Here is a 57671-nt window from a genome sequence, read left to right on the forward strand (position 1 = left end):
ACAACAGGTTGATATTCCTGTACCACCTCTTTATCGTTTGAGCAATGGAGGGACGCAGTAAGATAGAGTAAGCGCACTGTTGGATATGTGCGTCTAAGCAGTTAGGCTGGCAATGAGGCAAATCCCATTGCCGTGAAGGCGGAGCTGTGATAGCGAGGGAAATTTAGTACCGAAGTTCTTGATTCTACACTGCCAAGAAAAGCTTCTAGCGAGATAAAAGGTGCCCGTACCGCAAACCGACACAGGTAGGCGAGGAGAGAATCCTAAGGTGTGCGAGAGAACTCTCGTTAAGGAACTCGGCAAAATGACCCCGTAACTTCGGGAGAAGGGGTGCTCTGGTAGGGTGCAAGCCCGAGAGAGCCGCAGTGAATAGGCCCAGGCGACTGTTTAGCAAAAACACAGGTCTCTGCGAAGCCGCAAGGCGAAGTATAGGGGCTGACGCCTGCCCGGTGCTGGAAGGTTAAGAGGAGAGGTTAGCGCAAGCGAAGCTTTGAATCGAAGCCCCAGTAAACGGCGGCCGTAACTATAACGGTCCTAAGGTAGCGAAATTCCTTGTCGGGTAAGTTCCGACCCGCACGAAAGGCGTAACGATCTGGGCACTGTCTCAACGAGAGACTCGGTGAAATTATAGTACCTGTGAAGATGCAGGTTACCCGCGACAGGACGGAAAGACCCCGTGGAGCTTTACTGCAGCCTGATATTGAATTTTGGTACAGCTTGTACAGGATAGGTAGGAGCCTTTGAAGCCGGAGCGCTAGCTTCGGTGGAGGCGTCGGTGGGATACTACCCTGGTTGTATTGAAATTCTAACCCGCACCCCTTATCGGGGTGGGAGACAGTGTCAGGCGGGCAGTTTGACTGGGGCGGTCGCCTCCTAAAATGTAACGGAGGCGCCCAAAGGTTCCCTCAGAATGGTTGGAAATCATTCGTAGAGTGCAAAGGCATAAGGGAGCTTGACTGCGAGACCTACAAGTCGAGCAGGGACGAAAGTCGGGCTTAGTGATCCGGTGGTTCCGCATGGAAGGGCCATCGCTCAACGGATAAAAGCTACCCCGGGGATAACAGGCTTATCTCCCCCAAGAGTCCACATCGACGGGGAGGTTTGGCACCTCGATGTCGGCTCATCGCATCCTGGGGCTGTAGTCGGTCCCAAGGGTTGGGCTGTTCGCCCATTAAAGCGGTACGCGAGCTGGGTTCAGAACGTCGTGAGACAGTTCGGTCCCTATCCGTCGCGGGCGCAGGAAATTTGAGAGGAGCTGTCCTTAGTACGAGAGGACCGGGATGGACGCACCTCTGGTGTACCAGTTGTCTTGCCAAAGGCATCGCTGGGTAGCTATGTGCGGACGGGATAAGTGCTGAAAGCATCTAAGCATGAAGCCCCCCTCAAGATGAGATTTCCCATAGCGTCAAGCTAGTAAGACCCCTGAGAGATGATCAGGTTGATAGGTTCGAGATGGAAGTGTGGCGACACATGGAGTTGACGGATACTAATCGGTCGAGGACTTAACCAAATTGTTGTTTGATTTACTTTTGACTCTGTTATCTAGTTTTGAAGGAATAACATTCCTTTATATGTCTGGTAATGATGGCGAAGAGGCCACACCCGTTCCCATTCCGAACACGGAAGTTAAGCTCTTCAGCGCCGATGGTAGTTGGGGGTTTCCCCCTGTGAGAGTAGGACGTTGCCAGGCAACACAAAGATCAGCGATCGCGCTGGTCTTTTTTTATCTTTTATTTATTTTAGAATAACAATTTGTTATTACTATAAAAATAAAAATAAAAAAAATATAAGTAAACACTTGAAAAAAATATAAAAAGTATTATAATCATTATTATATTAATAATATGTCTGGTAATGATGGCGAAGAGGTCACACCCGTTTCCATTCCGAACACGGAAGTTAAGCTCTTCAGCGCCGATGGTAGTTGGGGGTTTCCCCCTGTGAGAGTAGGACATTGCCAGGCACGGAAGAGATCAGTGTAAATGAGCACTGGTCTTTTTTGTATTCATTTTTAATTGTGAATTTAATATGGTATATAATGCTGACAATGATTATAGATATTGTTGGAATTTTCTGGAATGATCAGGATAGATGAGAAGCCTATCTTAAGAGCCTGTGAGTAAATAAATAAGTAAACGCAAAAAAGGTGGATGGCCAAATAGTTTATGTAGGTAAAGAAAAGGGTTTCCTTATTAATTTAGGACATCCTTTTCTTTGCCTTTTGGGCTTTTACTGTGAATCTGGGCCAACAAGCCTTCAACACAGCACAATCATTTTAGGCAACACTAACAGAGCCCGGGGCAATAGAGTGTACGTTAAACATTCCTTTTTTAAATTTTGAGGGCAATAAATAAAACAATTGGGTGTAGAGAATAATAAATAGTAGCCGCGTTGAAATAGAATGAATGAATTTGAATGTTTTTGATACAAATATGATATTTAATGATTGTTTTTGAATGAAAGTGATTGATTTTGGCTGTTTTATATCCTATACTATGTGTAGCGAATGAGGATAAAGGAGTGAGTGTATGTTAACGGCTGAACGTCATCACATAATTCTTGAGCAATTGAGTGAGCATGGAGTGGTTGAACTGCAATGTTTAGTCCAGACAACTGATTCATCAGAATCAACTATCCGTAGAGATTTGGCTTTACTCGAGGAAAAAGGGTTGCTGAAGCGAATACATGGAGGCGCTACACTTCCTTATTCTAAAATTGATGAACCGGACATGCAGGATAAATCAACCAAAAACCTTCAGGATAAGAAACTGATTGCTGAATATGCGGTTGGCTTAATCCGGGATGGCGATTGCATTTATCTGGACGCCGGAAGCACCTTATCGGAAATGCTGCCTTATCTGAAAGAAAAAAAGGTGGTCGTTGTTACCAATGGATTGATGCATATCGATTCGTTGATTGCTTCCAAAATAACTTCTTATCTATTAGGCGGCCGTATTAAAGGAAATACAAAAGCCATAGTAGGATCGGTTGCGCAGGAAAATCTGAAGCAATACCGATTTGATAAATGTTTCTTGGGTATGAACGGAATTGATCCCCAATTAGGATTCACGACACCGGATCCGGAAGAAGGAGCCCTTAAACGAATAGCGATGGACTTAGCAGAAGAAGCGTTTGTCCTGGCAGATAAAACAAAATTTAATGATACGTTTTTCTCGAAGGTAGGAGAAGTGGCGGAAGCTACAATCATTACAGCAAATATTGATCATAAGCTTCAGAAGGCTTATCAAGAGAAAACCAAAATAAAGGTTGTGACAACATGATATACACAGTAACGCTTAACCCTTCAATCGATTTTATCGTTGAAGTAGATGATTTTAAATTGGACCATTTAAACCGAATGGACCGTGAAAGCAAATTTGCAGGCGGTAAAGGAATTAATGTATCGCGTGTATTGGCGCATATCGGGATACAATCAAAAGCGCTTGGATTTCTTGGCGGTTTTACCGGCGGCTTCATCCAAGATACTTTGGAAGAGGAAGGTATACAGGCAGACTTTGTAAAGGTATCAGAAGATACGCGTATTAACATAAAGCTTAAAACAGGCAAGGAAACGGAGATCAACGGCCAGGGACCGAATTTGTCTGCTGAAAATATGGATGAGCTTATGAAAAAGCTGGATGTGCTGAAGGACGGCGACATTCTTGTCTTGGCGGGGAGCATACCTCCTTCATTGCCAAAAACACTGTATTCGGAGTTAACGGCTGCATTCAGTAAGCGTGGAGTAAAAGTGGTGGTCGATGCAGGCGGTTCCGTCTTGGCAGAAGTATTGAAAGATCATCCTTTCTTGGTGAAACCGAATCACCACGAGTTAAGTGAGTTATTTGGGACAGAAATCACCACTGTAGAAGATGTCATCCCTTTTGGCCGCAAAGTGGTCGAAATGGGTGCCCAAAATGTTATTGTGTCAATGGCAGGTGACGGAGCGTTGCTTTTCACAGGCGGAGAGGTGTATACAGCCACAATTCCAAAAGGGAAGGTCCGCAACTCCGTTGGGGCAGGTGACTCGCTTGTTGCTGGATTCATCGGTACGTATTCACAAGAACATGATTTCGTAAAGGCTTTCCAGGTAGCAGTCGCTACAGGGAGTGCTACAGCATTCAGTGATGATTTGGCATCGAAAGAAAAAATCGATTCTTTATTGAATCAAGTAAAAATCGAAAAAATACAAGGTTAAGGTGGTATTGAACATCATGAGGATAACAGATTTATTGAAAAAAGATACCGTCATCATTAATCTTTCCGCTAACACGAAAGCAGAAGCGATTGATGAAATGGCGACGAAATTATATGAAGCAGGTCGTTTGAACAGCCTAGAAGGATACAAGGAAGCGATTCTGGCTCGCGAAGCGCAAAGTACGACTGGAATCGGAGAAGGGATTGCCATCCCGCATGCAAAGACGGATGCAGTAAAAACGCCGGCTATTTTGTTCGCTAAATCATCTGAAGGCGTTGATTATGAATCATTAGATGGCCAGCCAGCTCACTTGCTGTTTATGATTGCAGCAAGCGCAGGCGCAAACAATGAACATTTGGAGACTCTATCACGTTTGTCTTCATTATTGATGGATACAGCATTTCGCCAAGAATTGCTTAATGCCAAGACGCCTGATGAAGTCATTGCTATTATCGATAAAAAAGAAACAGAAGAAGATGGGGAAGAAGAAGCAGTTGCCGAAACTTCTGCAAATGAAACTCTTGTACTAGCGGTTACAGCTTGCCCGACAGGAATTGCGCATACGTATATGGCAGCAGATGCGCTAAAAGCAAAAGCCAAGGAGAGAGGCATTGCATTCAAAGTTGAAACAAATGGATCTACTGGGGTAAAAGGCAAGTTAACGCCTGAAGATATTGAAAAGGCAACTGCCATTATTGTTGCAGCTGATAAGAAGGTCGAGATGGACCGTTTTGCAGGAAAGCATGTTATTGAGGTGCCTGTTGCAGCAGGTATCCGCAAGACAGATGAATTGCTGGATAAAGCGGTTCAGCAAGATGCTCCAGTTTACCAAGCGAGCGGAGACAGCAAGGCCTCTGGGGATGAAGATAAAGGAAATAAGTCTTACTTCTATAAACCAATCATGAATGGCGTTTCCAATATGCTTCCGTTTGTTGTGGGCGGCGGTTTGCTTATCGCCCTTTCATTCCTTTTCGGTGGAATCCATGCAGAAGGTGTTTTTGCTGAAGCGCTTAATACAATCGGCGCAACTAATGCATTCAGCTTATTAGTGCCTGTTCTTGCCGGATTTATAGCTATGGCGATCGGTGACAGACCAGCATTCGCTCCAGGTATGGTCGGCGGTTTATTGGCTGCTACTGGCGGCGCCGGATTCCTTGGCGGTTTAATTGCCGGATTCCTTGCAGGTTATGTTGTTATTGGCCTGAAGAAATTATTTGCAGGCCTTCCACAAGCTTTTGAAGGCATTAAGCCAGTCTTGTTATATCCATTCTTCGGAATGCTGGTTGTCGGCTTAATTATGATTTTTGTTGTCAATACACCTGTTAAATTCGTGATGGATGCTCTAACTGGATGGTTAGGCGGCATGACCGGGACAAATGCTGTCTTACTTGGTATTATTCTTGGCGGTATGATGGCGGTCGATATGGGTGGTCCGATCAATAAGGCTGCATTTACGTTCGGTATCGCTATGATTGATGCAGGCAACTTTGCTCCACAAGCGGCTGTTATGATCGGCGGTATGGTTCCGCCGCTAGGATTAGCTATTGCAACTACTTTCTTCCGCAATAAATTTACGCAAGCGGAAAAGGATGCTGGAAAAACAAACTATGTTATGGGTCTTTCGTTCATTACAGAAGGCGCTATCCCATTTGCGGCTGCGGACCCAATCCGTGTCATTGTCAGCTCTGTAGTTGGTGCAGCGGTAGCTGGCGGTTTGGCTCTATTCTTTGGATGTACATTGCAAGCGCCGCATGGCGGAATTTTCGTCATTTGGGCGGTTAAGAATCCTGTCATGTATTTTGTATCATTAGTCATCGGTTCCATAATCACTGCCTTAATGGTCGGATTTTGGAAGAAACCAGTGGACCAAAAATAAGAATTCAATCCCTTCAATGAAATGCATTGAGGGGATTTTTTTATGGGTTAATAATGTTAATATTCAGTTATTGTTAGAAATTCTTTTTCAAAAAATGAATAAATCGTGAAGAATTTAAAACGGCACGCTTACAATGCACCATTATGCCAAAACATAAATTGACTCTAAAACTTTATTTTGATAAGTTGGTAGTATCTTAATAGAATGTAACCCTTTAACGAAGTTGAAGGGGATTTTTTTCATGTATTTTACTATATATAGTTTAATCTGTATATTTTTTATCAATATATTGTGTTGGGAGTTGGGAGTGCATGATTACAGAAGTTAGCAAGAGGGATGGCAGAATCATCTCGTTTGACCCTGAAAAAATAACAAGAGCGATCTATAAAGCGGCCCAGCAAGTGGCTGAAAAAGAAGGGAAAGAAGCAGATTACCATCTATCAGAGGAACTGATGGGTTATGTGGTTACACTGCTGAATGAGACATATAAAGAGCATGTTCCGACGGTGGAGGAAATCCAGGACGTAGTAATCAAAGTTCTGGTTGAACACGGCCATGCCAAAACAAGTGAGCAATATATCCTCTACCGGGCCGAGCGAAGCAGAATAAGGGATTCAAAAAGCAGATTGATGAATGCGATTAAGGAGATTACATTCTTAGATGCAGATGATGCCGATATTAAGAGAGAAAATGCTAATATAGATGGAAACACAGCGATGGGAACGATGCTGCAATACGGAAGTACGGTATCTAAAGAATTTTGTAAAAGCAATGTCTTAAAACCGTCGCATTCAAGTGCACATGACGAGGGCGATATTCATATCCATGATATGGATTTCTTGAATATGGGTACATTAACATGCTGCCAAATTGATTTAATCCAATTGTTTGATGGCGGTTTTTCTACAGGCCACGGTTTTCTGAGGGAGCCGAACGATATTAGCTCCTATGCTGCTTTGGCTGCGATTGCGATCCAAAGCAACCAGAATGACCAGCACGGCGGCCAAAGCGTTCCATACTTTGATTATGGACTGGCTGAAGGTGTAAAGAAAACATTCAAGAAAGTGTATACGAGCCATTTGAAAAAAGCCATTAAGCTGTATAAGGATTTGGAGGAAGACCAAGCTGAATTTGTGAAAGAAGCGATGCTGATCGCAGAAAATGATACGCGCTGCCGTCTGCAAATGACGTTGGACGATCGCTATAAACAAGCAGAAAAAGAATTGATCATGAAAATATTCCAGATTGATGATGAGCTTGCTGAAAAAATTCAGGCCTTTGCTTATAAGGAAGCCTATCAAGAAACGAATAAACGGACGTACCAAGCGATGGAGGCGTTCATCCATAATTTGAATACCATGCATTCCCGCGCTGGAGCACAAGTGCCATTCAGCTCAGTCAATTTCGGGACAGATATAACGCCGGAAGGCAGAATGGTCTCAGAGAATTTACTTCTTGCCTTGGAGGCAGGGTTAGGAAATGGAGAGACTCCTATCTTTCCTATTTTAATCTTTAAGGTGAAAGAAGGAATCAATTTAAACGCTGGGGATCCCAACTATGATTTATTCAAGCTTGCGTGCCGTGTATCCGCCAAACGGCTATTTCCAAACTTTAGCTTCCTGGATGCTCCTTTCAATGCCCAATATTATGTGGAGGGAAGACCGGAAACGGAGGCTACTTATATGGGATGCCGAACCAGAGTGCTTGGCAATGTGTGCGGCGACGATATCGTCAGCGGCCGCGGCAATATTTCTTTCACTACGATCAATTTGCCCCGCCTTGGCATTAAGCACGGCTTGGTATACGCTGATAAAGCTGACCTTAAGGGCTTCTTCACAGAATTGGATGAGAAAATCGACCTGATTATCGACCAATTGCTGGAGCGGATGGCCGTACAGGGAAGCAAGCGTGTGAAGAACTTCCCGTTCTTGATGGGACAGCATATTTGGCATGGATCGGAAGAGCTAGGATGGGAGGATACATTGGAAGAGGTCATCAAACAAGGGACCCTTACGCTCGGATTTATCGGGCTGGCCGAGTGTCTGGTCGCCCTTACCGGCAAGCATCATGGTGAGAGCGATGAATCCCAGAAGCTCGGGCTTTCCATTATAGGCCATATGCGGCAACGGATGGACGAAGCAGCTGAAACGTACGGTTTGAATTTTTCTTTGATTGCGACACCTGCGGAAGGGCTGGCAGGCCGCTTTACTAGTATGGACCGCAACAAATTTGGTGAAATAAAAGGCGTTACCGATAAGGAATATTATACAAATTCCTTCCATGTGCCAGTTTATTATAAGATTAATGCTTTTCAAAAAATCGAGAAAGAAGCTCCGTATCACGAGCTGACGAATGCCGGCCATATTACGTATATTGAACTTGACGGCGATCCAACGAATAACCTGGAAGCTTTTGAACAAATTATTCATGCCATGAAAGATGTGGGAATCGGTTATGGCAGTATTAACCATCCAGTCGATAGAGATCCTGTGTGCGGCTATACAGGGGTAATTGAAGGGGATGTTTGCCCTTCATGCGGCAGAAAAGAAGATGACGAAAATGTAAAATTTGACCGGATTCGCCGTATTACAGGCTATTTAGTCGGTACGGTCGACCGATTTAATAATGCCAAGAAAGCGGAAGAGCGCGATCGCGTTAAACATATGTAAAAGAGGAGTGAAAAGGGATGGCTGCGAAACTGAGATTGGCTGCCCCGTTGCAATTTGACAGCATTGTCGATGGTCCAGGGCTGCGCATGGTTCTTTGGACGCAAGGCTGCACGCATGCTTGCGAAGGCTGCCACAATCCCCAGACTCACGCTCTGGACGGGGGAGGACTATATGATAGTGCAGAAATCATTAAAGCTATGGAACAGTCCAAGCTTCAGAGGGGCATCACCTTTTCTGGGGGAGATCCTTTGCTGCAGCCGGAAGGGTTATTGCCGATAGCGCAAGCAGCCCATCGTATGGGATTTGATGTATGGGCGTATACAGGCTTCCTCTGGAACGAATTAATGGATAAGAAGCATCCTAAATATAAAGAGATTCAAGTTTTACTGCCTTATATAGATGTACTGGTCGACGGTCGCTATGTCGAACGAAAGAAACATATTGACCTGTTATTCAGGGGTTCTTCCAATCAGTGCATTATCGATGTGAGGAAATCGCTGGAGGCCGGCCGTAAAATTGTACTGGACCATTATATGGAACGATGAAATTACTAATAGTGGACAGGAACGCCCTTGAAGAGAGTGGACATCTTCAGGGGCGTTTTGCTTTATATTCACTTTTCTGCCTTGTCTATTAAGCGGAATTTCGTTACACTTACTGCAATATACTAAGAAGGAAGTCCGCTTCGGGCAAAGACAGAGATGGAGGGCAGCAGCTACATGACTGCAAAAAAGAAATTTGAAGTAGAAGATAACGAAACAATCGATATGTGCTTAGACCGGATCAACCAAGAAGGCTATATGCCGGTCCGTCGAATCGAAAAGCCGGTTTTTAAAGAAATGAAAAAAGATGGGAAAGTCATTTACGAGCCGGTTGCTCAAAAAATTGTTTTTGATACAATTAAAAAACCTTAAAAACGAACAATTGATTATGATGAAGTTTTAATGTTCGATTTTAGGTTGACAATAAATTAATTAACTTGTTAATATGTAACTATATTACATGTGTCTCTCATATAATCTTGGGGATATGGCCCATAAGTTTCTACCCGATTGCCGTAAATGATCGGACTATGAGAGGAAGTACATACTATATGGGTGAATTATCTTGTCTTCCTCAGGAAGATAATGGATTTTTTAACTTCCCGGATAGTTTACTTTCTCTTGCAGAAGTAGACTATCCGTTTTTTGTTGTTTTTGGTTTTATGGCGAATTCAGATGGGAGATGAGTGGATGAAGCCGGTAGTTGGCGTCATAATGGGAAGCATTTCAGATTGGGAAACAATGAAACATGTATGCGAGGTGCTGGATAAGCTGGAAATTCCATATGAAAAGAAAGTGGTTTCTGCACATAGGACACCAGATCTTATGATGGAATATGGAGAAACGGCAAGAGAAACAGGCTTAAAAGTGATCATTGCAGGGGCGGGCGGTGCTGCGCATCTGCCTGGTATGGTAGCGGCTAAGACAACGTTGCCGGTCATCGGTGTGCCTGTCCAGACAAAAGCGTTGAATGGAATGGATTCACTGCTGTCAATCGTCCAGATGCCAGGCGGCGTGCCAGTCGCAACTGTTGCCATCGGGCGTGCAGGCGCAACAAACGCAGGCTTGCTGGCTGCACAAATTCTTTCAACTGCTGATTCTTCATTGGCGGAACGGCTTGATGAAATGAGAAATGAAACGGAAAAGAAGGTGCTTGAGAGCAGTGGACAACTTTTGTAACGCCATTTTACCAGGACAGACAATTGGGATTATCGGAGGCGGCCAGCTAGGGAGAATGATGGCCCTTGCAGCGAGGAATGCCGGATTTAACATTGCGGTTCTTGATCCAACCCCGCAATGCCCATGCGGCCAGGTTGCCGATTATGAAATTACAGCTAACTATAACGATATAGAGGCCATCAAGAAATTGGCTGAAATCAGTGACGTCATCACATTTGAATTTGAAAATATAAGCGGAGAGGCTCTTGAATGGCTGACCGAGCATGCATATGTTCCACAAGGGTCGAGCCTGTTAAAGATCAGCCAGAACCGAATAATAGAGAAGAGAGCCATTCAGAATGCCGGTGTCCAAGTAGCCCCATACGAGGTTGTGCAGCAAGCGGAAGATTTAGAAGATGCGGTCAGGGAAATCGGTTTCCCATGCGTCCTGAAGACAGCTACAGGCGGTTACGATGGGAAAGGCCAGTATGTACTGAAAAGTGAAAAGGATTGTTCGGAAGCTCAGAGTTTGCTCCAGCATGGAGAGTGTGTGCTTGAAGCCTGGGTCCCTTTTGAAAAAGAAATATCGGTGATTGTGTCGCGGAATGTAAATGGTGAGACAGCTGTCTTTCCGGTAGCGGAGAATATCCACCTTGAAAATATATTGCATCAAAGCATTGTCCCTGCCCGAATCAGCAAGGATACTGAACATGAGGCCCTGCAAAAAGCGTTACGTATTGCAGACCATACAGAAATGGTCGGGTTGTTGGCCGTTGAAATGTTTGTGACGAAAGAAGGGCATATTTATATTAATGAATTGGCTCCACGTCCGCATAATTCCGGCCATTATACGATGGAGGCTTGTGAAACATCGCAATTTGAGCAGCATATCCGTGCGATTTGCAATTGGAAGCTTGGAAACACGGCTCTTCTGAAACCGGTAGTAATGGTGAATATATTGGGAGAGCATGTTGAACCATTGCTGAAAAATATTCCAGACTTAGAAGATTGGAAGATCCATCTGTACGGAAAGGCTGAAGCGAAGCGGAAGCGGAAAATGGGACATGTGAATGTATTAAGGGAAACGATAGAGGAAGCGTTGGCAGAAGCGGAAGCCAGCGGCATTTGGACAGAGCGCCAAGCATAATAATCGGAGGTATTACAAATGATTGAACGTTATACAAGACCTGAAATGGGCGCAATTTGGACAGAAGAAAACCGTTTTAAAGCATGGCTGGAGGTAGAAATCCTGGCTTGTGAAGCTTGGGCTGAGCTTGGGGAAATCCCTAAAGAAGATGTGAAGCTTATCCGCGAAAATGCATCTTTTGATGTAGACCGGATCAAGGAAATCGAAGAAGAAACACGCCATGACGTAGTTGCATTTACGCGAGCTGTCTCAGAAACATTAGGAGAGGAGCGGAAATGGGTGCATTATGGGCTTACGTCAACAGACGTTGTTGATACTGCTCTTTCCTATCTGATTAAACAAGCAAATGAAATTCTCCAGGCCGACCTAGAACGATTCATCGGTATTCTTAAAGAGAAGGCCCAGGAACATAAATATACGGTTATGATGGGGCGTACACACGGTGTCCATGCAGAACCGACAACTTTTGGACTGAAGATGGCACTTTGGTATGAAGAGATGAAGCGCAACCTGGAACGCTTCAAAGCAGCGAGAGAAACGATTGAATATGGAAAGATGTCAGGGGCTGTCGGCACATACGCGAATATCGATCCATTCGTTGAGAAATATGTTTGTGAAAAACTGGGGACTAAGCCGTCGTTGATTTCCACACAAACCTTGCAGCGTGACCGCCATGCACAATATATGAGCACGTTGGCTTTGATTGCCACAAGTATCGAAAAATTTGCCACTGAAGTGCGTGGATTGCAGAAGAGCGAAACACGGGAAGTAGAAGAGTTTTTCGCGAAAGGGCAAAAGGGATCTTCCGCCATGCCTCATAAGCGCAACCCGATCGGTTCCGAAAATATGACTGGGTTGGCACGTGTTATTCGCGGGTATATGTTGACTTCTTATGAAAATGTCTCGTTATGGCATGAACGCGATATCTCTCATTCTTCCGCTGAGCGCATTATCTTGCCGGATGCAACAATTGCCCTTAACTATATGTTAAATAGATTTGGCAATATTGTTAAGAATCTTACGGTGTTCCCGGATAATATGAAACGCAATATGGACCGGACACTTGGATTGATTTACTCTCAAAGAGTATTGCTGGCATTAATCGATAAAGGGCTTGTTCGCGAGGAAGCGTATGATACAGTCCAGCCGAAAGCCATGCAGTCATGGGAGGAGCAAGTTCCATTCCGTACACTGATTGAAGGGGATGAAAAAATTACGAGCCATCTGTCCCCTGAGGAAATTGCAGATTGCTTCGACTATCAATATCATTTGAAAAATGTTGACTTTATTTTTGAACGCTTAGGTTTATAATAGGTACCCCCCCTCTGCCGGAGGGAAATGCTGCGGTATTGTTCTTTACGGCGCACAATCCTAAGGTGGCTCTGTGTGCCTTATGGAAGAGGATAAAGCTGACAATTAAAAACATCTGTGGAGTATAAAGGTCTTCCGGATGTTTTTTTAACACTATATTTTGCCAATATTCCAAAAACGGAGGCATACACATGGAAAAGCGAGCATTGCTATATCAAGGGAAAGCAAAACGGGTTTACGCAACAGAACAAGAAGGGGTTGTTTGGCTGGAATATACAGACCAAGCAACTGCATTCAACGGCGAGAAGAAAGAACAGATTGCCGGAAAGGGCGTTCTGAATAACGAGATTACAAGTTTGCTATTTTCAATGCTTAAAGAAGAAGGGATTGAATCCCACTTTATAGAGCGAATTTCAGACCGCGAACATTTGGCTAAAAAAGTGGATATCGTACCTTTGGAGGTCGTTGTCCGCAATATAGCTGCCGGAAGTCTTTCGAAAAGGATCGGCCTTGAAGAGGGCGTTGTTCTGAAGCATCCGATCATGGAATTTTATTATAAAAACGATGATCTTGGAGATCCGCTTTTGAATGATTCGCATATTGAGCTTTTGGGTCTGGCGACTGGACAGGAGCTGAAGCGAATAAGCGATCAGGCTTTGAAAATTAATGAAGTGCTTACCCGTTACTTCGACGGGCGGTCCATCCGTTTGATCGATTTCAAATTGGAGTTTGGCAAGCTGCCGGATGGAGAAATCATCCTGGCAGATGAAATTTCGCCGGATACGTGCCGCCTTTGGGACAAAGAAACCGATGAGAAGCTTGATAAGGATGTGTTCCGCAGAAATCTTGGGAACATTACAGATGCATATGAACAGATATTAACCCGACTTGGAGGAACGAAAACATGTACAAAGTAAAAGTGTATGTAACATTGCGTGAGAGTGTATTGGATCCACAGGGAGCTGCCGTGAAGCATTCATTGAACAGCCTTTCATATGCAGAGGTAGAAGACGTCCGCATCGGAAAATATATGGAATTATCCATTGGCAAGACTGACCGCGATATCCATGATGTGGTGAAGGAAGTGTGTGAAAAGCTGTTGGTGAACACAGTGATTGAAGACTACCGATATGATATCGAGGAGGTTGTCGCCCAGTGAAATTCGCAGTGATTATGTTCCCAGGTTCCAATTGTGATGTTGACATGTTCCACGCAATCAAGGATGAGCTGGGAGAAGAGGTTGAGTATGTTTGGCATACAGAAGGCGACCTAACCGATTTTGACGGCATTCTTCTTCCGGGGGGATTCTCCTATGGAGACTACTTGCGTTCTGGAGCGATCGCCCGGTTTTCAAATGTGATGGAGCAGGTAGTGAAAGCTGCTGAAGCCGGCAAGCCGGTGCTTGGCGTCTGCAATGGGTTCCAAATCCTTCTGGAGGCGGGGTTATTGCCTGGGGCCATGAGACGCAATGAGAGCCTGCATTTTATCTGCCGGAATGTACAGCTCAAGGTGGAGAACAATGAAACAATGTTTACCAATATGTACAATCAGGGGGAGATCATCACGATCCCTATCGCCCATGGCGAAGGAAATTATTATTGTGATGAGCTTACTTTACAAAAACTGAAAGAAAACAAACAAATTGTCTTTACATATGAAGGGAATAATCCGAATGGCAGCCTTGGGAGCATTGCTGGCATTACAAATGAAACAGGGAATGTACTTGGAATGATGCCGCATCCTGAACGTGCTGTCGATTCATTATTGGGCAGTGCAGACGGGCTTAATCTTTTTAAATCTATCGTCAAACAATGGAGGGAATCATATGTCGTTACTGCTTGAGCCAAGTCCGGAGAGTATTTTAACGGAACAAATATATGCAGAAATGGGATTGTCTGCTGAAGAATTCGACATGGTGAAGAACATTCTTGGGCGTTTGCCGAATTATACAGAGTTAGGCTTATTTTCAGTCATGTGGTCAGAGCACTGTTCTTATAAAAATTCCAAGCCTGTATTGAAAAAATTCCCTGTCACCGGTGAAAAAGTGCTGCAAGGTCCCGGAGAAGGAGCTGGTATCGTTGATATCGGCGATGGGCAGGCAGTCGTGTTTAAAATTGAATCGCATAACCACCCGTCAGCCATTGAACCGTACCAAGGAGCTGCAACAGGAGTGGGCGGCATTATCCGTGATGTTTTTTCAATGGGAGCCCGTCCGATTGCCATGCTGAATTCATTGCGCTTCGGAGAATTGGATGATGCACGCGTTAAATATCTATTCAAGGAAATCGTAGCAGGAATAGCCGGTTACGGGAATTGCATCGGCATTCCGACGGTAGGAGGAGAAATCCAATTTGATGATTGCTATGATGGAAATCCATTAGTCAATGCTATGTGCGTAGGATTGATCGACCATAAAGATATCAAGAAGGGCCAGGCGCACGGCGTCGGCAATACAGTCATGTATGTAGGTGCAAAAACAGGGCGCGATGGCATCCATGGAGCCACATTTGCTTCCGAGGAATTGACTGAAACATCCGGCGATAACCGTCCCGCTGTCCAGGTCGGCGATCCTTTTATGGAAAAACTGCTGTTGGAGGCTTGCCTTGAACTGATCCACTGTGATGCACTTGTGGGGATTCAGGATATGGGAGCTGCCGGTCTTACTAGTTCCTCTGCAGAAATGGCCAGCAAAGCCGGGTCTGGGATTGAAATGAATCTGGATTTGGTGCCTCAGCGTGAAACAGGTATGACAGCATATGAAATGATGTTATCCGAATCACAAGAGCGGATGCTGATTGTAGTGACGAAAGGCCGCGAGCAGGAAATTGTCGATCTATTTTCGAAGTATGATCTTGAAGCTGTGGCAATCGGCCATGTAACGGATGATAAACAATTGCGCTTGCTCCACAACGGGAAAGTGGTGGCCGATGTGCCGGTTGATGCATTAGCTGAGGATGCTCCTGTATATCATAAACCATCCTCAGAGCCTGATTACTATGCTAAGTTCAAAGATATGGATTTAGACACGCCTACCATTGAAGATTGCGGCGGGACTTTGAAGCAATTGCTGTCACAGGCGACAATTGCAAGCAAGGAATGGGTATACGACCAGTACGATTATATGGTCCGCACCAATACAGTCGTAGCGCCCGGATCAGATGCGGCAGTGCTCCGTATTCGGGAGAGCAACAAAGCATTAGCGATGACCACTGACTGTAATTCACGCTATATCTATCTTGATCCGGAGGTTGGCGGAAAAATTGCCGTGGCGGAAGCGGCGCGGAATATCGTATGCTCTGGCGCTGAGCCTCTGGCTATTACTGATTGCCTGAATTTCGGAAATCCAGAGAAGCCAGATATTTTTTGGCAAATTGAAAAATCCACCGATGGCATGAGTGAAGCTTGTACTTTCCTTGGGACGCCAGTCATCGGAGGGAATGTATCACTTTATAATGAAACAAATAGTGAAGCCATCTACCCCACGCCTGTAGTCGGCATGGTTGGATTGGTGCACGATTTAGCTCATATTACAACTCAATATTTCAAGCAAGCTGGTGATGCAGTCTATATTATCGGCTCGGCCAAGCCGGAATGGGGAGGCACCGAACTGCAGAAGCTTCTTCACGGTGAGATTTTCGGGCCTGCTCCAGCAATCGACTTAACGGTTGAAGCAAAACGCCAAAACCAATTATTGAATGCGATCCGTGCAGGAATCATATCTTCTGCGCATGATGTAGCGGAGGGCGGATTAGCTGTTGCCGTTGCTGAATCATTATTCGGCGGAAAAGGATTTGGCGCCTCTTTGACAGTGCATGAAGATGCAGTAACAGAATTGTTCAGTGAAACGCAATCACGCTTTGTCGTGTCAGTTCCACAGAGCAAACGAAGCCAGTTCGAGCAGCTTGTCGAAGATGCCGAGTTCATTGGCGATGTCACAGATTCAGGAACGTTGGTTGTTATGGATGGGAAAGGCGAACAAATACTTCGAGAAGACTTGAACGAATTGGAGTCTGCCTGGAAAGGGGCAATAAGATGCTTGCTGAATTAAAGGGATTGAATGAGGAATGTGGCGTCTTTGGAGTATGGGGGCATCCTGATGCGGCCCAGATCACCTATTATGGCTTGCACAGCCTTCAGCATCGTGGACAGGAAGGCGCTGGCATGGTTCTGACAGATGGCCAGAAACTAACGGGTGTTAAAGGAGAAGGCCTTGTGACAGAGGTTTTCACAGAGGAGCGGATGAAAGGGATTTCCGGCAAAGGGGCAATCGGCCATGTTCGCTATGCGACTGCTGGAGGGGGCGGGTATGAGAATGTCCAGCCTCTCCTTTTCCATTTCCAAAATGAAAGCATGGCTCTCGCCCATAATGGAAACCTGATCAATGCCACGCAGCTGAAGGCACAGCTTGAAGCACAGGGAAGCATTTTTCAGACAACATCCGATACGGAAGTGGTCGCCCATCTTATCAGAAGATCAGGATTCACAAGCTTGAAAGACCGCGTCAAAAATGCACTCAGCCTGGTGAAGGGGGCATATGCTTTTACAGTCATGGGAGAAAAAGAGATGATTGTCGCTCTTGATCCACACGGCTTGCGTCCGTTATCCCTGGCGAAATTGGGGGATGCCTATGTTGTTGCATCGGAAACATGCGCCCTTGATTTGGTTGGCGCTGAAATCATCCGCGATATTGATCCGGGGGAATTGCTGGTTATCAATGACGAGGGTGTGACAGCTGAACGCTTTGCGATATCACAGAACAGAGCGATGTGCGCCATGGAATATGTCTATTTTTCCCGCCCAGACAGCAATATTGATGGAATCAATGTACACACGGCCAGAAAGAACATGGGCAAGAAGCTTGCGATGGAAGCATTGATTGATGCAGATGTCGTGACAGGTGTTCCCGATTCGAGTATTTCAGCGGCAATCGGCTATGCGGAAGCATCCGGAATCCCTTATGAAATGGGCTTGATCAAAAACCGCTATGTCGGCAGAACCTTCATTCAGCCATCCCAATCTCTTCGTGAGCAAGGTGTAAAGATGAAGCTAGCTCCTGTCAGGGGAGTTGTCGAAGGGAAAAGGGTTATTATGGTCGATGACTCGATCGTAAGGGGAACGACAAGCAGACGGATCGTCACGATGCTGAAGGAAGCTGGAGCGAAGGAAGTGCATGTTGTCATATCTTCCCCGCCCATCAAGAACCCTTGTTTTTATGGAATTGATACATCAACACGTGAGGAATTAATCGCTTCCGAGAAATCAATTGAGGAAATCCGAGAGTTGATCAATGCGGATTCATTAACATTTTTAAGCGCCCAAGGAATGGTTGAAGCAATTGGTCGCCCATTTCCTGGTGAAACAGGCGGGCAATGCATGGCTTGCTTTACAGGGCATTATCCAACCGAAATTTTCGATGAGGAAACAGTGAACCGTCCGATTCCGGTATGCTGATTGACATCTAAATAAAGCTGGCTCTCCAAGTGATGGTTATTTTTAGCGATCAGCCGATGAAATAATAACATCGCTCCATGGAGGCGGTCGGCCATGTGACTGTGAAAGAAACATAGTGTATAACCGAAATTTTTCGGAAAGTATCTAAAAAAGAATGAATGTAGCAATTGGACGCGCAAAGCGATTCAGAAAGGGGAAGTGCTTTTTTGAATACGGTTTGCGCCGATCATTTGGGAGGATCGAAAATGGCGAATGCATACAAGCAGGCAGGAGTAGACATCGAGGCTGGCTATGAGGCAGTCAATAAAATGAAAAAACATGTTCAAAGAACAGTCCGGCAAGGTGTAATGAGCGGGCTTGGAGGCTTTGGAGGAATGTTTGACCTCTCTTCACTCCAACTGAAAGAGCCGGTCCTTGTTTCAGGAACAGACGGTGTGGGAACAAAGCTGATGCTGGCATTTATGATGGATAAGCATGACACAATTGGAATCGATGCTGTGGCAATGTGTGTGAACGACATTGTTGTACAAGGGGCGGAGCCGCTTTATTTCCTTGATTACATAGCGTGCGGCAAGGCGGATCCTGATCGTATTGAGGCAATCGTCAAAGGTGTGGCAGAAGGGTGTAGCCAGGCTGGCGCCGCATTGATCGGCGGCGAAACGGCGGAAATGCCGGGGATGTATAAACAAGATGAGTATGATTTGGCTGGATTTGCGGTTGGAGCGTGCGAGAAAACGAAGCTTATTTCCGGAGCGGATATTGAAGAGGGACATGTCGTGATTGGCTTAGCGTCAAGTGGAATCCACAGCAATGGGTATTCACTTGTGCGGAAAATTTTACTGGAAGACGGCCAAAAAGATTTGGAACAATTTGAAGAACGTTTAGGCTGTACGCTCGGAGACGAACTTCTGACGCCGACCCGGATTTATGTAAAACCGATTTTATCTGTATTGAAGGAGTTCTCCATCAAGGGAATGGCCCATATTACCGGGGGAGGCTTTATCGAGAATTTGCCGCGCATGATGCCTGAAGGGCTTGGTGTTGCAATAGAAAAAGGCGCATGGCCGGTTCCGCCGATTTTCGGTATGCTGCAGGAAGAAGGACAGATACCGGAAACAGATATGTATAACATTTTCAATATGGGAATCGGAATGGCTGTCGTTGTGGAAGCAGATGATGCCGAGGCAGTTATTGCCCATTTTGAAAAATGCGGGGAAAAGGCATATTCCATTGGGCAGGTCGTATCTCAAGAAGGCGTCCAATTATGAAGAAAATAGCGATATTCGCTTCCGGAAGCGGCAGTAATTTTCAACGTATCGTAGAAGCTAGCAGGGAAGGCGTCCTTCAGGCGGAAATAGCGTTGCTTGTGTGTGACAGGCCGTCTGCATATGTAATGGAAAGAGCCAATACAGAAAGGATACCTGTTTTTTCGTTTGCTCCGAAAGAGTACGCCGATAAAGCGGCTTATGAACGGGATATTATGAAAGAGCTGGATGCTAGACACATCGAGTTCATCGTGTTGGCCGGGTATATGCGTTTGATCGGCCAGACATTGCTGGGGGCTTATTCCCATCGAATAGTCAATATCCATCCATCCTTGCTTCCTTCGTTCCCTGGAAAGGATGCCATCGGGCAGGCATTTGACGCTGCCGTAAAAATAACGGGGGTCACTATCCATTATGTGGATGAAGGCATGGACACGGGCCCGATCATTGAACAAGCGGCTGTCGAGTTAAAGCCGGGTGATACGAGGGAAACATTGCAGAACCGTATCCAGGAGACGGAGCATCGTTTATATCCACAGGTTTTGCAACAACTATTTTCATAGAAACGCTTTAATTTGGAGGGGGATTACTTACAATGACAAAACGCGCATTATTAAGTGTTAGTGATAAATCAGGTATTGTGGATTTTGCAAAGCAATTGAAAGAAATCGGCTTTGAGCTTGTTTCAACAGGAGGCACCAAAAAGGCGCTTCAAGATGCAGGTGTCGAGGTAACTGGTATCAGTGATATTACAGGTTTTCCGGAAATTTTGGACGGCAGGGTCAAGACGCTTCATCCGAATGTGCATGGCGCCTTATTGTCAAAACATGGCGATGCGGGCCATAAGCAGCAAATCGAGGAGCACGGGATCGCACCGATTGAATTAGTTTGTGTAAATCTTTATCCTTTCCAGCAAACCATTGCCAAAGAAAATGTGACTGTGGATGATGCGATTGAAAACATCGACATCGGCGGTCCGACAATGCTTCGCTCTGCGGCCAAAAACCATCAATATGTAACTGTAGTAGTTGATCCTCAAGATTACGGCAAGGTGCTGGACGAATATAATGAAAAGGGCCAGACGTCTTTTGACACGAGAAGAGCTTTGGCTGCTAAGGTATTCCGCCATACGGCTTCCTATGACAGCATTATTTCTCAATATATGACTGAACTTGTAGGAGAAGAAAACCCTGAAAGTGTTACTTTTACATATAACCTTAAGCAAAGCCTCCGCTATGGGGAAAACCCCCATCAGCAAGCGGCATTTTATAGCAAGCCGCTCGGTTCCGCCTATTCAATCGCTCAAGCGGAACAACTTCATGGTAAAGAACTTTCCTATAATAATATCAATGATGCAAACGCAGCGCTGCAAATTCTAAAGGAATTCAAGTTGCCTGCTGCTGTTGCGGTTAAGCACAATAATCCGTGTGGAGTAGGGACAGGGACTACTATTTCTGAAGCTTTTGCAAAGGCGTATGAAGCAGATTCCACTTCTATCTTCGGCGGCATTGTGGCATTGAACAAAGAAGTGGATGCGACCACTGCTGAACAACTTCATGAAATCTTCTTGGAAATTGTTATTGCGCCAAGTTATTCGCAGGAAGCGTTGGACATATTGACTGCAAAGAAAAATATCCGCCTGCTGACGATCGATATGGATGGCCATAAAGTGAAGGAAAAAGTATTAGCGTCTGTGGAAGGCGGTTTGCTCGTTCAAGAGGCTGATTCATACACATTGGAAGATGCAACTATTTCCGTTCCGACTAAAAGGGAGCCGACAGAGGAAGAATGGGCAGCCCTGAAATTAGGATGGAGCGTAGTCAAACATGTGAAATCCAATGCCATTGTCGTTACGGACAGCCAAATGACTCTTGGTGTAGGGGCCGGCCAGATGAACCGCGTCGGATCTGCCAAAATTGCGTTGGAGCAAGCAGGAGAAAAAGCAAAAGGAGCAGCAATGGCTTCGGATGCCTTTTTCCCGATGAATGATACAGTTCAAGCAGCAGCTGAAGCGGGCATCACCGCCATCATCCAGCCTGGCGGAAGCATCCGTGATGAAGATTCCATCAAGGAAGCGGATAAGCATGGAATCGCTATGGTATTTACGGGAATCAGACATTTTAAGCATTAATAGAAGGAGGCGTTTAAAGATGAATGTACTAGTTATTGGCCGGGGAGGCCGTGAACATGCAATTGCCCGGAAGTTTTCAGAAAGCAAGCAAGTACAGCACGTATTTGTAGCACCCGGCAATCCCGGGATGAAGGACGTGGCTACTCTAGTGCCGATTATGGAACAGGAACAGGAAAAACTGATCGCGTTTGCCCGCAATAATGGCGTGGAATGGACATTTGTCGGACCTGAAACGCCTCTGTTGGACGGTATCGTCGATGCTTTTGAAGCTGCTGGCTTACGCGCTTTCGGCCCAAGCAGGCGTGCAGCCGAGATTGAGGGCAGCAAAAGCTTCGCCAAAGATTTAATGAAGAAATACGGCATTCCGACAGCTGCATATGAAACATTCTCTTCGTTTGAACAAGCAAAATCCTATGTATTGGAAAATGGGGCGCCTATCGTGATTAAAGCGGATGGCTTGGCTGCCGGAAAAGGGGTAGTCGTAGCAATGTCAGAGGATGAAGCGTTAGCTGCCCTAAGCGATATGCTGTTAAATGAAAAATTCGGCAGTGCTTCAAAGAGTGTTGTGATCGAAGAATTTCTGGAGGGCGAAGAATTTTCGCTGCTGTCATTTGTGAATGGGGAATATGTGTACCCGATGGAAATAGCCCAGGACCATAAAAGAGCTTTCGATGGAGATAAAGGGCCAAACACTGGAGGAATGGGGGCTTATTCGCCAGTGCCTCAAATCAGCGAAGAGATTGTACGTGAAGCCGTTAAATCAATCGTGGAGAAAACGGCTACTGCCATGATTAAAGAAGGGCGCACATTTAAGGGGATTCTTTATGCCGGCCTGATCCTGACTGCACAAGGACCTAAGGTGATAGAATTCAATGCGCGATTCGGCGATCCTGAGACACAAGTCATCCTCCCGAGAATGAAATCGGATTTAATTGATGTGTTGAACGCGGTTGATGCGAAGGGGGAATTTACCATTGAATGGGATAATCAATCTGCATTGGGTGTGGTCATGGCTGCGGAAGGTTATCCGGGAGTGTTTGAAAAAGGGGCGGCCATTACAGGTTTGGATGAGGTGGACCCTTCCGTCCATATCTATCACTCGGGAACATCGATCAATGGTGAAGGCACATCGACCATTCATGGCGGGAGAGTCCTTTTCTTAAGTGCAAAAGCTTCTTCACTTGAGGAAGCTCAGCAGAAGGTTTATCAAGAATTGAAGAAAATTAAGTGTGATTCGTTATATTATCGGAATGATATTGGCTATAGGGCTATTGCAGCGGGAATTCATTAAATAGTGAACAAGCTCCTTCACTTTAAGCGAAGGAGCTTGTTTTTTATCCATCTATGGATCGATATGCCCAAAAAATAGTCCATTCCGGAACGGCAATAAAGCGGACAAGCCTAAAGATGTGGTACACTGTTCCCTAAGAAGGCCCATTGTGGAAAAAACGCCTAAGCCATCACGCTCTTAGTCCAGTTCATTGATTTGCTAATGTGGAGATGTTTTCAGCTTTCTTCCTTTTCGGATGTAAAGTTAGGATGGCGGTACTCAGCCTCGGAGCCAAAATCCATTGAAACGACATCATCCATCATATCGCCGTATAGCTCCTGCCCTTTGTGGAATAGGGCTGTCAGCGGACAGTAGCGGACAATGCCTTCTGCGACCTTCATGGCAGCCATGATGACCAGGATCATATAGGAATCCTTCCAAGGTTTGCGGACGAGTTTGGCTGTCAGCCAAGCCAGCATGGATAATCCGCACGTAATGCGCAATAAAGCATTCATAGTAGATATATTTGGGCGATATTTTAACAAACGTAAAACTCCCTTCACAAAATATTAACTGAAAAGTGAAAAACATTAATGTTTAAAATAACCAAATATGTTAACATTAAGACAAACTTATATTTTAGCGAATTAATGTAGCAAATAAAGAATGAAACTGAAAAGAGGGATGTTCATGCTGGAACAGAGATACAGATGGAAAAACAAACAACTGCGTGAGCATGTTGCTGTTATAGATGGTGATCGGGCACCCGATATTGTGTTGAAGGATGCCACGTATTTGAACCAGGTGCTTAGAAAATGGATGAAGGCCAACATTTGGATCTATGAGGACCGCATAGTCTATGTGGGCTCTAAAATGCCGGATAATATAGAGAACTGTGAGGTTGTGGATTGTACACAGTCCTATTTAGTTCCGGGATATATAGAACCGCACGCCCATCCATTTCAATTATATAATCCCCAGACGTTTTCCCATTATGCGTCATTGAGCGGGACGACTACTCTTATTAATGACAACATGCTGCTCTTTTTGCATTTAGAAAAAAAGAAAGCGTTTTCTTTATTGAAGGAATTCAGAAATAGCCCGGTCAGCATGTACTGGTGGTGCCGTTTTGATCCCCAGACGGAAATCACAGATGAAGAATCTATTTTTTCACACAGTAATATCAAGTCCTGGCTTGAGCATGATGCTGTCCTGCAGGGAGGGGAATTGACCGGCTGGCCGAAATTGTTGGACGGCGACGATTTGATGCTGCATTGGATACAAGAGGCAAAGCGTATGCGCAAGCAGATTGAAGGGCATTTTCCTGGAGCGTCTGAGAAAACATTGGCGAAGCTGATGCTGCTAGGAGCTGATTGCGACCATGAGGCTATGAAAGGCGAAGAAGTCATATCAAGGCTTCTTCAGGGATATATGGTATCTCTCAGATATTCATCCATTCGTCCCGACCTTCCCAAAATCCTGGATGAGCTGCATGAAGCCGGAATTGATCGATATGACCATTTCTTCTTAAATACGGACGGCTCGCCCCCATCCTTTTATGAAAAGGGAATGATGGACCAATTAATCAAAATGTGCATGGATCACCATGTACCCGTAATTGATGCGTACAATATGGCAACTATTAATGTAGCCAAGTATTATAAGGTCGATTATTTGCACGGCAATATCGCCACTGGAAGGGTAGCCAATATCAATTTCCTTGAAAGTCCGGAGAATCCGACGCCTGTGTCTGTTCTGGCAAAAGGCAAATGGATGGTCCGCGATGGGAAAGAAGTTGAATCCGATTATTCCATCAATTGGGATGAATACGGTTTTTCTCCGCTGGAGTTGAATTGGGATCTCACACATGATGATTTGCAGTTTTCCACTCCGTTTGGTGTTGAGATGGTGAATGATGTCATTACAAAGCCTTATTCCATCATAAGGGATATGTCATATGATGAACTGGAATTTGACCATGACGAATGTTATTTCATGTTGATGGACAGAAAGGGAAAATGGAGAAATAATACAATCATCAAAGGGTTCGCCGATCGGTTATGCGGCTTTGCAAGCTCCTATTCAACTACGGGCGACATCATTATCATTGGAAAAAGAAAAGAAGATATGAAGCTGGCGTTCGAGGAACTGAAGAAAATGGGCGGCGGTATTGTCATTACTGAATTCGGCAAGGTCATTTTCCGGATGCCGCTAAGTCTGAAGGGGATCATATCCAACAAGCCGATGCGTGAGCTGATTGAGGAAGAGAAGGAAATGACGGCTTTATTGAAGGAGCGGGGCTACCGTTTTTCAGATCCGGTCTATAGCATGCTTTTCTTTTCATCGACACATTTGCCTTATATCCGCATTACACCAGCGGGAATGTATGATGTCATGAACAAGACAGTACTTTTTCCGACAATAATGCGTTAAAATGGTAAAGTGTTATATAATTGATTAGAGAAGCGGTAAACCTATGAAACGGGGAAAAATGCATGAATGTTAAACTAGTTGCGTGTATATGCTTATCTTCCATCCTGTTGGTTGCTGGATGCGGAAAAGAGGAGGCTTCAAATCCCGAGCAGCCTCCGGCGGCAAGTGATTCTACAGATGCCGGCAAGACGGCGGAAGCCAGCCAAACTTATCCTTTGTCAGGAAAAGTGGTGCAGGGGGATGCGGAACATCGATCTGTTGCCGTCATGATTAATAATCATCCCCGAGCCCGCCCGCAAACAGGGCTTCAACAGGCGGATATGGTATTTGAAATGCTTGCGGAAGGCAATGTTACGCGGTTCTTGGCTATATACCAGAGTGAATTTCCTGAAAAGGTCGGGCCTGTCAGAAGTGCACGCGATTATTTTATCAGGATTGCAAAGGGCATGGACAGCCTGTATGTGTGCCATGGATACAGCCCGGAGGCCAAAAAATTATTGGATGAGCATTATGTTGATTCACTGAACGGGTTATTTTATGATGGTACTCTGTTCAAGCGTGACCAATCAAGGAAAGCACCGCATAATTCTTATATTACATTTGGGAACATCGAAGAAGGAGCCAAAGAAAAACAGGTGGATATGAGCCAAAAGCCAAAAGCTTTGTCTTTCCTAAAGGATCATGAAGTCAGCGCCATACAAGGTGAAGCCGGAAAAAAAGCTTTTATAAGCTATGGTTCCAGCGACTTTGATGTGGTGTATGAGTATGATGAGGCTGAAGGAAGGTATACCCGGTCGACCGGAGGAACTGAGATGGTGGATCGCGGGACAGAAAAACCGGTGATGATGGATAACATTATCATTCTCTCAGCGCCACATGCTGTGTTGGATGATAAAGGGCGCCGCGATATCGATTTTTCAAAAGGCGGGGAAGCCTACTTGCTGCAAAAAGGAAAATGGAATAGAATACAATGGCAGTATGTAAACCAAGCGTTCGTATTCCAAAAAAACGGAGCTCCGGTATCGTTCGTCCCAGGGAAAACATGGGTGAACGTTGTACCTGGCCGGAATGGACTTGATTCCACTGTGCAGCTTGACTGATTATAGGGTGAACTCTACTTCTAGCCAGTTAGCCCGCCAATGTTTCACTTTAATTGTAGAGGAGCAAAAATATGCAAATTGATAAATTAAGAGGAAAAGAGTTAGACCAACTCTTTAATTCGATCCTATCTCTCAAGGATTTAGATGAATGCTACCGTTTCTTTGATGATCTTTGTACAATCAATGAAATACAATCGCTTGCCCAACGGCTTGAAGTAGCTAGAATGCTTCAGGAAGGGAAGACATACCACAAGATTGAAACCGAAACAGGCGCTAGCACCGCGACAATCTCACGCGTTAAGCGCTGCTTGAATTACGGAAACGATGCCTATGCAATGGCTTTACAGCGAATAGAAGAATCCAAATAAAAACGGCAGGGAGATCCTGCTGTTTTTATTTTGTCCAAGGCATTCAAATACATGGATTGAAAATGGGAAAAATTCATCCATCATGATCTGCAAGGAAGATTTTTTTCTTGGAAATCTTAATGCTATAATGGTGGAATGAAACATGAGATTGGGGGAAGATGAATGTATGATTACCGCGAGTGGAGACATGTGTTTAAACTCGATCCTAATAAAGAAATAAACGATTCTGACCTTGAGGCGATATGCGAATCAGGAACAGATGCTGTCATGATTGGCGGTACAGACGGCGTGACACTTGAAGGAGTCCTTGATTTGATGCAGCGCACGCGCCGATACAGCGTTCCTTGTGTGCTGGAGGTATCTTCAGTGGATACGGTCACTCCTGGTTTTGATTTATATTTTATCCCTACAGTGCTAAATAGCAGGAATCCCAAATGGATTGTTCAGCTTCACCAGCAGGCTGTTAAGGAATATGGCGAAATCATGGATTGGGATGAAATCCATGTTGAAGGATATTGCATCATGAATAAACAGTGCAAAGCAGCGGAAGTGACGGATGCAGATGCCGATTTAACGGCAGATGACGTTGTGGCATATGCGCAAATGGCTGAAAGGATGTTCTCTCTGCCGATTTTCTATCTGGAGTACAGCGGCGCTTATGGTGATCCGCAAATGGCTAAGAAGGTAAAAGAAGGGCTGGAAAAGACCATTTTCTTTTACGGTGGCGGTATTACAGATGCCCAAAAGGCTGAAGAAATGGGTAAATATGCAGATGTAATTATTGTAGGAAATGTCATTTACGAGAATATGCAAGAAGCATTGAAAACGGTAAAAGCTGTAAAAGGATAATTAATGCTTATATAGACCTCTTCTTGAAGGTTCAATGTAGTATAATGAAGGAACAAATGTTCTTATTGGTGGTGGAATAATGGAAAATCGTGCAGACCAGCTCGTGAAAGGGCTGAATCCTGAACAAAGGAAAGCCGTACAGGCAACAGAGGGGCCATTATTGATCATGGCAGGTGCAGGAAGCGGAAAGACAAGAGTGCTGACCCATCGCATTGCCTATTTAATGGTAGAAAAGGATGTAGCTCCATGGAATATCCTGGCCATTACGTTTACAAATAAAGCAGCGCGTGAAATGAAGGAGAGAATCGGGAAAATATTGGGGCCCGATGCCGAAAATATATGGATCTCGACCTTTCACTCGATGTGTGTCCGTATCCTAAGAAGAGATATAGACCGGATTGGCTATAGCCGGACATTCTCCATACTGGATACGACCGATCAACAGTCCGTCATTAAGCAGATTTTGAAGGATTTGAATCTTGATCCGAAGAAATATGATTACCGAGCGTTGCTAGGAGCCATTTCTTCAGCTAAAAACGAACTGATCAATAGTGAAGAATATGAAAAAACAGCTGCTGATTATTTTACGAAAATTGTCAGCGATGTATATAAGGAATACGAAAGAAGATTGCGCAAGAACCAGGCATTGGACTTTGATGACCTGATTATGAAAACTATTCTTTTGTTTGAACGGGTACCGGAAGTATTGGGCTATTATCAGCGCAAATTCCAGTATATCCATGTGGATGAGTATCAGGATACAAACAGGGCGCAATATATGCTCGTTAAGATGCTCGCTGAACGATTCAAAAATCTATGCGTCGTCGGTGACTCCGATCAATCTATTTATCGTTGGCGTGGAGCGGATATAGCTAATATTCTATCGTTTGAGAAGGATTATCCGAATGCGCAAGTCATAATGCTTGAACAGAATTACCGTTCAACAAAACGGATCCTTCAGGCTGCGAATGAAGTTATATCCAATAACAGCAACCGCAAGCCGAAGAAATTATGGACCGAGAATCTTGAAGGCAATAAGATTCTTTATTATAACGCGGATAATGAGCAGGCCGAAGCCGCATTCGTTGTAGGGAAAATTCTTGAACTAATGAAGAATGACCATAAGAAATTAAGCGATGTGGCCATCCTCTACCGAACCAATGCACAATCGCGTGTAATGGAGGATTATTTGCTTAAATCGAACCTACCGTACAGCATTGTGGGCGGTGTAAAGTTCTATGACAGAAAAGAGATTAAAGATATCCTTGCTTATTTACGCTTAATATCCAATCCTCACGATGATATCTCTCTTCGACGTGTCATCAATGTGCCTAAACGGGGAATCGGCTCGACGTCACTGGATAAAATAGCTGATTTTGCCCAAATGCAGGATACGTCTATGTTCGATGCACTGCAAAATATTGACTTGATCGGCTTGAGCCCGAAAATCCGCAAAGCAGCTCTGGAATTTTCTGAACTTATTTCGGGATATACCAATATGCAGGAGTTCCTATCCGTCACTGAATTAGTGGAGGAGGTCCTCGAAAAAACAGGATACAGAGAAATGCTTAAGGCAGAGAAATCGATTGAATCGCAAAGCAGGCTTGAAAACTTGGACGAGTTCCTATCCGTTACGCAAAACTTTGAAAAAGCTAGTGAAGACGATAAGAGCCTCGTGGCGTTTTTAACAGATTTAGCGTTAGTTGCCGATATCGATCAACTCGATAAAGACGAAACCCCTCAGGATGGCGTCACATTAATGACGCTTCACTCTGCAAAAGGGCTTGAATTTCCTGTTGTCTTCCTGCTTGGAATGGAAGAAGGGGTATTCCCGCATAGCCGCTCTTTAATGGAAGAGGATGAAATGGAAGAAGAACGCCGATTGGCTTATGTGGGCATTACACGGGCTGAACAGGAATTATTCCTGACGAACTCGCAGATGCGCACCTTATTCGGCCGTACCAATTGTAATCCAGTTTCGCGGTTCATCGCTGAGATCCCCGAAGACCTGTTAATCGATCTGCGCGCAGAAGAAAGAATGAAACGGGCTGTATCGGCCAGAGCATCTGCCGGTTCAGGGCAATCCTCATTCTCTTCACGCAGGGCAGCTGTTACAGCGCGCCCTGTAAAGGCCCCAGTCAATTCAGGTGGAGGAGATATTGCCTGGACTGTCGGGGACAAGGTACAGCATAAGAAGTGGGGCGTCGGCACAGTGGTGAGCGTGAAGGGAGATAGCGATAAGAAGGAGCTGGACATCGCCTTCCCAAGCCCTGTCGGCATCAAGCGCTTGCTGGCTGCTTTTGCTCCAATTGAAAAAGTATAAATCTGAAAGGAATAACACTATGGATGCTATAACTGCCAAAAAACGGGCAAAGGAATTGCAAACGATATTGAATCAATATAATTATGAATATCATGTATTGGATAATCCTTCTGTTCCGGATTCCGAGTATGATATGCGATTGAAAGAATTGATTTCCATAGAAGAACAATATCCCGAACTGAAGACCCCAGATTCGCCGACTGTACGTGTCGGCGGGGCTGTTCTTGATGCATTCCACAAAGTGGAGCACCGGACGCCGATGCTCAGTTTGGGAAATGCATTCAACGAAGAGGATTTATTGGATTTCGACCGCAGAGTCCGGCAAGGGATCGGCGATTCTTTTACCTATATGTGCGAATTGAAGATTGATGGACTAGCCGTGTCCCTTTTGTATGAGGAAGGCTTATTCACCCGCGGGGCAACTCGTGGGGATGGCTATATCGGCGAAGATATCACAGCTAACCTGAAGACAATCAAATCAATCCCCCTGAAAATAAACAAGCCCCTCACATTCGAAGTGCGCGGGGAAGCCTATATGCCGAAAAAATCGTTCAATGATTTAAACGCCATCCGTTTGGAAAAAGAGGAAGAGCCATTTGCCAATCCGCGCAATGCGGCTGCGGGCTCCCTGCGCCAATTGGATCCACGGATTGCGGCAAAACGGAATTTGTCTGTATTCCTTTATAGTTTGGCGAATCTTGGGGGTACAGGAGTTACGTCTCAGAGTGAGGGCCTCGATCTCCTGGATGACCTTGGATTTAAGACAAATAAAGAACGCCGTACATGCGCAAATATCCAGGAAGTGCTGGAGTATGTGAACAGCTGGACGGAGAAGCGGCCGGACCTTCCTTATGAAATTGATGGCATCGTCATAAAAGTCAATTCTTTGGACCAGCAGGAGGAGCTCGGATATACGGCGAAAAGTCCACGCTGGGCGATTGCCTATAAATTCCCTGCAGAAGAAGTGGTTACACAGCTGCTTGACATTGAATTGAGTGTAGGACGGACAGGGGTCATTACACCTACTGCCATCCTTTCGCCTGTCAAAGTGGCGGGCACAACGGTCAGCAGAGCCTCCTTGCATAATGAGGATTTAATCCGCGAGAAGGATATACACCTGTATGATTATGTCGTCGTGAAAAAAGCAGGCGATATCATTCCTGAAGTTGTGAATGTACTGGTGGATAGAAGAACGGATGAACAGAAGGAGTTCAAGATGCCGACCCATTGCCCTGCATGCGACAGTGAGCTTGTCCGATTGGAGGGTGAAGTCGCGCTGCGCTGCATCAATCCAAAGTGCCCGGCACAAATCCGTGAGGGACTGATTCATTTTGTGTCCCGCAATGCCATGAATATAGACGGCATGGGTGAAAAAGTAATCACCCAGCTTTTCCATGAAAACCTAATTTTAGATGTAGCGGATATATATAAATTGACTTATGAGCAATTGATCGGGCTGGAACGGATGGGTGAGAAGTCTGTCCAAAAATTGCTGGATGCGATCGAGGCATCTAAAGCCAATTCGCTTGAGCGTCTTTTATTCGGCCTTGGTATTCGCCATGTAGGCTCGAAAGCGGCTAAAACATTGGCGCAGCAGTTCGGGACGATGGATGCCCTAGCAAAGGCTGGGTATGAGGAATTGACGAATATTAATGAAATTGGCGATAAAATGGCCGATTCTGTCGTCACATTCTTTGAACAGCCTGAAGTGGATGAGCTGATACATGAATTGAAGGCTGCCGGCGTCAATATGGCGTATAACGGACCTAAGCCTGTAACTGTAGAAGAAAGTGATTCAATTTTTGCTGGTAAAACAGTTGTGTTAACTGGTAAGCTAGAACTGCTTACACGCAATGAAGCAAAAGAGAAGCTGGAGGCTTTGGGTGCGAAGGTGTCCGGAAGTGTCAGCAAAAAGACAAGTTTGGTTATTGCTGGAGCAGATGCGGGCTCGAAGCTTAGCAAAGCAGAAGAGCTGGGCGTTGAAGTATGGGATGAGGAGAAACTGGTAGCAGAACTAAACAAATAAGAGGTGTAAAGAATGAAGAAAATCTCGTTAATAGGGATTGCGTTACTGCTTCTCCTATCGGGATGTGCCCCTAAGTATGAAAACCAAGAGGATGTGCAGAAGTCAAAGAATGACGATGGCAAGGCTGTCATTCCTAAATTTAAAATCTCTGATGAATATTACTCTATCGTATCTCCAAAATCGAAGCCGAGTAATGCGCGGGGCCAAGTAGTCTCGAACTTGAATGGCCGATATGATGTGAACGAAATGGAATTGGGGCTTATGAGAATTGCCCGAGAAAACTTTTCAACCAAGGATTATGTGTATAACGAAGGCCAGCATTTAACGGCGAAAACTGTTAATCAGTGGCTTCAGCGTAAATATACGAATGAACAATTCAAGGCAATGATGAAAAAGGATAACTCCTTGAAGGAATCGGACAACCTTGGATTAAATCCTATCGATCCAGGCAAAGGGGATATTGGCAAGCGCAATGAAGAAAATCCGTTGTATCTGGCTCATATACTGGAACAAGATTATTTATTGAAGAAATCTAAAGATACCTATACTCTGGGCGGTGTTGTGATTGGATTGGCGCTTAATTCCACTTATTATTACCAAAAAGTAGACTATGGTGCCGTATATGAAGTCAAAATCGATCATGACGAAATGGAAAGAGAAGGCAAGAAGATTGCTGAGGAGGTACTTACAAGGCTTCGCGGCATGGATAAGCTGAAAAATGTCCCGATTACGATCGCTTTATATGAGCAAGCAGAAAAATCATCTGTCGTGCCGGGCAATTTCATCTCTTATACTCACGTAAAAGAAGGAAACAGCTCTATTTCGGACTGGAAAAAGGTGAAAGAAAAATATTACTTATTCCCTTCTGATGAAGTGAATGAAAAACATCGCGATGATAATAAAATGTTCCTGAACTTTAAGCAGGAAGTCGAGAAATACTATCCGAATTTCAATGGTGTCATTGGCCGCGGCTATTACATTGATGACCAATTGCAAAAAATGAATATCGACATTCCTATTCAATTCTATGGGAAAGCTGAAGCGATTGGCTTTACGCAATTTGTGACATCAAAAGTCATGGAATATTTCCCCGATTACCTGAATGTCCAGGTTTCTATAACGAGTGTAAATGGACCTGAATCTTTAATCGTCCGCAATACAGATGATAAGGAACCATTTGTCCATATTTATGAATAAGATGAAAAGGAAGGTCCCTGCAAAATTGCAGGGTTTTTCTTTTTGCCTTTCTAGAAAAATAACTTCAGATAAAGCTGTTGACTTTGCCCTAAGGGTAAACTCTATACTCAAGATATCAAATCACAGGCGCAGGTGAATGAGATGTTTTCAATAGGAACTTTTTCAAAAATCAATAAAATCACAACAAAAACGTTAAGGCACTATGATGAATTGGGTCTTCTTAAGCCCGATTATGTGGACGATATGACCGGCTATCGATTCTATACATCACAACAGCTGCCAAAGCTGCATCAAATACTTGCCTTAAAGAGGATGGGCCTATCCTTAAAGCAAATTAAAGACGCTCTTCAGCATCCGGAAGCAATTGATTCCTATTTGCAAGTGAAAGAGCAGGAAGTTGTTCAACACATAAAATCTGAAGAAGAGAAGCTGGTGCAAATCCGCAGCTATCTCCAGCTTATGAAAGGGGAAATCAACATGTACAATCCGATTATTAAAGAACTTCCAGAAGTCATTGTGGCTTCCATGAGAAGGATCATCCCAAATTATGAAGCTTTTAATGAGTTGTTTCCAAATGTGATGGGGAAGGAAATGAAACGATTGGGATGCGTGTGCGCTGTTCCTGAATATTGCTTTACCATCTATCATGATGGCGAGTATCGTGACACTAATATTGATGTCGAAATGTGCGAGGCTGTTACAGAAATGAAAGAGGATACAGATATTCTGTCCTTTAAAGTGATGGAAAAAGTGCCGGAAGCCCTTTGCATTCTTCATAAAGGACCGTATTCAACCATCGGAGCAACATATTCCTTTGCATTCAGATGGGCAGAGGAGAATCAATACGAAATATGCGGAAATCCCCGTGAATCTTATATAGACGGCATATGGAATAAAGGCAACGAGCAGGAGTGGCTGACGGAAGTACAAATACCGATTGCAAAAAAGGCATAGTGATTGTTGGATGGCCTCCTTTTTCTAGGAGGCCGTTTTCCATTATAGAGAATCGGCAAAAGGATTTGCTGCCATGAGACTCGTTCAGGATTCCGGCAATGTTAGGAAGGAACTGCGTAAAAAAATGAAAACGTAACCATGAATGAAGTGGAGTTGTTTGTACACTTTTGAAAATTCAGTTAGAATGAGGATGGAATACAAATACATACTCATTTGGGAGGGAACAAATTTGGTACAAGCTTATAAACATGAGCCGTTAACTAATTTTGCGCAAAACAACAATAATGAGGCTTATCTTGAAGGTTTACAGACAGTCAAAGGATATTTAGGGAAAAGCTACGATTTATTGATTGGTGGGGAACGCATCCATACAGAAGACCAGATCGTTTCTTACAATCCTGCTGATAAAAGTGAAGTAGTCGGTAGAGTATCTAAGGCGAACAAGGACCTAGCTGAAAAAGCTATGCAAGCTGCTGTTGAAGCTTTCGGTACGTGGAGAAAATCCAAGCCTGAATCACGTGCGGACATTTTATTCCGTGCTGCTGCCATCATGCGACGACGCAAGCATGAGTTGTCTGCATTGATGACAAAAGAAGCGGGTAAGCCTTGGGTTGAGGCGGATGCAGATACTGCAGAAGCAATCGACTTCTTAGAGTATTATGCCCGCCAAATGATCGGCATGAAAGACGGAGTGCCTGTACAAAGCCGTCCTGATGAATTCAATAAATACAATTATATTCCATTAGGTGTCGGCATCATTATTTCACCTTGGAATTTCCCGTTGGCTATTATGGCTGGAACAACAGTTGCCGCCATCGTAACAGGGAATACAGTTTTATTGAAACCGGCATCCACAACGCCTATCATTGCAGCTAAATTTGTGGAAATCATGGAAGAAGCAGGACTTCCTGCAGGCGTACTGAACTTTGTTCCAGGCAGCGGAGCTGAAGTCGGCGATTACCTAGTCGACCATCCACAAACGCGCTTTATTTCCTTCACAGGTTCCCGTGATGTTGGTACGCGTATTTTTGAACGCGCTTCAAAAGTACAGCCGGGCCAAAAATGGCTGAAACGCGTCATTGCTGAAATGGGCGGTAAGGATACAATCGTCGTTGATTCTGAAGCGGATCTTGAATTGGCTGCACAAAGCATTGTTAAGTCAGCATTCGGTTTCTCAGGGCAAAAATGCTCTGCTTGTTCACGCGCAGTCATCGTAGAAGACGTGTATGACCAAGTATTGGACCGTGCTGTTGAATTAACAAAAGAATTAACGGTGGGAAATCCTGAAGAACAAGCAACTTCAATGGGTCCTGTCATTGACGGCTCTGCATTCAAAAAGATTATGGAGTATGTTGAGATTGGCAAAAAAGAAGGAAGAATCATGACCGGAGGAGAAGGCGATGATTCCAAAGGATTCTTCATCCAACCAACGATTGTTGCAGATGTAGATCCACAGGCTCGTTTGATGCAGGAAGAAATTTTCGGACCTGTAGTGGCCTTCTCAAAAGCAAAAGACTTTAATGAAGCAATTGAAATTGCCAATAATACAGAATATGGTTTGACAGGTGCTGTCCTTTCCACGAACCGTGCACACCTAGAACAGGCACAGGAAGACTTTATGGTCGGCAACCTATATCTAAACAGAGGTTGCACAGGTGCAATTGTCGGCTATCAACCATTTGGTGGCTTCAACATGTCAGGTACAGACTCTAAAGCGGGCGGCCCTGATTACTTGACTCTTCATATGCAAGCCAGAACAACAACTGAAGCGTATTAAGAGATAAGATAAAATCGCAGCCCATTGCTCCATTAAAAAGAGCAATGGGCTTTTTTAATGGAGAAAAGAGAGATGGTCTTGCATGGCTAAATACATATGTGTAACAATAACAGTACAAATGTGCATTTGAAGGGCTGAATATAATGGACTCTGAAAAAAGTAGAAAAATGGTTGAAGCAGCAAAGCTTTATTATCAAATGGATTTCAGCCAAATGGAAGTAGCCAAGAAATTAGGTGTTTCAAGGCCTACTGTCTCGAGGTTGCTGCAGCAGGCGAAGGAAGAAGGAATCGTTGAAATAAAGATTATGGATCCTTCCGAAAATTGCCGTATGCTTGGTACTGAACTGGAAGAAAAATTAGGATTGAAAAAAGCGATTGTCGTCTCCGTGCCGATGTATGAAGAAAATATCCTTAAACAGGCAATCGGCAAAATAGCTGCCGATTATGTGAGCAGTATTGTCAAGGACGAAGATGTAATCGGTGTCACTTGGGGAACAACCATGTATCAAGTGGCGACCCATCTAGAACATAAATCAGTGCGTGATGTGAAGATTGTCCAGCTCAAGGGAGGGGTTAGCCATTCCCAAAAAAAGACCTATGCTTCGGAAACCCTGCACCTGTTTGAAAAAGCATTCGATGCAACCTTGTATCAGCTTCCTCTGCCTGCAATCGTCGACCATGTCGTGGTGAAACAGGCTATAGAAGCAGACCGTCATATCCGCCGATTGCTTACGATTGGCAAAGAAGCAAATATAGCTATATATACAGTAGGCGTTCCACAAACGGATTCTCTGCTTTTTCAACTGGGTTATTTCACGGATAAAGATGAAAAAGTGATTTCTGAGCATGCTGTCGGAGATATTGCTTCACGCTTTTTTGATAAAGATGGACATATATGCAACGCCGAACTGAATGCGAGAACAATCGGGATTGAATTGGATGATCTGAAAAAAAAGGAACAATCCATTCTTGTTGCAGGAGGTTTGAAAAAGGTAGACGGTATTTGGGGTGCAGTTAAGGCAAAACTATGCAACGTATTGATTACGGATACGTATACGGCAAAGATCCTTCTAAATAAAGAAGAATCCACACAATAAACGCATGGCGGCTATATAGGCTGCCATGCGTTTTTTGTTTAGGGCATAATAAATCCCAAGAATTGTTGGTCCCTTTTTCATCATCTAGCTGCTGGAGCCATCACCTCGAGGTCTTAATAAGGAGGAGGCAAAAGGGAATCTTAGTTGATAAGGAACGTGAAGAAGTAGATGTTGATAAAACTTTTTACATAAGTTCATTTTATGTTTTACAAATGTTCCTTAACCTGCTATAGTGAAGGAGTAAAACCAAACCAATTCAATATATGAGGGTATAGCTATCTTTGATTGTTACCGTTTTCTTAACCTGAAGATGAAATAAATGCCAAATTTGCATTTTAAAGAGTAGGGAAGTTAGATTACGATTCATTTTCGTAAGATAAACTTGTTTGTAAGCCTTCTCAAGGTTGTGCAAATTGTAAAGTATGCTAGTTACAAATTGTTTCATTGGACCTATCTTGCTTTATAGTTGTATGACTTCTGACCTCTTATTTTTACTTTTTGTGGAAGATGCCCGCATGTTCGTATACATCATCGATAACAGGTGAAAAATAGGATCAGCAGAAACAAGGCGAATGAAAGACCATCCCTTATAGAAAAGATCTGCCTTAATGGCGGATACATACTGGATTTGTTTGGGTCGTCACCGGTCATTTTCCGTGGCATCACAAGACTTAATAGTAGAAATGGAGAAGATAGAATGGATAAGCATGCATTGGTTAATGAAGCCATTAAAGCTAGAGAAAGTGCATATACACCCTATTCCAAATTCAATGTGGGCGCAGCTCTCTTGTCAGGAAATGATCGCGTCTTTCTGGGATGCAATATTGAAAATGCATCGTATGGTTTGACGAATTGTGCCGAACGGACAGCTATTTTTAAAGCGGTTTCCGAAAGGGAAACGGAAATGAGAGCTATTGCAATTGTGGCAGATACAGAAGGCCCCGTTTCACCATGCGGTGCCTGCAGACAGGTCATAGCCGAATTTGCAAATGATGATACAAAGATCTATCTGGCTAATCTAAACGGCGATATTCATGAAACAACCATTGAAGAATTGCTGCCAGGCTATTTCTCGTCGGTTGATATGGAACGAGGTTAATGCCTGTAAGCATTATAAAATCCACTAACAGCTGTCTAAGGCATCGATAGCTGTTGTGATATAGAAGACATACATTATGGAGGAACTTATGAGATATCTAATATCATTTTGTGGTTTGCTGCTTGTGTTTGGTCTAGCACTTTTAGTCAGCAAAAACAAAAAAGAAATCAAATATAAAAATATTATCTTGATGGTTATCATCCAATTTATCTTGGCTGCGTTGCTTTTGAACACAAAGTTCGGTTATATCCTTATTAAAGGAGTCGCAACAGTATTCGATCATTTGCTTTCTTATGCAAGTGCGGGTGTATCCTTCGTCTTCGGAGGGCTGGCCAATAAGGGAGAGTCGCCATTTTTCCTTGACGTATTATTGCCGATCGTCTTCATTTCAGTTCTGATCGGTATCCTGCAGCATTTCAAAATCCTTCCTTTCTTTATGAAATGGGTAGGCTGGCTGTTAAGTAAAGTGAACGGCATGGGTAAATTGGAGTCGTATAATGCCGTGGCTTCTGCAATGGTTGGACAATCAGAAGTATTCATTACTGTAAAAAAACAATTGGACAAGCTTACGCCACAACGGATGTACACATTATGTGCTTCAGCCATGTCCACTGTCTCCATGTCCATCGTCGGTGCATACATGACAATGATTGAACCTAAATATGTCGTAACTGCTATTGTGTTGAACTTGTTCGGCGGTTTCATCATCGTTTCAATCATCAATCCATACAAAGTGGACGAAAAGGAAGACATCCTTACAATTGAAGAAGATGGAGGAAAACAATCATTCTTCCAAATGCTTGGTGAATATATCATGGACGGTTTCAAGGTTGCCATTATTGTCGGCGCCATGCTGATCGGATTCGTTGCGTTAATGGATATGATCAATTCCTTGTTCGATATGATTTTTGGCATATCCTTCCAGCAAATCCTTGGCTACATTTTTGCGCCAATTGCATTCTTGATGGGTGTGCCTTGGGGTGACGCTGTTTCTGCCGGCGGCATCATGGCAACTAAACTGGTTACAAATGAGTTTGTTGCGATGGTCAGCCTTGGAGACATCGCCAAATCGGTTAGTGCCCATACTCTAGGCATTATTTCAGTATTCCTCGTTTCTTTTGCAAACTTCTCATCTATCGGTATCATTGCCGGCGCTGTTAAAGGTTTGAGTGAGAAACAAGGGAATGTAGTTGCCCGTTTCGGCTTGAAATTGCTATACGGAGCTACGCTTGTAAGTATTTTGACAGCTACGATTGTTGGTTTTGTCATCTAAATAGACAGAAGAAAAGAAGCAGTTACCTATTATAAGGCGCTATAACTGCTTCTTTCTTGATTCCCCCGATAACCATACGGGGCAGTTACATCAGGAGGTTAACATGTATGGCCAATGTAGGCATATTGCTATCGGGCGCGGTTCTGTTCCTTAACGGTTTAATGCTAAAAGGGAAAGCGGAAGCGAAGAGCGTAGCTATTTTTAATTTTTTTGTAGGGATTCTTCAAATTATTATCCCATTCTATCTCATTATGGTTTCAGACCAAAGCACCTGGACTATTTATGGGTATACGGCAACATTCCTGTTCGGGCTGACATTTTTATATGTTTCATTCACTTTTTATAAAGGGATGGATGGGAGCGGCCTAGGCTGGTTTGCTGCATGGGTTGCGATGATTGCCATTTTTTATACAGTCGTGTCAGCTGTCCATTTCCATGACTACGTATCAGCGCTGACTTGGCTTATGTGGTCGTTTCTATGGTATTTGTTTTACGTATTGAATATTTTAAAGAAACCGGTTGAAGAGTATGTCGGAAATGTAGCATTGGTACAATCGTTCGTGACATTGACATTTCCGGCAATCTTTACATTGATGGGAATGTGGGATGATGTATTGATACAGCGAATCTGGCTGGTCGTGTTGGCGGCATCGATTTTATATTTCATTAAAGGAGCCGTCGGACTAAGGGCACTCCAGCAAAAACGTCCTGCTTCATCGTGAGTTAATCAAACAAAAACGTTATGTTTTTACAAAAGTTCAAATAACGTTTTACGTTTGTTCAAAAAACTGATATAGTGGAGTAGTGAAGAACGCTGAAGGATACCGATCTTTCCCTCTATTCCATTTTTTCGTCGGAATCAAGAGGAGAGAATAACAAGCCTTCGGCGAGTATACAATAACGTTATTGTTTAATGGAAAGATGCCTGCGGCCCATTGTTCCGTATGGCGCATAATAGATCAACAAGTCTTAGAATACATGAACACACATAAGTGAAAAAGAGGAGTTGGGTTACAATGAGAATGGTAGATTTAATCGAGAAAAAACGCGATGGCGGCGAATTAACAAAAGAAGAAATCAACTTCATGATCGAAGGGTATACAGATGGTTCAATTCCTGATTACCAAATGTCTTCTTTCTTAATGTCCGTATTCTTTAAGGGTATGACACCTGAAGAAACAGCTAATATGACGATGGCAATGGTTGAATCAGGCGATCAAATTGACCTTTCAGCTATTGAAGGCATTAAGGTTGATAAGCACAGCACTGGCGGTGTTGGCGATACGACAACAATCGTACTTGCTCCCCTTGTGGCAGCTGTAGGTGTTCCGGTTGCGAAGCTTTCCGGACGCGGACTTGGCCATACCGGCGGAACAGTCGATAAATTCGAATCCATCCCTGGCTTCCACTCTGAAATCGAAGCAGACCAATTCATCAAACAAGTGAACGAAGTAAAAGTCGCTGTAACAGGGCCAACGGGCAACCTGACTCCTGCAGATAAAAAAATCTACGGTTTGAGAGACGTAACAGCAACTGTGAACTCTATTCCATTAATGGCAAGCTCTATTATGAGCAAAAAAATCGCATCCGGTTCAGATGCTATTGTCCTGGATGTTAAAGTCGGTGCGGGCGCATTCATGAAGGATGTAGAAAGTGCTAAAGAACTTGCCCATGCGATGGTTGAAATCGGCAAGAACGTCGGCCGTGACACAATGGCCGTTATTTCTGATATGGATCAACCGCTTGGATTTGCGATCGGTAATGCTCTTGAAGTAAAAGAAGCAATCGATACTCTGCGAGGAGAAGGGCCAAAAGACTTGGAAGACCTATGCTTAACTTTGGGAAGCAAAATGGTTGTCCTTGCTAAGCATGCAGAAACAGTTGAGGAAGCGCGCAAAATGCTGGAAGACGTAATTGCAAATGGAAAAGCGCTTGAGAAATTCAAGGAATTCGTTACAGCCCAAGGCGGAGACGCATCTGTCATCGATGATCCTTCCAAATTAGCTGCAGCCAAATATGAAATCCCAGTTATGGCGAAGGAAGATGGATATGTAGCTGAAATCGAAGCAGACAGCATCGGTACAGCAGCAATGATCCTTGGTGCAGGGCGCGCAACAAAAGAATCCATTGTCGACCTGGCAGTTGGTTTAATGCTTCATAAGAAAATCGGCGATGAAGTGAAAAAAGGCGACACAATCGTCACGATCCACAGCAATCGCGAAAATGTAGAAGATGTAATGGAACGCATTTACGAGTCATACAGAATTTCCCCTACAAAAGTAGCGGACCCTGTCCTTGTCCATGCTGAAATTCATTAATTCATATAATGTTTAACAGCCAACCCAATGGCTTTGGCTCATTATCATTAAAAGTAGACGGAGGAATGTAAAAATGAATAAAGAACAAATCGCACGTATGATCGACCACACTCTATTAAAGGCGGATGCTAGCCGTGAAGCTGTCATCAAACTGGCAAATGAAGCGAAGGAGCACCGTTTCGCGTCAGTATGTGTAAACCCTGCACAAGTTGCGACTGCATATGAAGTATTGAAAGATACTCCAGATGTGAAGGTATGTACAGTTATCGGGTTCCCATTAGGGGCTTCTACTTCTGAGACAAAGGCATTCGAAACGAAAGATGCCATTGAAAAGGGTGCAACCGAAGTGGACATGGTTATTAACATCGGAGCACTTAAGGATAAGAATGATGAGCTTGTATTGAATGATATCAAGGCAGTCGTTGATGCGGCGAAAGGTAAAGCATTGACTAAAGTGATCATTGAAACATGCTTATTGACTGACGAAGAAAAAGTGCGTGCTTGCGAGCTTTCCGTTAAAGCCGGCGCAGATTTCGTCAAGACATCCACTGGCTTCTCTACTGGCGGAGCAACAGTTGCAGACATCGCTTTGATGCGCAAAACAGTTGGTCCTGATGTAGGCGTTAAAGCTTCAGGCGGAGTCCGCAGCCTTGCTGACGTGGAAGCATTGGTTGAAGCAGGTGCAACACGTATCGGAGCAAGTTCTGGCATCGCTATTGTGAATGGACAACAATCAAACTCAGCCTATTAATGTATATTGAACGTATGGAAGACGCCTGTTATGACTGGCGTCTTCTTTTATATACAAGCAATGGCCTCTTTCAATAGCCGGAGAGGTTGGATGATTGGGCTGGATATACGATGCTCAGCCTGCTCGGCTGCGTCGACCATCGACAGTTGGCAGACTGCATAGGATCCTTCTTTGCGGCTTTTTTCTATTATATAGGAAGAAACGCGCTGATCATGTTCTTGCTTTCGTCCTTTCATCAACAAATCAAAAGCGCCTTCAATAATGTCAACTTGAGTGTTAACCGGAGTATCGAGCAATTGGCTGTATTCCTGTAATCGTTTCATAGTGCCTGGCACTGTTTTAGGATTGGTGAAAAATAACGTATGTCTTTCCTGATGGGAGCAGAGGAATTGGAAAAGCGGTTCATCGATTTTAAGCAAAGGAATATTGAAAGCAATGCTTAATTCGTCCAAACAGGCAATATAATTTGTGCATGTAATCAGAATGGCATCTACATGGCATGAAGAAATCCATTCTAATTGGCCTTTTACTCTATGTTGCGCGGTATGGTCGGGGAACATCTCGCTTTGTGATATTCTATGCAGGAGGCCGGGATCGACAAAATGAAGGGCATTAGTAGTATGTGGGTTTATAATTCGCTCAATATAAGGGATGTTTGAATGATGTGCATGCAGGACACCGATCGTTTTTTTCAAAGGAATCACCTTTTCGTTTTCTGAATATTTTAACAAGATAAAAAGGAGATGTATATATAGAAAGGTTCAGTAATTAACTTTTGAACTCCATAGGTGCGCGAGTACTGTGAGGAGGGCAGCAGCTCTTATTTTTTTGGACAAACGTTTGTCCAACGATGTTTGGAAGGACCTATATTGCTTTACCGTAGCAAAATTTGATAGTATTAGAAGTATGGTTTTTGATCGTATTTTAATGGAGGTGAATGGAGAGATGTCACGTATTTCGAATGAAGAAGTGAAGCATGTTGCCCATTTGGCGAGACTGGCAGTCACTGAGGATGAAGCAGAAGAAATGAGAAAAGAATTGGATGCTATTATTACCTTTGCCGAGCAGTTGAACGAACTGGATACTACGGGGGTGAAGCCGACTTCACACGTATTGGATATGGTAAATGTATTGCGTGAGGATAAGGCAGAAAAAGGACTTCCAGTTGAAGAAGTCATGAAAAACGCACCGGATCACAAGGATGGATTAATCCGCGTTCCGGCAATTATGGATTAAGGGGGGAACAACATTGACACTGTTCACGAATAGTTTGAAGGAGCTACAAAACCTTCTGCATAAAAAAGAGGTGTCCGTTACTGATCTAGTAGGAGCATCATTCGAACGCATCCAGCAGGTAGATGGAACGGTTTCCGCTTTTTTATCATTGAATGAAGAGCAGGCACGAAAACAAGCTCAGCAAATGGATGAAGCGTTGGCAAAAGGCGAAACAGCAAACCATCCATTATTCGGCATGCCGATCGGTGTGAAGGACAATATCGTAACAAAGGATTTACGTACAACTTGCGCAAGCAAAATCCTTGAGAACTTCGACCCTATTTATGATGCGACCGTTGTGCAAAAGCTAAATCAGGCAGGCACAGTCACTATCGGTAAATTGAATATGGATGAATTTGCAATGGGTTCCTCCAATGAAAACTCAGCCTACAAAACAGTCCGCAACCCATGGAACACAGATTGTGTACCGGGCGGATCATCTGGCGGATCTGCAGCATCCGTTGCCGCCGGCGAAGTTCTTTTTTCATTAGGTTCAGATACAGGCGGATCGATTCGCCAGCCGGCATCCTTCTGCGGTGTAGTCGGAATGAAACCTACATACGGCCGCGTCTCCCGTTTTGGATTGGTTGCATTTGCCTCATCACTTGACCAAATCGGGCCGATCACAAATAACGTTGAGGACAATGCTTTTCTTTTGGAAGCAATCTCCGGACTTGATCCAATGGATTCAACCTCCGCGAATATCGATGTTCCCCGTTTTACAGATGCGCTGACCGGCGATGTCAAAGGGCTGCGCATTGCTGTTCCTAAGGAATACTTAGCGGAAGGAGTAGATGAAGAGGTAAAAGCATCCGTGCTTGAAGCCTTGAAAGTGCTTGAATCACAAGGAGCCACTTGGGAGGAAGTATCGTTGCCTCACTCTAAATATGCGCTTGCAGCGTATTATTTATTGTCTTCTTCTGAAGCATCCGCAAACCTTGCGCGTTTTGACGGAGTTAGATATGGCTATCGTACCCCTAATGCGGACAGCTTGATCGAGATGTACAAGCATACCCGTTCAGAAGGATTCGGAAAAGAAGTGAAGCGGCGTATCATGCTTGGAACATTCGCATTAAGCTCAGGCTATTATGATGCTTATTACAAAAAAGCGCAGCAAGTGCGTACATTGATCAAGAAGGATTTCGAGGATGTTTTCGCGAAATACGATATCATCGTAGGGCCGACAACGCCTACTCCAGCCTTTAAGATTGGAGAAAATACAAAAGATCCGCTAACTATGTATGCAAATGATATCTTGACTATTCCAGTAAACTTGGCTGGCGTTCCTGGCATCTCTGTCCCGTGCGGCTTTTCCCAGGAAGGATTGCCTTTGGGATTGCAATTGATCGGCAAGCATTTTGACGAAAGCACCATCTATCGTGTTGCCCATGCGTTTGAGCAAGCAACCGACCATCATACAAAAAAACCACAATTGTAAGGGGTGAGGATTATGCAATTTGAAACGGTAATAGGTCTTGAAGTACACGTAGAATTAAAAACAGATTCGAAAATTTTTTCATCCAGTCCGAACCAGTTCGGGGCGGCACCAAATACAAACACATCGGTTATTGATTTAGGATATCCTGGCGTACTGCCTGTCCTTAACCGGAAAGCGGTCGATTATGCAATGAAGGCGGCAATGGCGCTGAACTGTGAAGTGGCGACTGACACTAAATTCGACCGCAAAAACTATTTCTATCCTGATAATCCGAAAGCCTATCAAATTTCTCAATTTGACCAGCCGATCGGCGAGCATGGCTGGATTGAGATTGAAGTGAATGGCTATAAGAAAAAAATCGGCATTACCCGCATCCATATGGAAGAGGATGCAGGCAAGCTGACACATGGAGCAGGCGGAATGTCTCTATGCGATTATAACCGCCAGGGCACACCTCTTGTGGAGATCGTGTCGGAACCGGATATCCGTACGCCAGATGAAGCATATGCCTATCTTGAAAAATTGAAAAGCATCATCCAATACACAGGTGTATCCGATTGTAAAATGGAAGAAGGCTCCCTTCGCTGCGATGCCAATATCTCTATCCGCCCAGTAGGACAGGAAGAGTTCGGCACTAAAACTGAATTGAAAAACCTGAATTCATTCAACTTTGTCCGCCGCGGCCTTCAGCACGAAGAAGAGCGCCAACGGGAAGTTGTCTCCAATGGAGGCGTCATTGAGCAGGAAACACGCCGTTTTGACGAAAACACAGGCAAGACAATCCTGATGCGTGTCAAGGAGGGGTCCGATGATTATCGTTACTTCCCTGAGCCTGATTTAATGGACCTATATATTGATGATGAATGGAAAGAACGTATCCGTGCAGAAATACCTGAGCTTCCAGATGCCCGCCAAAAGCGGTATATGGAAGACCTTGGCCTTCCTGCCTATGATGCGGCTGTCCTGACTGTTTCAAAAGAAACGGCTGATTTCTTCGAAGCAACTGTAGGGGCGGGAGCGGATGCGAAACAAGCATCCAATTGGATCATGGGCGACCTGTCTGGGTATTTGAACGCAGAGGGAAAAGAATTGCATGACTTGCCTTTAACTCCGGATTCACTGGCAGGCATGATCGGTTTAATTGAAAAAGGAACCATTTCATCCAAAATCGCAAAAACGGTCTTTAAAGAATTGCTTGAAAACGGCGGAGATGCAGAAGCGATCGTAAAAGAAAAAGGGCTCGTACAGATTTCCGATGAAGGAGCTTTATTGAAAATCATCGATGAAATTCTGGATCAGAACCCGCAAAGCATTGAAGATTTCAAAGCAGGCAAAAAGAAAGCGACAGGATTCCTTGTCGGCCAAATCATGAAAGTGACAAAAGGCCAAGCCAATCCACAGATAGTCAATAAGCTGCTTATGCAAGAAATCCAAAAGCGCTAATGAAACAAAAAGCCATTTTCCTCTATTAGGGAAATGGCTTTTTTTATATGTAAACGAGATGCCGGCCCAAGCCCAGGGTTCCAAAGAGCTTAAAATAGCAACTTGCCTATATGGAAATAGGACATGAAAATGGATCATGGTTTCAGGTTTCCTGCATTCTGCGTGAGTGGAGTCCCTCCCGTTGATCCTTTCAGCTTTCCGATGCAGGAATAAGGCGGGAGCCTGTGTATTTTTGAGGATTGTGTGAGAAAGAATTGAAAAAGAAAAAACAGTTATCTATCAAGCTTTCATTCAACATTTACATAAATAGATTGTGTTAAAATAAAGTAAAAAACTATCTTAATCTATCACCATTCTGCTTTATTCGGTTTTTCGATTACGGTCATTGATGATTGTTTGGACATCCAACCGGATACAAGTCTGGATTTTTTGATCGACCATTGAATACGTCTGATTAACCACCTCTTTCCTACTGTTTTTTACGTTCCGGCATTGAAACCTTCTTATCCTGTCTTCATTCAAAGAAGAAAAATAGTGTATAGCTGTGAATATAGCTTATTGAAAAGCTTATGTAAGAGATTGTTTGAACGATCGTGAGCATGTAAGCATATATTGTCCATAACTAATGCAGGGCTTCTCTTTTATAAAGGGCGGTATTCTTACTATAAGATAGGGGGATCTATAAGGATGGGTTTTATTGTACTGTTATGTATCATTGCTATTGCTGTCTCTTTTTTTAACAAAAATGGAAGTGGAGCAACGGAAAGATACAATAATGAACAACAAGTGCATACAAACGGATTGACTAATGATGGCAGCCACTCGTTCACGGCGGGAAAGGAACATAATCACCATCATCATGGCGGGCATCATAACCAGGGGTGCGGCTTTGAGTCTGGCGGCGATATGGGTGGAGGATGCGATTAAGGTAAGAAGAGGGTGAGTCATGGAATTGATCATCACAATTTGGATTATGGTCGCTATATTGTTTAGCATTTTAGCGTATGCCGTCCATAACCGTAAACAGTATCATTACGTTTCACATTACCATCATTATAGCGATAGTGAAAAGAAAGAGCTTGAGCAGAGCGGTTATTTCGTCCGCATTGGCCGATTTATGTGGGGAGTGGCAGTTTTATGGGTTCTCTCTATCCCATTTGTCGCTCTGGAGATAGAATATGCCATGGAAGCTTCTCTGACCGTATTCCTTTTGTATGTACTTATTGGTGTTTTTATCATACGCAGATCGGATGTTAAGAGAAGGCGGAAACGGAATTCGAGAATCTTGCTTATTGTATATGCGACTGTCGCCATTGTTTTAGGTTTCGTTTTTATTCAGGGGCAGCAGGATACAAAAGTGAAAATAAACAGCGATACGATCGCTTTTGAGGGGATGTATGATTATACACTTCCAATTAAGGAAATCACAAGTGTAGAATGGCTTGAAGAAATGCCGGAAGACACGTATAAGCTTAATGGCTATGCGACGACATGGCGCTCGCTTGGCCACTTTAAATCAGATGCATACGGAAAGGGCGTCCATTATGTATTTCCTAACAAGCCGCCTTTCATTATTATTAAAGCTAAACATACATATGTAATCATTAATTCCAGGGATAAAGAAAAAACAGAGCGTCTGTACGATAGAATACATGATACGCTTGAGGTTGCGGGCTTGGAGCATTAAGGAAAGAAAGGGGCTTGAGGAACTATTATCAAGCCCTTTTGTGAGGATTTCAGTTGTGCATTGAACCGGCGGGGCAAAAAATTGAATAAATATTTTTTAAAATGGCGCTATTTTAGATATACTGTTAAAGTAGTATTTTTTTCGACTGTACTATATAATCTATTCTCGGTGTTACTTGTTTACTTTGATTTGTTTGACGCGTTGCGGGATTAAAATGAGCAACGGATGAATCTGATTAATAGGATGATGAAAATGAAACGAGCAAGACTAATATATAATCCGACTTCAGGAAGGGAAGCAATCCGCAAGCATTTGCCGGATATCCTCGCAAAATTGGAGGCAGCCGGCTATGAAGCGTCCGCCCATGCGACAACGTGCGAAGGCGATGCAACGGAAGCGGCAAAGACAGCGATTGAGCGTAAATACGATGTTGTCATTGCTGCAGGCGGCGACGGGACCATTTATGAAGTTGTCAATGGCCTTGCAGGAGCTGAACATCGCCCGAAGCTAGGCATTATCCCTACAGGGACGACAAACGATTTTGCCCGTGCCATCCATGTGCCCCGCCAAGTGGCTGCGGCAGTGGATATCATAACAGACGGCTATGCGATGCCTATCGACATCGGCAAAATGAATGATAAATATTTCATCAATATTGCTGGCGGCGGACGTTTGACAGAGCTTACATATGAAGTGCCGAGCAAGCTGAAGACGATGCTTGGCCAGCTGGCATATTATTTGAAAGGCATAGAAATGCTTCCAAGCATTAAGGCGACACAGGTCAAAATCGAATACGACGGTAAATTGTTTGAAGGGGAAATCATGTTATTCCTCGTAGCCAATACCAATTCCGTCGGCGGATTTGAACGGTTGGCTCCGGATGCCTCTTTGAATGACGGCATGTTCTCCATGTTAATTGTGAAGAAAATGAATTTGGCTGAATTCATCCGTGTCGTCACTATGGCTATACGTGGTGAGCATGTGAAGCATCCAAGCGTAGTCTATGCAAAGGCAAATCGCATTAAGGTGACTCCGGTCGACAAGAAGCTATTGCTGAACCTGGACGGAGAGTACGGTGGTGAAGCACCTGCTGAATTCGTCAATATGTACCGCCATTTCGACGTATTTGTACCAAGCGGATTTTCACCGGATGCATTGCCGCAAATGGATGATCCGGAAGAAAGAGAAGAAAGCTGAAAAAGAATCGTATATACGATTCTTTTTTTTTTGGAGAGACAAATTAGCGTTTTCTTTTGAAAACAGTCAAATAATAAATTCTTCGAATAGCATAGATGGCGAGGGCAAATCCAGTGACAGTCAAAACAGTACCGAGAATGCTGAAGCTTGAGAGCATGGAAAATTACTCCTTTCGTCTCTTTTTAAAGTGTATATACTAGATATTACCATGTTTTCATTAGGATTGCTTGGGACCTTTCCCACTCCTCCAAAAGCTCTAATGGGCAGATCCTTCTCAGAGCTTCGTCTTAACCTGGTCGGGGGTAAGCAGGCGCCTTCCGCTTTTGTCTCATTCAGCTGCAGGCGCCACCCCCTCGAGGTCTTAAGCCAAATCTCAGCCAAAGGCAAAAACCAGCCTTTTGTCAGAGCTTCGTCTTAAGCTGGTCGGGGGTAGGCAGGCGCCTTCCGCTTTTGTTATTCCCATTGTCTCCCTGTGTTGGTTTGGGTGGTTTTCCTTTATACTTAGAGTAGGGATAATACTATATTATCCAACTTTGAAAGGATGGTAATGTTGCTTTATTATCGTATATACCACTTGGATGAACAGAAGCCATGGGTTACACTTGTGCATGGTGCCGGCGGGAATTCGGCCATTTGGTTTAAGCAATTGAAGGAATACAAAAAGTATTTCAATGTATTGCTGATTGATTTACGCGGCCATGGGAAATCGAAGTCGATTAAATGGAAAGACGGAGATGACCTCGAGACGGTTGCGGAGGAAGTATTGGATGTGTTACGGCATCTTCATATAGAACGCTCACATTTTATAGGAATATCTCTTGGGACGGTTATTATCCAAACGATCGCCAAGTTGGATCCCGACCGGGTTGAAACGATGGTTCTCGGCGGTGCCATTACCAAGCTGAATATCCGTACGAAATGTTATTTAACATTGGGCCATTTAGTGAAGCGCATTGTTCCATATATGTGGATATACCGTTTGTTTGCATGGATTATCATGCCCCGGTCTAACCATAAAGAAGCACGGCATACATTTGTTTCACAAGCAAAAACCATGTGCCAAATCGAATTTATTCATTGGCTCTCACTTACCAAGAATGTAAATCCGTATTTGAAGGAGCTTCAAACGGATTGCCATGGCATCCCCACACTTTTCCTCATGGGAGAACAAGATTATCTGTTTATCGAAAACGTCGAAGATATTGTACTGGACACAGGAAATAATGTCCGATTTGATATTATTGATCATGCGGGCCACGTCTGCAATATCGATCAACCCCACCAATTCAACGCATTAAGCATTTCTTTCATTATCAATAACAGCAGAAAGCTGATTTCAATCAAAACCAGCTAATTAAAAAGATGAATGGAATAGGCCATTCATCTTTTTAATGTGGTTATTAATATGTTTTTGGTCTAATGATCAATGTAACTGCGTAATAAACAATTCCTGCAAATACGCCATAGATGAGGAACCAGCTGAAATCGGTATGGAAGCTGCCGAAATCAGTATCAAACATTTGGAAAAGCAAGTGTCCGATCAATCCTAAAGCCATACCTGCAACAATGTACAAAAGAAACTTGATGATTCCATTGCGCGGATTACGTTTCTCGATGAATATGGATGCGGGAATGCCGAACAAAATGAACAGAGGCAATGATAATGCCGCCACAAGCGGTATAGAACTCCATTCGGAGAAGCCGTATATGATGACAGGCAAAAGAATGCTGAATGCAAGGCCCGCCGCAATCGCGCTAAGTAATTTCCTCATATGCAAAACACCTCTTCCTGTGTACTTTAAGTGTACAATAAACGAGAGGAAGCGAATACTTACTTTTTTTGCTTCTTTTATCTTATACCCAAAAGATAAGGCTTTTCATTCACCGCTTTTTCCGCTTCCTTTATTGTCGAAGTGGATTGTGGTAAAATCATGCTAGTCTGTAAAAGGGAAGCCCTAAATGACAGGGCATCACATAGAAAAGGAAGTTGAATACATGAAGAAAAACGCACCAGTCGCAAAAAATGATTTGCTGACTGTCCAATTTGAAGATTTAACGACAGATGGAGCCGGAGTGGCGAAGGTCGATGGTTATCCACTGTTTGTCCCTTACGCATTGCCAGGTGAAAAAGCAAAGATCCGCGTAGTGAAAGCGAATAAAGGATATGGATTCGGACGTTTGGAGGAAATCATCGAACAGAGCCCGGACCGTGTCGAAAACCCCTGCTCGCTCCATAAAGAGTGCGGAGGAGCACAATTGTTGCATATGAGCTATGAGGGACAGCTTCGCGCCAAGGAAAAACAAGTGCGTGATGCAGTCGAACGGATCGGCGGATTGAAGGGTTTGAAAGTCCACCCTGTCCTTGGAATGGAGAATCCTTGGAAGTATCGCAATAAAGTGCAGGTACCGGTAGGAGAGCAAAATGGAAAAATCGTAGTAGGCTATTATAAGAAACGCAGCCATGATATCGTCGATATGGAAAACTGCGGAGTGGAGCTTTCCATGGACGATAGCATTGTCCTGAAAGTTCGCGATATCTGCATCGATAACGGATTATCTCCTTATAATGAAAAAACGCATCGCGGCGTATTGCGCCACATCATGGTACGCTGGGCGAAAGAAACAGGCGAAATCATGATTGTGCTCGTAACACGCACACGCCAATTGCCGAATAAAGATGAAATCGTCAAAGATATCGTAAAAACAATTCCGAATGTAAAAAGCATCGTCCATAACATCAATGTGGAACGTACAAACGTCATCCTAGGCGACCGTTCGTCCACTATCTATGGCAGCTCAACGATAACGGATTATATCGGTGACGTTCAATTTGCCATCTCAGCGAAATCATTCTATCAGGTCAATCCGTACCAAACGAAGGTACTATATGATAAGGCTCTTGAATACGCCGGCCTGACAGGTGAAGAAACCGTGATCGACGCATACTGCGGCATCGGAACGATCTCCTTGTTCCTGGCGAAAAAAGCGAAGAAGGTATTTGGAATCGAAATCGTCAGCGATGCGATTAAAGATGCGGAAAGAAATGCAAAGCTGAATGAAATCACTAATGCTGAATTCATCACCGGAGCGGCAGAAACAGTGATTGCCGATTTATATAACGAAGGCGTAAAAGCCGATGTTGTCGTAGTCGATCCGCCGCGCAAAGGCTGTGACGAAGCATTGTTGAACACAATCATCGCCATGAAGCCGAAAAAGGTCGTCTATGTATCATGCAACCCAGGTACATTGGCAAGAGACCTCCGCGTATTGGAAGATGGAGGCTATCAAACGGTGGAAGTACAGCCGGTGGATATGTTCCCGCAGACGACGCACGTGGAGAGCGTAGCGCTGTTGGAATTGAAATAAGATGAGTAAGAATAAACTCCAAGATAGCTCTTAGTTTGCAGCTGTCTTGGAGTTTTTTAGTATGTTCTTTTCAGCATTTCCATATCTGCGCCCAGCCTTGCTGAAGACTTCATACTGACACCAAATCTATAGATGAAACTGATACAATATATATATGAATATAGTAAAAATAAACATTTTATCATTCAGTTGTCGCGTTCCTATTTTTATAGCTATTGTCGAAAATGGATGGAGTGCAACTATTCACTATATGTTAAACAACTAAACTAGAGGTGATTGTGATGAAGAACATTGATAAGTATAGAGGTTGCTTTATAGATAGTTCTGCAGGTGAGGTTTTGGATACTGCTTCTATTTTAATAAAGTATGGGAAAGTACTATGAGTAATGTCATATTGTTTCCAGATTATGAAAAATAAAAAAAGAAGTAGAAAAACTTCGCACTGAGTTATCTATGCTTGTTCTAGAACGGGACGAGATCCAGTATGTGGAATGTAAAAATATCGAAATGAGCTATATGTTGGTTCTCGGTAGTTTGGAATATAAAGTGTCTGAAGCACAGTGTGCCGCTTTACGTATGAAACGAAAATTGGAACTCATTCAGGCCAAGAGAAATCGTCAGGAAAAGATTATTCTCCCGCAAATTGAAGAAATCTTGGAGAATGAGTTTTCTGAGTATAAAGAAAAGCTGAATGCACAAATTGATAAAATAAATGCTGCCATTAAACACAGCCAGGGTGTGCTTTTATCTGATAAAGATAATAAAGAACTGAAAAAGTTGTATCGTAAAATTGTAAAAATGATTCATCCGGATTTGCATTCGGATTTAAGTAGCGCACAGTAGGTTTGTTTGAAAATGCTGTTATAGCTTATAAAAATGGCGATTTAGAAACATTGCGCATAATAGATGAAATGGTGCGTGAGCCTATCCTGCCAGAAGCCAAACAGGATGCAATGGCACAGCTGATACGGGAAAAAGAACGTTTTGTCAAATTGTTGGAGAATATCAAAGACAGCATTGCAAGGATAAAGTCGGAGTATCCGTATACGGTAAAAGATAGTGTGTACGACAATGGAAAAATGGCTGCTCGTAAGGCAGAGTTGGAGGGAATTCTTCGTCAATATAATGAATTGATTGAAACGTATTCTGCCAGAATACAAAAAATGCTGGGGTGATAAGATGGGTGATTTAGTTAAAACTGAAAGCGGTGGTTTGGTTAGCCTTCTCCATGGAAAGGGTGGAAATTTAGTTGTTCCGAAGCCATTTGAACGAGATATATTTTTGTTTGATACATATGTGGCGGGTACCAGCCACGTAGAGGGAATGGAAGAACTAGGTCTGTATTTGAATGTGGACGATAAACTGGACTTCTATAGGGAGCCGGATAATCCATATTTGTCTGCCAATTTACTGTCCGTAACTGCTAACTTACTTGCCATAATTGCCAATTTACTGTCCATAACTCCACATTTACTTGCCACTTCTCATTAATCTCTGCAACTCTTCTATAGATAGATGGTAAACTCGATTTTTAAAAGTACCATCTGAAGACGTTTTTAATGAAGATAAGATTTTTGACGCAACGGATGTAGAGGGGATGTGAAGGAACTCTCGTAATTGCTTGTTTGTGATGGTTGAGCCGATGAGAAGGCGAAAGTCTATCAGTGCTTGAATATGAGCTGATTTTGAAGAAGTTGCACAATTGGTACAGTACCATCGTTCCCTTTGCTTCTGTAAAGGTAGACGATTGCAAGAAGGGCACAATATTCCTGATAAAATAGTAGAGCGGTCAATTTGAAACCGTTTAAGGACATCATAGTTTGCGTCCATCTGCTGCTTGACTAATAAACGGTTTATTTTGCGATAATCAGCTTTAGAAAGTAGCTCCTGTGAGAACTTTTCCTGAATGTCAGCGATTATAAAAGGAAGATTCGCAGCGTGGGTCACTTTTTGGCAGATATCGGAGTGTCGATTAGCAGACTTAATATAGGTAGATGGGTTACTAATGCAAACGAGGTATTCTATAGGAATTTCAGGGAGTTTGTTTTTCTGCAACCACTTTTGTAGCTGATGGGTTTGTTTTTTTACTTGTAGAATTGGATCGGGGAAGGATTCTTCTTTTTCATTAATGGTTCGAATTAATTGATGAAAAGTACGATCGAACACTAAAGTGCCAACGATATTTTTCACTTCAATGATGAGGATGAAATAGGGGGTTAAAAGAAGGAAATCCATTTGAAAACAAGATTTTTCCTTAAAGGGAAGCCGCACGTCATGATGTAATTCATATTGTCCTTCTACAAATGTTAGCTGATAATCGACTGCTTGTTCACCTCGAAATCCAGCATAGCATTTCGCTAACTCCTCTTTAATTCTAATTCTGGCAAAATGATGTGCTGGTAATCTTCTAAGTAAAGCTTCTAATTGTAAGATAATTATAGGGATTCTTCTTCTTTCTTGTTTAATCGATATTTCACCGCCTTTCCTCTTTAAAAAATTCCACATAAATGAGTCATATCCTTCTGAAAAAAATGTCATTTGTCCGACAAAACTCATTCTTTTTATTGCTTTAATACGTTGAATTACCAAACAATACTATTTCTAAGTTATTTACAATCCTAAAAGTTTGATTATATAATGTATAAATATTATATTAATATAATTATTATTCATAGAGTAGGAGAGTAAATTATGGAATTAATAGGGATTTTAATTATCATAGTAGGCTTTGCTTTGAAGTGGGATACGATCGCAGTAGTTGTTGTAGCGGGTATTTCCACTGGATTAGTAGCAAAGATGAATCCTATTGAAATATTGGATACACTCGGGGCAGCCTTTGTCTCAAATCGTGTTACATGTTTATTTTTGATCACACTTCCTGTTATTGGTTTGAGTGAAAGGTACGGTTTGAAGGCAAAAGCCGTTATGCTGATCAAGAAAGCAACGAACTTATCGGTTGGTAAACTATTGAGCGGCTATACGTTCATAAGAGAGATAACCATTGGAATGGGCGTAACGCTAGGAGGACACCCGCAATTCGTTCGGCCACTAGTTAGCCCAATGGCTGAAGGTGCAGCTATTGCTAAATATGGAGAAAAAATAGAAGAAAAAGATATGGAAAAGATTAGAGCGTATGCTGCAGCATCTGATAATATCGGTAACTTTTTTGCACAGAATATTTTCATGGCAAATGCAGGTGTATTGTTAATAGCTTCTACATTAGAAGGAATCGGCATGCCGATCGATACACTTCAGGTTGTCAAAGTGGCCATTCCAGTGGCTGTCATTTCATTTGTGCTATGGGTCATTCAAAATATGTTATTTGACAAAAAGCTTAAGCAAAAATATGCTGCAAAAGAAACTGAAAAAATTAGAGGTGACCAATAATGGATGTGACACAAATCTCTAATTTGCTACTAGATCTATTTTATATGATCATCGGTTTATTCATGGGTATTACAATGGTATTCACCATTAAAGATCAGAACCATAAAACAAGAATCGGCACAGCTTTATTTTGGGGGATTCTTGCAGTCATCTTCATTGCAGGAAATCATATTCCAAGTACAATTGTCGGTGTATTAGTCGTTTTGATTGCTATTTTATCAGCAACAAAGCAAATCAATATGGGTACGTTTAAGCAGTTGGATGATACATTTGCGACTTTAAACGCAGAAAAATTAGGGTTGAAAATATTCATCCCATCTCTGTCTATTGCTATTATCGCGATGCTTGTAGCTTCTTTCACAAGCTTTCCGGGCACTGTTGCGATCGGTATCGCCGCATTGTGTGCTCTAGCGCTGACATTCATCATTACGAAAGCAAAACCGAAAGAGATGTTGGCTGATTCGAACAGAACATTCCAATCAATTGGATCATTTGCGATCCTTCCTCAACTGTTAGCTTCTTTGGGTGTGTTATTTACAACAGCAGGAGTTGGCGATAAAATTGCTTCTATCATTTCAACTGTAATCCCGACAGGCAACGCCTTGATCGGGGTAGCGACATACTGTATCGGTATGGCGTTATTTACAATCATCATGGGCAATGCATTTGCGGCCTTCGCTGTTATTACGGTGGGCATCGGTGTACCGTTCGTATTCAGCATTGGCGGAGATCCTGTAATCTGCGGAACGCTTGCTCTGACAGCAGGATACTGTGGAACATTATTAACGCCAATGGCGGCAAACTTCAATATGCTTCCGGCAGTATTGCTTGAAATGAAAGATAAAAACGCAGTCATTAAAGCACAGGCTCCTATAGCGTTAACCTTGTTAGCTGTTCATATTTTCTTGATGTATGCGTTAGGATTTTAAGAGTAAGGATATATAAATTTTTTAATAGGAGAACGAGCCATGAAAGTACTATTAACAGGATTTGATGCATTTGGCGGAGAACCGGTCAATCCGGCAGAAGAAGCAGTGAAAATGGTCAGCGACCAGATAAATGGGGCTGAAGTGATTAAAGTTATTATTCCTACAGTCCAAACAAAATCCGTTCAGGCTATTGAAGCTGCCATTGAAATGCATCATCCGGATATTGTTATTTCGGTAGGCCAAGCGGGAGGAAGATTTGATATCACTCCAGAAAGAGTTGCCATTAATCTCGATGATTACAGAATCAAGGACAATGAAGGCAATCAACCGATAGATGCAGTTATACAAGCAGATGGCCAGCCGGCATAC

General features: G+C 43.5%; 52 protein-coding genes, 3 rRNA genes and 1 riboswitch (2 of these 56 cut by a window edge). Of the genes, 51 read left to right on the forward strand and 4 right to left on the reverse strand.

Annotated features, from left to right (window positions below; genetic code table 11):
• From ABC357_RS22680 to purD, 22 genes are all read left to right on the forward strand, one after another.
• Positions 1-1510, forward strand: a 23S ribosomal RNA gene (locus ABC357_RS22680) (it extends 1426 nt beyond the left edge of the window).
• Between the two features lie 64 nt (positions 1511-1574).
• Positions 1575-1690, forward strand: a 5S ribosomal RNA gene (gene rrf, locus ABC357_RS22685).
• Positions 1691-1847: 157 nt separating this feature from the next.
• Positions 1848-1963: ribosomal RNA gene (gene rrf, locus ABC357_RS22690) — 5S ribosomal RNA — on the forward strand.
• A 565-nt stretch (positions 1964-2528) separates the two neighbouring features.
• Positions 2529-3281: a DeoR/GlpR family DNA-binding transcription regulator gene (locus ABC357_RS22695; RefSeq protein WP_412889774.1), complete on the forward strand. Its 753-nt coding sequence runs from the start codon at positions 2529-2531 to the stop codon at positions 3279-3281.
• Positions 3278-4195 carry a 1-phosphofructokinase gene (pfkB, locus tag ABC357_RS22700; RefSeq protein ID WP_412889775.1) on the forward strand — a complete coding sequence of 306 codons (918 nt, stop codon included), beginning with the start codon at positions 3278-3280 and terminating at the stop codon, positions 4193-4195. The genes ABC357_RS22695 and pfkB overlap by 4 nt, the downstream gene beginning before the upstream one ends.
• A gap of 16 nt (positions 4196-4211) precedes the next feature.
• Positions 4212-6071: a PTS fructose transporter subunit IIABC gene (locus ABC357_RS22705; RefSeq protein WP_412889776.1), complete on the forward strand. Its 1860-nt coding sequence runs from the start codon at positions 4212-4214 to the stop codon at positions 6069-6071.
• A gap of 311 nt (positions 6072-6382) precedes the next feature.
• Complete coding sequence (locus tag ABC357_RS22710) at positions 6383-8740, forward strand: anaerobic ribonucleoside triphosphate reductase (RefSeq protein ID WP_412889777.1); 2358 nt, start codon at positions 6383-6385, stop codon at positions 8738-8740.
• 17 nt (positions 8741-8757) lie between these two features.
• Positions 8758-9285 carry an anaerobic ribonucleoside-triphosphate reductase activating protein gene (gene nrdG, locus ABC357_RS22715; RefSeq protein WP_412889778.1) on the forward strand — a complete coding sequence of 176 codons (528 nt, stop codon included), beginning with the start codon at positions 8758-8760 and terminating at the stop codon, positions 9283-9285.
• Positions 9286-9459: 174 nt separating this feature from the next.
• On the forward strand, positions 9460-9654 hold the full coding sequence (locus tag ABC357_RS22720) for an NETI motif-containing protein (RefSeq protein WP_412889779.1): 195 nt from the start codon (positions 9460-9462) through the stop codon (positions 9652-9654).
• A 77-nt stretch (positions 9655-9731) separates the two neighbouring features.
• Positions 9732-9833, forward strand: a riboswitch (purine riboswitch).
• Positions 9834-9968, forward strand: a complete 135-nt coding sequence (locus ABC357_RS22725; RefSeq protein WP_412889780.1) for a hypothetical protein — start codon at positions 9834-9836, stop codon at positions 9966-9968. It begins immediately after the preceding riboswitch.
• 4 nt (positions 9969-9972) lie between these two features.
• Positions 9973-10461, forward strand: coding sequence for a 5-(carboxyamino)imidazole ribonucleotide mutase (gene purE, locus ABC357_RS22730; RefSeq protein WP_412889781.1), 489 nt, complete (start codon positions 9973-9975; stop codon positions 10459-10461).
• Positions 10445-11587, forward strand: a complete 1143-nt coding sequence (purK, locus tag ABC357_RS22735) for a 5-(carboxyamino)imidazole ribonucleotide synthase (protein WP_412889782.1) — start codon at positions 10445-10447, stop codon at positions 11585-11587. Before purE ends, purK begins: the two co-directional genes overlap by 17 nt.
• 18 nt (positions 11588-11605) lie before the next feature.
• Complete coding sequence (gene purB / locus ABC357_RS22740; RefSeq protein WP_412889783.1) at positions 11606-12898, forward strand: adenylosuccinate lyase; 1293 nt, start codon at positions 11606-11608, stop codon at positions 12896-12898.
• A 191-nt stretch (positions 12899-13089) separates the two neighbouring features.
• Positions 13090-13815 (forward strand): phosphoribosylaminoimidazolesuccinocarboxamide synthase, encoded by a 726-nt coding sequence (purC, locus tag ABC357_RS22745; RefSeq protein WP_412889784.1) that lies wholly within the window; start codon positions 13090-13092, stop codon positions 13813-13815.
• The gene (purS, locus tag ABC357_RS22750) at positions 13803-14057 is read left to right on the forward strand and encodes a phosphoribosylformylglycinamidine synthase subunit PurS (protein WP_412889785.1); all 255 of its coding nucleotides are present in this window, start codon (positions 13803-13805) and stop codon (positions 14055-14057) included. Before purC ends, purS begins: the two co-directional genes overlap by 13 nt.
• Positions 14054-14740: a phosphoribosylformylglycinamidine synthase subunit PurQ gene (purQ, locus tag ABC357_RS22755; protein ID WP_412889786.1), complete on the forward strand. Its 687-nt coding sequence runs from the start codon at positions 14054-14056 to the stop codon at positions 14738-14740. The genes purS and purQ overlap by 4 nt, the downstream gene beginning before the upstream one ends.
• Positions 14724-16946: a phosphoribosylformylglycinamidine synthase subunit PurL gene (purL, locus tag ABC357_RS22760; protein ID WP_412889787.1), complete on the forward strand. Its 2223-nt coding sequence runs from the start codon at positions 14724-14726 to the stop codon at positions 16944-16946. The genes purQ and purL overlap by 17 nt, the downstream gene beginning before the upstream one ends.
• On the forward strand, positions 16931-18349 hold the full coding sequence (purF, locus tag ABC357_RS22765; RefSeq protein WP_412889788.1) for an amidophosphoribosyltransferase: 1419 nt from the start codon (positions 16931-16933) through the stop codon (positions 18347-18349). The genes purL and purF overlap by 16 nt, the downstream gene beginning before the upstream one ends.
• Before the next feature lie 245 nt (positions 18350-18594).
• Entirely contained in the window at positions 18595-19617 is a 1023-nt protein-coding gene (gene purM, locus ABC357_RS22770) for a phosphoribosylformylglycinamidine cyclo-ligase (protein ID WP_412889789.1), read from the forward strand.
• Positions 19614-20177: a phosphoribosylglycinamide formyltransferase gene (gene purN / locus ABC357_RS22775; RefSeq protein WP_412889790.1), complete on the forward strand. Its 564-nt coding sequence runs from the start codon at positions 19614-19616 to the stop codon at positions 20175-20177. Before purM ends, purN begins: the two co-directional genes overlap by 4 nt.
• 32 nt (positions 20178-20209) lie before the next feature.
• Complete coding sequence (gene purH / locus ABC357_RS22780) at positions 20210-21745, forward strand: bifunctional phosphoribosylaminoimidazolecarboxamide formyltransferase/IMP cyclohydrolase (protein WP_412889791.1); 1536 nt, start codon at positions 20210-20212, stop codon at positions 21743-21745.
• Between the two features lie 19 nt (positions 21746-21764).
• Positions 21765-23036, forward strand: a complete 1272-nt coding sequence (purD, locus tag ABC357_RS22785) for a phosphoribosylamine--glycine ligase (RefSeq protein WP_412889792.1) — start codon at positions 21765-21767, stop codon at positions 23034-23036.
• A gap of 215 nt (positions 23037-23251) precedes the next feature.
• On the opposite strand, the gene ABC357_RS22790 is transcribed toward purD, so the two are convergent.
• Entirely contained in the window at positions 23252-23560 is a 309-nt protein-coding gene (locus ABC357_RS22790; protein WP_412889793.1) for a YgaP family membrane protein, read from the reverse strand.
• 145 nt (positions 23561-23705) lie between these two features.
• On the opposite strand from ABC357_RS22790, the gene ABC357_RS22795 reads away from it, so the two are divergent.
• The 15 genes from ABC357_RS22795 (at position 23706) to deoC (ending at position 42580) form a co-directional block, all read left to right on the forward strand.
• Positions 23706-25448, forward strand: coding sequence for an adenine deaminase C-terminal domain-containing protein (locus ABC357_RS22795; RefSeq protein WP_412889794.1), 1743 nt, complete (start codon positions 23706-23708; stop codon positions 25446-25448).
• Between the two features lie 62 nt (positions 25449-25510).
• Positions 25511-26548 (forward strand): DUF3048 domain-containing protein, encoded by a 1038-nt coding sequence (locus tag ABC357_RS22800; protein WP_412889795.1) that lies wholly within the window; start codon positions 25511-25513, stop codon positions 26546-26548.
• Between the two features lie 71 nt (positions 26549-26619).
• Positions 26620-26916 (forward strand): YerC/YecD family TrpR-related protein, encoded by a 297-nt coding sequence (locus ABC357_RS22805; protein ID WP_412889796.1) that lies wholly within the window; start codon positions 26620-26622, stop codon positions 26914-26916.
• Positions 26917-27078: 162 nt separating this feature from the next.
• The gene (gene pcrB / locus ABC357_RS22810; RefSeq protein ID WP_412889797.1) at positions 27079-27765 is read left to right on the forward strand and encodes a heptaprenylglyceryl phosphate synthase; all 687 of its coding nucleotides are present in this window, start codon (positions 27079-27081) and stop codon (positions 27763-27765) included.
• A gap of 79 nt (positions 27766-27844) precedes the next feature.
• Positions 27845-30088 (forward strand): DNA helicase PcrA, encoded by a 2244-nt coding sequence (pcrA, locus tag ABC357_RS22815; RefSeq protein WP_412889798.1) that lies wholly within the window; start codon positions 27845-27847, stop codon positions 30086-30088.
• A gap of 19 nt (positions 30089-30107) precedes the next feature.
• Positions 30108-32114 carry an NAD-dependent DNA ligase LigA gene (gene ligA / locus ABC357_RS22820; protein WP_412889799.1) on the forward strand — a complete coding sequence of 669 codons (2007 nt, stop codon included), beginning with the start codon at positions 30108-30110 and terminating at the stop codon, positions 32112-32114.
• Positions 32115-32126: 12 nt separating this feature from the next.
• Entirely contained in the window at positions 32127-33311 is a 1185-nt protein-coding gene (locus tag ABC357_RS22825; protein WP_412889800.1) for a CamS family sex pheromone protein, read from the forward strand.
• A 141-nt stretch (positions 33312-33452) separates the two neighbouring features.
• Positions 33453-34265, forward strand: a complete 813-nt coding sequence (locus tag ABC357_RS22830; protein WP_412889801.1) for a MerR family transcriptional regulator — start codon at positions 33453-33455, stop codon at positions 34263-34265.
• 229 nt (positions 34266-34494) lie between these two features.
• On the forward strand, positions 34495-36042 hold the full coding sequence (gene pruA / locus ABC357_RS22835) for an L-glutamate gamma-semialdehyde dehydrogenase (RefSeq protein ID WP_412889802.1): 1548 nt from the start codon (positions 34495-34497) through the stop codon (positions 36040-36042).
• Between the two features lie 143 nt (positions 36043-36185).
• Positions 36186-37139: a DNA-binding transcriptional repressor DeoR gene (deoR, locus tag ABC357_RS22840; protein WP_412889803.1), complete on the forward strand. Its 954-nt coding sequence runs from the start codon at positions 36186-36188 to the stop codon at positions 37137-37139.
• Positions 37140-37800: 661 nt separating this feature from the next.
• Positions 37801-38238: a cytidine deaminase gene (locus tag ABC357_RS22845; RefSeq protein WP_487247129.1), complete on the forward strand. Its 438-nt coding sequence runs from the start codon at positions 37801-37803 to the stop codon at positions 38236-38238.
• An 88-nt stretch (positions 38239-38326) separates the two neighbouring features.
• The gene (locus ABC357_RS22850; protein ID WP_412889805.1) at positions 38327-39511 is read left to right on the forward strand and encodes a NupC/NupG family nucleoside CNT transporter; all 1185 of its coding nucleotides are present in this window, start codon (positions 38327-38329) and stop codon (positions 39509-39511) included.
• 107 nt (positions 39512-39618) lie between these two features.
• Positions 39619-40233 (forward strand): AmiS/UreI family transporter, encoded by a 615-nt coding sequence (locus ABC357_RS22855; protein WP_412889806.1) that lies wholly within the window; start codon positions 39619-39621, stop codon positions 40231-40233.
• 294 nt (positions 40234-40527) lie between these two features.
• Positions 40528-41829, forward strand: a complete 1302-nt coding sequence (locus ABC357_RS22860) for a pyrimidine-nucleoside phosphorylase (RefSeq protein WP_412889807.1) — start codon at positions 40528-40530, stop codon at positions 41827-41829.
• A gap of 73 nt (positions 41830-41902) precedes the next feature.
• Positions 41903-42580, forward strand: a complete 678-nt coding sequence (deoC, locus tag ABC357_RS22865; protein ID WP_412889808.1) for a deoxyribose-phosphate aldolase — start codon at positions 41903-41905, stop codon at positions 42578-42580.
• Between the two features lie 47 nt (positions 42581-42627).
• Here the strand turns inward: deoC and ABC357_RS22870 are convergent, their stop codons facing one another.
• The gene (locus tag ABC357_RS22870) at positions 42628-43275 is read right to left on the reverse strand and encodes a hypothetical protein (protein WP_412889809.1); all 648 of its coding nucleotides are present in this window, start codon (positions 43273-43275) and stop codon (positions 42628-42630) included.
• 250 nt (positions 43276-43525) lie between these two features.
• On the opposite strand from ABC357_RS22870, the gene gatC reads away from it, so the two are divergent.
• From gatC to ABC357_RS22905, 7 genes are all read left to right on the forward strand, one after another.
• Positions 43526-43816, forward strand: coding sequence for an Asp-tRNA(Asn)/Glu-tRNA(Gln) amidotransferase subunit GatC (gatC, locus tag ABC357_RS22875; protein WP_412889810.1), 291 nt, complete (start codon positions 43526-43528; stop codon positions 43814-43816).
• Between the two features lie 13 nt (positions 43817-43829).
• Positions 43830-45293 (forward strand): Asp-tRNA(Asn)/Glu-tRNA(Gln) amidotransferase subunit GatA, encoded by a 1464-nt coding sequence (gatA, locus tag ABC357_RS22880; protein ID WP_412889811.1) that lies wholly within the window; start codon positions 43830-43832, stop codon positions 45291-45293.
• Positions 45294-45305: 12 nt separating this feature from the next.
• Positions 45306-46736 carry an Asp-tRNA(Asn)/Glu-tRNA(Gln) amidotransferase subunit GatB gene (gatB, locus tag ABC357_RS22885; protein WP_412889812.1) on the forward strand — a complete coding sequence of 477 codons (1431 nt, stop codon included), beginning with the start codon at positions 45306-45308 and terminating at the stop codon, positions 46734-46736.
• A gap of 687 nt (positions 46737-47423) precedes the next feature.
• A complete protein-coding gene (locus ABC357_RS22890; protein WP_412889813.1) occupies positions 47424-47663 on the forward strand; it encodes a hypothetical protein in 240 nt (79 codons plus the stop codon).
• A 19-nt stretch (positions 47664-47682) separates the two neighbouring features.
• A complete protein-coding gene (locus ABC357_RS22895; protein WP_412889814.1) occupies positions 47683-48423 on the forward strand; it encodes a DUF3784 domain-containing protein in 741 nt (246 codons plus the stop codon).
• Between the two features lie 252 nt (positions 48424-48675).
• Positions 48676-49620: a diacylglycerol kinase gene (locus ABC357_RS22900; RefSeq protein WP_412889815.1), complete on the forward strand. Its 945-nt coding sequence runs from the start codon at positions 48676-48678 to the stop codon at positions 49618-49620.
• 547 nt (positions 49621-50167) lie between these two features.
• Entirely contained in the window at positions 50168-50974 is an 807-nt protein-coding gene (locus ABC357_RS22905) for an alpha/beta fold hydrolase (protein WP_412889816.1), read from the forward strand.
• Positions 50975-51020: 46 nt separating this feature from the next.
• On the opposite strand, the gene ABC357_RS22910 is transcribed toward ABC357_RS22905, so the two are convergent.
• Positions 51021-51392: a hypothetical protein gene (locus tag ABC357_RS22910; protein WP_412889817.1), complete on the reverse strand. Its 372-nt coding sequence runs from the start codon at positions 51390-51392 to the stop codon at positions 51021-51023.
• A 223-nt stretch (positions 51393-51615) separates the two neighbouring features.
• Here ABC357_RS22910 and rlmD point away from each other — a divergent pair, with 223 nt between their 5' ends.
• The 4 genes from rlmD to ABC357_RS22930 all read left to right on the forward strand — a co-directional run bounded on the left by rlmD (position 51616) and on the right by ABC357_RS22930 (position 54477).
• Positions 51616-52986, forward strand: coding sequence for a 23S rRNA (uracil(1939)-C(5))-methyltransferase RlmD (gene rlmD, locus ABC357_RS22915; protein ID WP_412889818.1), 1371 nt, complete (start codon positions 51616-51618; stop codon positions 52984-52986).
• 486 nt (positions 52987-53472) lie between these two features.
• Complete coding sequence (locus ABC357_RS22920; RefSeq protein ID WP_412889819.1) at positions 53473-53829, forward strand: J domain-containing protein; 357 nt, start codon at positions 53473-53475, stop codon at positions 53827-53829.
• A gap of 2 nt (positions 53830-53831) precedes the next feature.
• Entirely contained in the window at positions 53832-54161 is a 330-nt protein-coding gene (locus tag ABC357_RS22925) for a hypothetical protein (RefSeq protein ID WP_412889820.1), read from the forward strand.
• Positions 54162-54165: 4 nt separating this feature from the next.
• Complete coding sequence (locus tag ABC357_RS22930) at positions 54166-54477, forward strand: hypothetical protein (protein WP_412889821.1); 312 nt, start codon at positions 54166-54168, stop codon at positions 54475-54477.
• On the opposite strand, the gene ABC357_RS22935 is transcribed toward ABC357_RS22930, so the two are convergent.
• Positions 54457-55575, reverse strand: a complete 1119-nt coding sequence (locus ABC357_RS22935) for a nuclease-related domain-containing protein (RefSeq protein WP_412889822.1) — start codon at positions 55573-55575, stop codon at positions 54457-54459. The two genes, ABC357_RS22930 and ABC357_RS22935, sit on opposite strands and share 21 nt — an antisense overlap.
• A gap of 102 nt (positions 55576-55677) precedes the next feature.
• On the opposite strand from ABC357_RS22935, the gene ABC357_RS22940 reads away from it, so the two are divergent.
• The 3 genes in view from ABC357_RS22940 to pcp are tightly spaced (at most 39 nt apart) and all read left to right on the forward strand, a layout consistent with a single transcriptional unit that may run on beyond the window.
• The gene (locus ABC357_RS22940; RefSeq protein ID WP_412889823.1) at positions 55678-56373 is read left to right on the forward strand and encodes a DUF969 domain-containing protein; all 696 of its coding nucleotides are present in this window, start codon (positions 55678-55680) and stop codon (positions 56371-56373) included.
• Entirely contained in the window at positions 56373-57302 is a 930-nt protein-coding gene (locus ABC357_RS22945; protein WP_412889824.1) for a DUF979 domain-containing protein, read from the forward strand. Before ABC357_RS22940 ends, ABC357_RS22945 begins: the two co-directional genes overlap by 1 nt.
• Positions 57303-57341: 39 nt before the next feature.
• Positions 57342-57671: the 5' portion of a pyroglutamyl-peptidase I gene (gene pcp, locus ABC357_RS22950; protein ID WP_412889825.1), read on the forward strand. Its footprint extends 312 nt past the window's final position; 330 of the gene's 642 nt are visible here — the first part of the coding sequence; it begins with the start codon at positions 57342-57344; its stop codon lies off the right edge, out of view.

This window comes from Bacillus kalamii (assembly GCF_047238185.1).
In the GTDB taxonomy this organism is placed as follows: Bacteria; Bacillota; Bacilli; order Bacillales; family DSM-1321; genus Bacillus_AD.

Bases quoted from the DNA above. Each gene is read 5' to 3' on its own strand.
- ABC357_RS22895 (WP_412889814.1), top strand. From the start codon at position 47,683: ATGGAATTGATCATCACAATTTGGATTATGGTCGCTATATTGTTTAGC.
- ABC357_RS22890 (WP_412889813.1), top strand. From the start codon at position 47,424: ATGGGTTTTATTGTACTGTTATGTATCATTGCTATTGCTGTCTCTTTT.
- ligA (WP_412889799.1), top strand. From the start codon at position 30,108: ATGGATGCTATAACTGCCAAAAAACGGGCAAAGGAATTGCAAACGATA.
- ABC357_RS22805 (WP_412889796.1), top strand. From the start codon at position 26,620: ATGCAAATTGATAAATTAAGAGGAAAAGAGTTAGACCAACTCTTTAAT.
- pfkB (WP_412889775.1), top strand. From the start codon at position 3,278: ATGATATACACAGTAACGCTTAACCCTTCAATCGATTTTATCGTTGAA.
- ABC357_RS22910 (WP_412889817.1), bottom strand. From the start codon at position 51,392: ATGAGGAAATTACTTAGCGCGATTGCGGCGGGCCTTGCATTCAGCATT.
- ABC357_RS22830 (WP_412889801.1), top strand. From the start codon at position 33,453: ATGTTTTCAATAGGAACTTTTTCAAAAATCAATAAAATCACAACAAAA.
- purS (WP_412889785.1), top strand. From the start codon at position 13,803: ATGTACAAAGTAAAAGTGTATGTAACATTGCGTGAGAGTGTATTGGAT.
- ABC357_RS22825 (WP_412889800.1), top strand. From the start codon at position 32,127: ATGAAGAAAATCTCGTTAATAGGGATTGCGTTACTGCTTCTCCTATCG.
- ABC357_RS22800 (WP_412889795.1), top strand. From the start codon at position 25,511: ATGAATGTTAAACTAGTTGCGTGTATATGCTTATCTTCCATCCTGTTG.
- purH (WP_412889791.1), top strand. From the start codon at position 20,210: ATGACAAAACGCGCATTATTAAGTGTTAGTGATAAATCAGGTATTGTG.
- ABC357_RS22940 (WP_412889823.1), top strand. From the start codon at position 55,678: ATGGAATTAATAGGGATTTTAATTATCATAGTAGGCTTTGCTTTGAAG.
- ABC357_RS22905 (WP_412889816.1), top strand. From the start codon at position 50,168: ATGTTGCTTTATTATCGTATATACCACTTGGATGAACAGAAGCCATGG.
- purF (WP_412889788.1), top strand. From the start codon at position 16,931: ATGCTTGCTGAATTAAAGGGATTGAATGAGGAATGTGGCGTCTTTGGA.
- purL (WP_412889787.1), top strand. From the start codon at position 14,724: ATGTCGTTACTGCTTGAGCCAAGTCCGGAGAGTATTTTAACGGAACAA.
- purD (WP_412889792.1), top strand. From the start codon at position 21,765: ATGAATGTACTAGTTATTGGCCGGGGAGGCCGTGAACATGCAATTGCC.
- ABC357_RS22860 (WP_412889807.1), top strand. From the start codon at position 40,528: ATGAGAATGGTAGATTTAATCGAGAAAAAACGCGATGGCGGCGAATTA.
- ABC357_RS22945 (WP_412889824.1), top strand. From the start codon at position 56,373: ATGGATGTGACACAAATCTCTAATTTGCTACTAGATCTATTTTATATG.
- ABC357_RS22720 (WP_412889779.1), top strand. From the start codon at position 9,460: ATGACTGCAAAAAAGAAATTTGAAGTAGAAGATAACGAAACAATCGAT.
- purN (WP_412889790.1), top strand. From the start codon at position 19,614: ATGAAGAAAATAGCGATATTCGCTTCCGGAAGCGGCAGTAATTTTCAA.
- ABC357_RS22850 (WP_412889805.1), top strand. From the start codon at position 38,327: ATGAGATATCTAATATCATTTTGTGGTTTGCTGCTTGTGTTTGGTCTA.
- purE (WP_412889781.1), top strand. From the start codon at position 9,973: ATGAAGCCGGTAGTTGGCGTCATAATGGGAAGCATTTCAGATTGGGAA.
- pcrA (WP_412889798.1), top strand. From the start codon at position 27,845: ATGGAAAATCGTGCAGACCAGCTCGTGAAAGGGCTGAATCCTGAACAA.
- gatC (WP_412889810.1), top strand. From the start codon at position 43,526: ATGTCACGTATTTCGAATGAAGAAGTGAAGCATGTTGCCCATTTGGCG.
- ABC357_RS22705 (WP_412889776.1), top strand. From the start codon at position 4,212: ATGAGGATAACAGATTTATTGAAAAAAGATACCGTCATCATTAATCTT.
- nrdG (WP_412889778.1), top strand. From the start codon at position 8,758: ATGGCTGCGAAACTGAGATTGGCTGCCCCGTTGCAATTTGACAGCATT.
- ABC357_RS22695 (WP_412889774.1), top strand. From the start codon at position 2,529: ATGTTAACGGCTGAACGTCATCACATAATTCTTGAGCAATTGAGTGAG.
- purB (WP_412889783.1), top strand. From the start codon at position 11,606: ATGATTGAACGTTATACAAGACCTGAAATGGGCGCAATTTGGACAGAA.
- ABC357_RS22855 (WP_412889806.1), top strand. From the start codon at position 39,619: ATGGCCAATGTAGGCATATTGCTATCGGGCGCGGTTCTGTTCCTTAAC.
- deoR (WP_412889803.1), top strand. From the start codon at position 36,186: ATGGACTCTGAAAAAAGTAGAAAAATGGTTGAAGCAGCAAAGCTTTAT.
- ABC357_RS22795 (WP_412889794.1), top strand. From the start codon at position 23,706: ATGCTGGAACAGAGATACAGATGGAAAAACAAACAACTGCGTGAGCAT.
- ABC357_RS22900 (WP_412889815.1), top strand. From the start codon at position 48,676: ATGAAACGAGCAAGACTAATATATAATCCGACTTCAGGAAGGGAAGCA.
- purM (WP_412889789.1), top strand. From the start codon at position 18,595: ATGGCGAATGCATACAAGCAGGCAGGAGTAGACATCGAGGCTGGCTAT.
- rlmD (WP_412889818.1), top strand. From the start codon at position 51,616: ATGAAGAAAAACGCACCAGTCGCAAAAAATGATTTGCTGACTGTCCAA.
- deoC (WP_412889808.1), top strand. From the start codon at position 41,903: ATGAATAAAGAACAAATCGCACGTATGATCGACCACACTCTATTAAAG.
- ABC357_RS22725 (WP_412889780.1), top strand. From the start codon at position 9,834: ATGGGTGAATTATCTTGTCTTCCTCAGGAAGATAATGGATTTTTTAAC.
- ABC357_RS22710 (WP_412889777.1), top strand. From the start codon at position 6,383: ATGATTACAGAAGTTAGCAAGAGGGATGGCAGAATCATCTCGTTTGAC.
- gatB (WP_412889812.1), top strand. From the start codon at position 45,306: ATGCAATTTGAAACGGTAATAGGTCTTGAAGTACACGTAGAATTAAAA.
- pcrB (WP_412889797.1), top strand. From the start codon at position 27,079: ATGTATGATTACCGCGAGTGGAGACATGTGTTTAAACTCGATCCTAAT.
- purC (WP_412889784.1), top strand. From the start codon at position 13,090: ATGGAAAAGCGAGCATTGCTATATCAAGGGAAAGCAAAACGGGTTTAC.
- ABC357_RS22930 (WP_412889821.1), top strand. From the start codon at position 54,166: ATGGGTGATTTAGTTAAAACTGAAAGCGGTGGTTTGGTTAGCCTTCTC.